The organism is Halorubrum miltondacostae (genome assembly GCF_041379815.1).
GTDB lineage: Archaea > Halobacteriota > Halobacteria > Halobacteriales > Haloferacaceae > Halorubrum > Halorubrum miltondacostae.
On sequence record NZ_JBEDNY010000003.1, the window covers coordinates 386,224 to 440,492 of the forward strand.

Sequence of the window (54,269 nt, forward strand, 5' to 3'; positions counted from 1 at the left end):
ACCGCGCCCCTCGCCCTCGCCGCCGCGGTCGCCGTGGCCGTCGGCTTCGCGGCGGCGGTGGTGGGGTTCCTCGTCGGGCGGATACGGGAGTGAGTTCCCGCCGCTCGGTGAGGACTCCGTCGCCGCTCAGCCGTCTAGCTTCCCGTTCAGCACCTTCGCCGCGACCAGGATCGGGTCCCACACCGGGCTGAACGGCGGGGCGTACGCGAGGTCCAGTCGCTCCACCTCGGGCGCGGTCATGTCCGCCTCGATCGCGGTCGCGAGCGTGTCGATCCGGATCGCCGCGCGGTCGGTGCCGACGACGCTCCCGCCGAGGAGGCGGCCCGTGTCGCGGTCGGCGACGAGCGTAACGTCGGTCTCGGCCGCGCCGGGGTAGTAGCCGGAGCGCGACCCCGCGGTCACCGTCTCGCGGACCGGGTCGAACCCGGCCGCTTCGGCGGCATCCGGGTCGAGGATCCCGACGCGGGCGGCCTCCGTGTCGAACGCCTTCACTGCGGCGGTCCCCGCGATGTCGCCGACCGGTGTCGGGTCGCCCGCGACCGTCGCGCCGATGGCGCGCCCGGCGCGGTTCGCGGTGAGGCCGAGCGGCGTCCAGTCAGGCGCTCCGGTCACCGCGTGGCGTGCGGTCGCGCAGTCCCCGGCGGCGTACACATCCGAGAGGCTGGTGCGGCCGTGGTCGTCCACGCGGATCGCGTCGCCCGGCCCGCGGTCGAACCCGGTGCCGTCGAGCAGGTCGGTGTTCGGTCGGATCCCGACCCCGACGACCGCCATGTCGACCGGGACGCGGTCGCCGTCGGCCTCGATCGCCTCGATCCGGTCGTCGCCGACGAGCGCCTCGACCGGGGCGTCAGTGTGAACGCTGACGCCCTCGGCCTCGAGCGCCTCTTCGACGCGGTTCCCGACCGCCTCGCCGAACGGCGAGAGGAGGTGCCCGGACCGGTGGAAGACGTGGACGTCGAGCCCGCGCTCCGAGAGCGCCTCGGCGACCTCGACGCCGACGTACCCGCCGCCGACGACGGCGGCCGTCTCGGGGGCCGGCATCGCCGCGTTACGCTCGACGCGGTCGCGGTCGACCGCGCTCACGTCGGCGCGGTCGGGGTCGTAGGCGTCCGGCTCCGCGACGTACGCGTCGATGGCGGCCGCGGCATCCATGTCGTGAAGCGTGAACGCGCCGTCGAGACCGCGCACGTCGAAGGGACCGGTCGTCGCGTGCGCCCCTGTGGCGACGAGCAGGTCGCCGTACGCCCGTTCGAATCGATCGCCTGCTGCCGTCTCGACGGTGACGCGCTTCGCGTCGGGGTCGACGGCGACCACCTCGTGACCGCGCCGGAGGTCGATCCCCCGCTCGTCGACTTCGTCCGGCGACAGCGACAGGAGGTCCGACATCCGGTCGACGTACCCGGCGATGAAGTACGGCATCCCGCAGTAGGCGTACGAGATCCAGCGGCCCTTCTCGAAGACGACGACCTCGCGGTCCGGCGCTTCGCGGCGGAACTTGCTGGCCGCGCTCAACCCCGCCGCGTCGGCCCCGACGACCACGAACGGATCGCTCATGACGGGACATCGACGGGGCGGGTGAAAAAGTCACGCCGCGGGTGCGGCCGGGCCACGCGACCGGCCGAGTGCGGTCGAGGCCCCGCGCCGGGGCCGTATCGCCGCTCAGTCGTCGTCGGCCAGCCGCGAGAGCGTCTCGCGGGCGTTCGCGACGGCCTTCTCCTTCTTCGCCGGGTACGCTTCGACCTTCGTGCGGACGGTGATCCCGGGGCCGAGGCGGACGTCGCCGCGGAAGGCCGCCTGCTTGTCGAGCCGGAGGAACAGCGCGCAGTTGTCGTCGACGCGCTCGTCGAGCTCGTCGAGGACGCGGTCGAGGTCCTCCAGCTCGGACAATCGGTCCAACACGTGTCGCATCTCGTCGGCGGTCTCGACCCGCGCCGAGAGCACGACGATCCGGTCGCCGTGGTGCCCCACGTTCTCCACGCGGTCGAGCTCGACGTCCTCGGGGAGGAGAGATCGCAGCGACTGCTCGACCCGCTTGACGTCCTCCGTGGCGTACGAGAACGCGCGGAGGTCGACGTAGTGGAAGGGGACTTTCGGCATACGAAACGAGTGGGTGCGGCGTTACTCCTCGCTCTCGACGGCGTCGAGCGCGTCCTCGGGGACGCCCGTCTCCTGGCCGTCCTCGAAGCTGACCGTGTACGTCGCGTCGCCGAACATGGTCTCCATCACCTGCGTGATCGTGCCCGACTCGCCGTCGTACTCGCTGTGTTTGTCGTGGAGCACGACCTCGTCTTCCTTCTCGAAGCTCATGGCGTCTCGTTCCGCCGGGACGGTTAAAAGCGCGCGGATCCCGACCGAGACGACGGCGTCCGGACGGGCGGGCGTCGCCTCACGTCACCGCGAGCAGCACCGCGCCGAACGCGATCATGAGTGCGATCCCCACCGCGAGCCACACGACGGCGCTGTCGACGGCGAGCGCGACCGTAACCGCGGCGGCGACGGCGAGGAACCCGAAGACCGCGCCCGCGGTCCCGCCGCGCCGGACGAGGCGATCGAGCGCGTTCACCACCTGGCGACCGGGCGGCACGTCGGGCGGGCGTTCCGGGGGCGCGGAGAAGGTCTCGTCGACCGCGACCGGCTCCTCGGGAGTGTCGGGGGAGGGGTCGATCCGCACGTCGACGTAGCTCGTGTTCGACCCGTAGCCGGTGACGATCTTCAGCTTGCCGCGGACGCGCTCGTCGACGTCGGCCGTCGAGACGTGGACGTGGCGGGTCCCCTCGTCGGCGACGAAGTGGTTGACCTCGTCGACGGCGGTCACCGGGTCCAGGTCGTCGTCGAAGTGGAGGTGGACGTGCGTCGAGCGCCCCGTGTTCTCGAGCACGACCGGAAACGGCCCGTCGGTGACGAACGAGTCCGGCGCGTCGATGTCGTGGACCGCCTCCCCGTTCAGTTCGACGTCGAGTGTCGGCACGATGGAGACCACGACCCCGTACTAAAAAAAGATTCACACGGGCGAGGGGTTTCCCCGGGCGGCGCCGCCGCCAGGTAGTCGGTCGATCCCCGCCGGCCGAACAGCGTGTCGGCGCTTACGCCGCCGCCTCTTCGCGCATGTCCGGCGGCAGGAGGTTCGGGATCCCGTCCTCGATGGGGTACGTCTCGCCGCACTCCGTACAGGTGAGCGTCCCGGCGAGGACCTCTCCGTCGTCCGCCTCGTCGTCGACGTCGAGTTCGAGGGTCGACTTGTCGAGCGGACAGCAGATCACGTCCATCAGGGATTCCTTCATACCGCTCGGTTGGGTGGGACCGATAAAAAAGCGTGCGGGTCGCGGTCGCGTCGGATAACAACCCCTTTTGCCGACGCGCTCGCCGTCACGGCCATGGGCATCCCGGCGGAGCGGATCGAGCGGCTGTTCGTCCTCGCTCGCGAGGCGGTCGTCGACGACGAATACGACCGCGCCCGTGGGTACGTCGCCCGCGCCCGCCGGATCGCCGAGCGCAACCGCTGCGGGATCCCCGCGGAACTCTCCAGGCGCGCCTGCGACGACTGCGGCGTCTACCTCCGGCCCGGCAAGACGAGTCGCGTCCGGACGCGGCCCGGGCGCGTGGTCGTCCGCTGTACCGAGTGCGGGGCGACGGCGCGGTACCCCTACGGCGGGGAGTGACCGTCGACCCCGCGTCGTACCCGCCTACTCGGCGCGCTCTCGTAGTTCGGTCAGGACCGAGGCCGTTCCGTCGATGAACCCTTCTGCCACCACCTCGTTGGCCGCCTCGCGGGCCGTCGCGTCCGCGTTGGCGACCGCGTACGACTCGCCGGCGACGCGGAACGTCGACGCGTCGTTCTCGCTGTCGCCGATCGCGACGAACGCCTCGGGGTCGAGGCCAAGGGCGGGGGCGACGTGTTCGAGCGCCCGCCCCTTGCTCACCCCCGTCGACTTGACGTGGAAGGCGTAGCCGGTGTCGACGACCTCCACGTCCTCGACGGCCGCGGCGACCTCGCGGAGGAGCGCCTCGTCGGCGTCGGGCGCGACCGCGACCTCCGTCTCGCGCCAGCGGTTCACCGTGTCGCCGTCGCCCCAGCCGATCGCGCCGCCGCGCTCGCGGAACGCCTCGACGACGGCCCCGGCGGCGTCCGGGTCGCCGACAATCGTCGTCTCGCCGTCAACGTACGCGACGCCGCCGTTCTCCGCGATCACCGTCTCTTCGCGGCCGAGGAAGTGCGCGAGCGCGACCGGGTACGGGAACGCCTTCCCGGTGGCGAACACCACCGGCGCGTCCCACGCGGGCAGCAGCTCGAAGGCTCGCGGGTCGATCCGGCCGGTCGGCGTCGTCAGGGTGCCGTCGATGTCGAGCGCGAGAGGCGGGACCATACGCCGAGTTGGGGACTCCGCGTCAACTGTCTTCCGTTCGAGAGGGGGCGGAGACCGCCCGCGCGGCGGCCGTCAGGGCCAGACGCGAAGCGGCAGTCCGCGTCCAGACGAGCGGAGCTACCCGGTCCGGACGCGGCGGTCGAACAGCTCGCGGAAGACGAGCGTCGGGAAGAGCGGCACGAGCCGGCTCGGCGGCCGGCCCTTGCCGTCGCTCTGGTGGACCGTGACGCGTTCGAGCAGGCCGCCGTCGGCCAGCTCGTAGAGCGCGCGGCGCACTGTCGACGCCGAGAGGTCGACTCCCGGCCGCGCCGCGATGGTCTCCGTCGCCACCCCGACGGTCGACCGCTCGTCCTCCGAGAGCCCGGCGAGCTCGTAGAGGAGCCGCTGTCGGCTCTCCGGGAGCGCGAGCACGCGACCCAGCGCGACGCAGGGCCGGGGCACGCCGTCGATGCCGGTGTCGACATCGCCCGCGCGGACCGTCGACGCGCCTGCCCGCTCCGCGTTGACCGCCGCGCCCATCACGGCGGCGAGCGCGTCGTGGGCGTCGCCCGCGGCCCACTCGACGATCTCTCGGATCTGGTCGTGGGTGAGCGCGTCGCGGCCGAGCCCGGTCGAACACCGGCTCGTCAGCAGTTCGACGAGCACGTGCCGGCGGTACTTCGCGAACTCGACGGTGGCCTCCGGCTCCCAGTCGATCGAGTCCGGCGGGTCGCGGCCGAGGAACGCCGGCGTGAGCCGCTCGGCCACGTCCGTCAGCCAGTCGACGAGCGTCGCCGCCGCGGGCGTCTCGGTCTCGTTGGTGTGGTCGACGGCGACGACGAGCTCCGGGCCGGTGCGCATCGCGTCGCGCAGCGACTCGGCCAGCTCCTCGGTCCCGATCCCGTGGTCGGGGACCGGGTCGTCGCTCATCGCGGCCAGCATCGCGTGGTACAGGCGGAAGCGGGTCGACGCGCGACGCGCGTCGACGTAGACGAAGCCGGGGATGGTCGGCTCCACCGCGCGCGTGGTGGTTTGGATGGCGCGCCGCGGGCCGCTGTGGCTCGCGAGCCGGTCGATCAGCGCGGAGACGACCGCCGACTTCCCGCTCCCCTTTGGCCCGTACACGTAGACGCTCGGCGGTAGCGACCCAGAGAAGGCGGGCTCGAACACATCGAGGAGCCGCTCGATGGCCGGGCCGCGGCCGATCGGCGAGTCGACGTGGGTGACCGGCGACACGGCATCGAAGTCGGCGAGGACACCCATCCCCGCGTCATAGCCGAGCCGTCGCTCGATCCGGTCGTCGATGTTCACGGTCGGCCCTCCGTGACTGTCGGACAAAACCTCCCCGACTCGGGACGGGCCGACGACCCCGTCGTCGGGCGGATTCGCCCGCGCGACGCGTCGCCTACCAGTGGGCCGGCTTGTACCGGTTGATGACTACCGTCGACACCACGAAGACGGCCCCGCTGATGAGGCCGGCGATCAGTCCGACCGCGAGTCGGACGCCGATCGTCCCCGCCGACACCACCGCCGTCACGGCCGCCACGACCCCCATCACGACGAGGAGGTTGCGCCGATCCGTCCCGTCTAGTCCGATCCGGTCCAACATACCGCGTCATCCCGGGCGGGGAAGTTAAACGCCCCGCGTTCGCCTCGCGGCCGCGACCGGCGGCCCAGGCGGGCGGCGACGCCCCCATCCCGGACAGCCGAGGGGATTCGCCCCGATGGAAACCTATACGGCCGTCGGCCGAACTACGACGGGTATGTCGAACGATCCGGCCGTGAAGACGCTGCACACCGTCGACAACCGGAGCAAAGTCGTCGCCGTCCTGTCGACGGCGGCCGCCTTCGGGGCCGGGATGCTCGCCGTCGGCGACATCGAGTTCGTCTCGATCGCCGCGGCCGCGGTCGGCGTCGGCGTCCGGTTCGGGTCGGTGTGGTGGGGCGCGCGCGTCTTCGTCGACCGCGACGCGGCGTCCGTGACGGAACAACCGACCGCCGGCAGCTTCCACCACGGGGCCCTCGGGGTCGCGCTCGCGGCGGCCGGCGGCCTCGCGCTGGTCGCCCGCGCTTTCGGCGGCGCGTCGTCGACGGTCGCGGCCGCCGCCGTCGCGGTCGCCGTCGCGGCGTTCCTCGCCCTCTCGGCGCTGCTCCCTGAGTGACGGTCGCGCTCGTGCGCGGTCACCGACACACCCGTCGCTGTCCGGGCGATTCCGATCGACCGCGGATACGCGATGTGCCATAATAAAAGATCCCTGCCGAGGGCCGGGGCGCGTTAGATCCCCGTGCCGGGGATCCACACGGCCCAGTTGAGCAGTCCAGCGATGACGAGCAGCCCGAGCGTCAGCGACCAGACCACGATGGCGGCCGCCGGCGGGTCGAGGTGCGTGTCGGAGTGCGCGTAGAACACGCGCTGCGACGCCTCACCGACGACCGCGGCGAACACGCCGAACAGCGCGCCGAACAGCAGCGCGGGTGCGGCGCCGAACGCCAGCGGCGCGGTCAGGTCGCCCGCCGAGAGATCTGTGAGCGTCGTGATCCCCCCCTGCCACACGGAGAGGAAAGCGGTCGAGCCCGCCAGCGTCATGTGGTGGGTGACCGGGATCCGGTCGACGCCGAGGTTCAGGAACAGTAGCGACCCGGCACTGATCCCGAAGCCGGCGAACACGGCGATGAGGCCGTGTCCGCCGCTGATCATGTTGTACGTGATGACGGCGGAGGCGAGACCGGAAAAGAAGCCGATCGCCGCGACGTGCGACCACTTGTACATGTTTGGCAGCCACGGCTCGACCGCGAGGCGATCCTCGCTGGCCTTGCCACCGTCGCCTTTCACTTCGCCGGGCTCGCGCATCTCCTCGCGCTCGAACGGCCCCATGTCGAAGTAGCCGTTCGCCTTGTCGCTCACTGCTCCGACGATGCTGTAGCCGAAGACCGCCCGAACGACGAGGGCGCTGATCACGATGCTCACCGGAATCGGATCGACCGGGATTGCGAGCTGCCGAGAGAGCTGCTCGATGAGCACGCCGAAGACGCCGAAGACGGCACCGACGGCGAGGATGTCCGGCTTACTTCCCAGCGCGAAGCCGATGTCCTTCGCGTTGTGGTAGTCGAATCCGGACTCCATGTATCCACGGTCGGCCGCGTACGCGGCGGCCGCAGCACCTCCCGCGAAGGAGATGTGCGGTCCGAACACCGGGCCGAACCCGACGTCGACGCCGAACCCGCCACCACCGAGCGACCCGCCGATCACGAGGAAGCCGGTGAAAATGAACGCCGGCAGCGCGCCGAGCGCCGCCCCGAACGCGCCGCCCGCGAGCGCGCCGAGGAGGATCGTCGGGTTGGTCAGGCTCTGGACGACGTCCGTCGGTGCGCCGGGCTCGTACCCGACCTGTAGCACGGTGTCGGCCGCGACGGCCAGCTCCGGGAGCAGTTCGACGCCCATTTACTCGTCCTCCTCGTCGAGCGCCCAGTTCATCGAGCGATCGATCGCGTCGTCCCAGCGGCTGTAGAGCTTGTCTACCTCCGCTTGGTCCTTCTCGGGGCTGAAGTCGCGATCGATCTGCCAGTTGTCGCGCAGCTCGTCGACGGAGTCCCAGTAGCCGACGGCGAGGCCGGCGGCGTACGCCGAGCCCAGCGCGGTGGTCTCGTCGACCTCCGGACGGACGATGTCCGTCTGGATGATGTCAGACTGGAGCTGACAGAGGAAGTTGTTCTTGACCGCGCCGCCGTCGACGCGGAGACTCGTCATCTCGACGCCGGAGTCGGCCTCCATGGCCTCGGCGAGGTCGCGGGTCTGGTACGCGATGCTCTCGAGTGTCGCGCGGACGATGTGCTCCTTGGTCGTCCCGCGGGTCATCCCGACGATGGTCCCGCGGGCGCGACCGTCCCAGTGCGGCGCACCGAGCCCGGTGAACGCCGGCACCATGTAGACCCCATCGGTCGAGTCGACCGACCGGGCGAGTTCGGCGGTCTGGGCCGCGTTGTTGATGAGGTCGATGTCCTCGAGGAACTCGATCGCCGCGCCGGCGATGAAGATCGATCCCTCGAGCGCGTACTGGACCGGCTCTCCCGACATCTGGAATCCGACCGTGGTGAGCAGGCCGTTGTCGGACGCGACGGCCTCCTCGCCGGTGTTCATCAGGTAGAACGCGCCGGTTCCGTAGGTGTTCTTCGCGTCGCCCTTGTCGAAGCAGGTCTGGCCGAACAGCGCGGCCTGCTGGTCGCCGAGGGCGCCAGCGACCGGGACCTCCTCGCCGAGGAAACCGTCGGCGTCCGTGTGGCCGTAGTAGTCCTCGTCGGACGAGGGGCGTACCTCGGGCACCATCTCCTTCGGCACGTCGAACTCCTCTAAGAGCTCGTCGTCCCACTCCATCTCCCGGATGTTGTACAGCATCGTCCGGGACGCGTTGGTGACGTCCGTGATGTGGTTCCCCGTCAGGTTGTGGATGAGCCACGTGTCGATGGTCCCCATGATGAGCTCGCCCTCGCGAGCGCGTTCACGGAGGTCGCCGCCGCGGGAGCTCTGCATCTTGAGCGGCTCCGCGTTATCGAGGATCCACTCGGTCTTCGTCGCGGAGAAGTACGCGTCGCACTCCAGGCCGGTCTTCTCGCGGATCTCCTCGACCTTGCCGGCCTCTTGGATCTCCTCGACGCGGTCCGTCGTCCGCCGGTCCTGCCACACGAGCGCGTTGTGGACCGGTCGTCCGGAGTCTTTGTCCCAGACGATCGTCGTCTCGCGCTGGTTGGTAATGCCGAGCGCCTCGAGCTGACTCGCCTCGAGGTCGGCATCGGCGAGGCCGTCGAGGACGACCTGCTTGGTGTTCTCCCAGATCTCTATCGGATCGTGCTCGACCCAGCCCGGGTTCGGGTAGATCTGTTCGTGCTGTTCGTACGCGTTCGCGACGACCTGGCCCTCATGATCGAACACCATGAATCGGGTTCCGGTCGTCCCCTGGTCTATCGCACCGACATACTGTGTCATGTTCTGAATCCCTCCTGTGGCGCTGGTCCGCGAGCGGCGGTGGCCGGGTCGTCCTCGCCGTCGAGGGCGGTCCCGGTGCCGCGTTCGCTGTCGCGTCGCGCGACCGCTCGTTCAGGCCCGTCCGGAGCCGGTCCGAGACGGCCGCGAAGCGCATCGAGGCCGCCGCGACATATTTTCACGGAAGCTACCACGCCGGTCGTGAACATAATGTACTACCATAATAATCTTCCTGTTAAAATCCGGACATCGGCGGGAGTGAAAAACTCTTGTATATAAAACCGTCGGCAACGACAGCGATTACACTACTTGAATGACCCTGATAGTTATGAGCGGGGCACCTCGGGAGGTAAAGTAAAGTGGTCGTGGTCCAAGGGCCTCGCATGGACAGACAAGTAGACGTCGTGGTCGTCGGTGGGGGGTCGACCGGATGCGGCGTCGTCAGGGACCTAGCGCGGCGGGGGCTCGACACCGTGCTCGTCGAGAAGGGGAACCTGACGCACGGCACGACCGGCCGGATGCACGGGCTCCTCCACAGCGGGGGCCGCTACGCGGTCTCAGACCAGAAGAGCGCGAAGGAGTGTATCGAGGAGAACATGGTGCTCCGCGACATCGCCGGGCACTGCGTCGAGGAGACCGGGGGCCTGTTCGTCAAGCGGCCGGAGGACTCGGAGGAGTACTTCCAAGAGAAGCTGGAGGGGTGTAAGGCGTGCGACATTCCCGTCGAAGTGATCGACGGCGAGGAGGCGCGCCGGCGGGAGCCGTACCTCGCGCGGGACGTCGAGAAGGCGATCGCTCTGCCCGACGGCGCGGTCGACCCCTTCCGGCTCTGCGTCTCGAACGCGGCCGACGCCCGCGAGCACGGCGCGCGGGTCGAGACCCACGCCCCGGTGACCGACGTGCTCGTCGAGGACGGCGAGATCGTCGGCGTCGAGATCGAACACGAGACGGGCCCGGGCAAGCGCGTCCACCGCGAGCCGGGGACGACCGAGGAGATCCGCGCGCGCCACGTGGTCAACGCGACCGGCGCGTGGGCGGGAAACGTCGGCGAGATGGCCGGCGTCGACGTGGAGGTCCGCCCCTCGAAGGGCGTGATGACGGTGATGAACACCCGCCAGGTCGACACCGTGATTAACCGGTGCCGGCCGAAGGGCGACGCCGACATCATCGTCCCCCACGAGACCGCCTGTATCCTCGGCACGACCGACGAGGAGGTCGACGACCCCGAGGACTATCCCGAGGAGGACTGGGAGGTCGACCTGATGATCGAGACGCTCTCAGAGCTCGTCCCGGCGCTCGAGGACGCACGGACACTGCGCTCGTTCTGGGGCGTCCGCCCGCTCTACGAGCCGCCGGGAACGGGCACGGAGGACCCGACCGACATCACGCGCGACTACTTCCTCCTCGACCACGGCGACCGCGACGACCTGCCGGGGATGACAACCATCGTCGGCGGGAAGCTCACCACCTACCGCATGATGGCCGAGTCCATCAGCGACCACGTCTGCGAGACGCTCGGCCACGAGGCGACCTGCGACACCGCGGACGCGCCGCTACCGGGCTCCGAGAACCCGGCGCGGATGGAGGAGCTGATGGACGAGTTCGGACTGCGCTCGCCCGTCGCCCGGCGCTCGGGCCAGCGGCTTGGGTCGCGCGCCGACGACGTGCTCGACGAGTACGACCCGAACCCGATCGTCTGTAACTGCGAGAGCGTGACCCGCGCCGAGGTCCAGGACGCCGTCGACGACGCCGGCTCCGACCTCAACGCGGTCCGCCTGCGGACCCGCGCCTCGATGGGGAACTGCCAGGGGGGCTTCTGTACGCACCGCATCGCGTCGGAGCTCGCCGAGGAGTACCCCGAGTCGGTCGTCCGCGACGCCGAAGACGAGCTGTACCAAGAGCGCTGGAAGGGCCAGCGGCACGCGCTGTGGGGCGAGCAGCTCTCGCAGGCGATGCTGAACCACATGCTCCACGCGACGACGATGAACCGCGACGGCGACCCCTCCAACCTCGAGGAGTCGGTGGACTTCGGCGCGTTCGACGCGGGCGCGGGAGCGCCGAGTCCCGGCGATTCCGAGGGCGAGACAGGGACCGCCGCTGCGGACGGTGGTCGCGCGGGCGACGACGCGGCGACCGACGGGGGCCGCGCAAACGACGACGCGGCGACCGACGGGGGCCACGCAGACGACGACGCGGCGACCGATGGAGGGCGCTGATGGCGATAAACAGCGACGTCCTCGTGATCGGCGGGGGCCTCGCCGCGGTCACCGCGGCGGTGTCGGCCGCCCGCGAGGGCGCGGACGTGCGGCTCGTCTCCCACAAGGCGAGCACGCTGCGACAGGCCTCCGGGCTGATCGACGCGCTCGGCTACGTGCCGGCGACCGAGCCCGCGAAGCCACTGCGGGACGGGCCGCCGACCGCGGGCCGCAACCTCGACCCCGACGAGTGGCCCGACCCGGAAGGCCCGCTCGCCGACCCCTTCGAGGGAATCGATCGGTTGCCTGAGTCCCACCCGTACCGAGTCGTGGGCGGCGACGCGCTCCGCGAGGGGTTGACCCTATTCGACGACCTCGCTGGCGACGCGTACCGCGGCGGCCACACCGAGCGAAACGCCCTCGTCCCCACCTTCGGCGGCGCGGTGAAGCCGACGGCGCGCTACCCCGCGGCCGCCGAGGCGGGGCTCGCGAGCGACGACCGCCCGATGCTAGTCGTCGGATTCCGGTCGCTCACCGAGTACGACGCGCGCGCCTTCGCGGGGCGGCTAGAGGCCGCCGGCGTGCCCTTCGACGTCGCCGGGGCCGAGGTCGAGTTCGCAGAGGCGTTCCGCGCCGACGCGAAGATCACTCGGCTCGCGAAGGCGCTCGACCACGACGAGGAGATCGACGGCGTCCCCGCCCGCGAGGCGCTCGCGAAGGCGGTCTCGCCGCACCTCCACGACGTGGTCGACGAGGAGGGCGGCGTCGACCGCGTCGAGCGCGTCGGCTTCCCTGCGTTCCTCGGCGACGACCACGGCGAAGCGGTCCGGGACGAGCTCGCGGACCGCCTCGGGGCCGACGTCTTCGAGATCCCGATGGGCCCGCCAAGCCTCCCCGGGCTGCGGCTGGAGGACCGACTGTTCGACGCGCTCGACGCCGAGGGCGTCCGGTTCGAGACCGGGAACCCCGTCGTCGGCGTCGAGTCCGCGACCGACGGTCGGGTCGAGACCGTCGCGGTCGATCGGAAGGGGCGCACGGCCCCGTACGGCGCGGACGCGTTCGTGCTGGCGACCGGCGGGCTCGTCGGGAAGGGGCTCGACTCCGACCGCGAGGGCGTGCGGGAGCCCGTCTTCGACCTCCACGTCGACCAGCCGGAGGACCGGTACGAGTGGTTCGTCGACGACGCGTTCGGCGACCAGCCGTACGCGCGGTTCGGGGTCCGCCCCGACGAGCGGTGTCGGCCCACTGACGGCGACGGAGCGGCACAGTACGAGAACGTGTTCGCGGCCGGCGGCGTCGTCGGCGGCGCGGACGCGGCGAGAGAGAAGTCCGCGAGCGGAGTGTCGCTCGCGACCGGCATCATTGCCGGGCGGCAGGCGGCGACGGAGGCGAGCCAATGACACGACACACGGAGGACGACGGCGACGCGGGGGACTCGAGCGAGACGACCGAATCGACCGACGGGTGCGGCCGCGGGGAGCCGGCCCCGGGGGTCCCGGAGGCCGGCCGCGACGAGCGGCCGTCGGTATTCCTCCCCGACGGGGGGGAAGCTCCGGAAGCGGAGGCCGGCGGCCGCAACGATGGACCGGCGGCCGACGACCGCGCCGCTACTGATGGGGGCGTCGAGAGCGCCTCCGGCGGGACCGAGAGCGTGACGGGCGGCACCGACTCGGCGGAGCTCGACCCCGACGCGTACGACCCGGTCGACGTGTTCCCCGGCGGCGACCTCGACCTCCGCGAGGGCGCCGACTCCTGTTACAAGTGTACGAGCTGCGACACCTCCTGTCCGGTGGCCGAGGTCGACGACGAGTTCCCCGGGCCGAAGTTCCAGGGGCCGGAGCAGTGGCGGCTCAAGCGCAAGGACGACCACGACATCGACGAGTCGATCACCTCCTGTTCGAACTGTATGCGCTGTGACGACGCCTGCCCCTCCTCGGTGCCGCTCTCGCAGATGCACAACGAGGCGCGCGGACAGTACGTCGAGCGGCAGATGGAGAAGCTCTCGGTCGAGTACATCCGGAACCGGATCTTAGCCAACTACCGCACGTCGGCGAGCCTCGCGAGCATGTTCCCGCGGACGGCATCGTTCGCGATGAACTTCGGGCCGGCGCGGTGGGCGATGGAGAAGGTGATGGGGATCCCGAAGGAGCGCGACTTCCCGGAGTTCGCCACGGAGACCTTCCGCGAGTGGTGGAAGGCGCGCGGCGGCGCGCAGGTGGAGAACCCCGACAAGCGCGTGGCGTACTTCCACGGCTGCTACTCCAACTACAACACGCCCGAGGTCGGCAAGGCGATGGTCCGCGTCTACGAGCACTTCGGCTACGAGGTGATGGTCCCGCCCCAGAAGTGCTCCGGCACGCCGATGTTCGCGAACGGGATGCTGAAGGACGCCCGCCGCCACGCGGAGACGAACGTCGAGAACCTCGTCGAGGCCATCGGCGAGGGCGCAGACGTGATCGCCTCCTGTACCTCCTGTTCGATGTCGCTCCGCCAGGAGTACCCCGAGCTGTTCGACCTCCACGGGATCGAGGATCTCGCGGAGCACACGTTCGAGGCGCTGGAGTACCTCCGGATCCACGAGGACTTGGAGGGCGAGCTCGAGGCGGCCGGTGGGCTCGATGACGAGCGCGCGTTCGCGTACCACGCGCCGTGTCACGCCCGCAATCAGGGCCTCTCCCGGCAGGCAGTCGAGACGTTCCGGGAAGTCGACGGCGTGACGATGGAGGACGTCGGCGACTCCTGTTCGGGCATCTCCGGAACGTACGGCTGGAAGGAAGAGAAGTACGAGAAGTCGATGGAGATCGGCGCGGAGATGTTCGAGCACATGGAGGACGCCGAGGGCGAGGTCGGGATGACGGAGTGCCCGACCTGCGCGATGCAGATGGAGCACGGGACGGGGTACGAGATCGAGCACCCGCTCCAGCTGTTGGAGGACACGCTGGGCGCGTAGCGCGCACCGCTCGCGTATCCGCCTCGGTCTCGCGACAGAGCCCTCCGAAGCCCGCTGCGTCCCGCTCTCGCGCGCCGTTTCTCAGATCAGATAACCCCGCGCGAATATTTATCCGGAGGACTCGCTCACACCGGAGCACGTGACTCTCGAACAGTTCCTCGATCGCTTCGACGGCCCCGAGCGCTCCGTGGTCATCGTCAACCGGACCGACCCGGACCCCGTCTTGAATATGCTCGTGGACACGTTCGGCGACGACGCAGTACGGGTGATCGACGGTCGGGTGACGCCCGATTCGGGCGATCGGCGCATCACCGACGGAGCGGGGCCGGCCGGAGTCACCGGCGGCGACCCGTCGCCCGGTCTCACCGCCCGAGAACTGGCGACGACTGGCGTCGTCGACGGTGACGGCGAGGCCGCCCCCTCGATCGACGTCGACGTGCTCCGACACCACGACGACGTCCCGTTCGACGGCGGCGACCTCGACGAGGTCGAGAACCTCGTGCTGCTCATGGAGGACGACGAGGTGGTCGCCGGGTCGACGCTCGCCGAGCTCGGCGACGCCGTGCTCTTCGTCAACTCGGACCTGTACGTCACCGGGAGCCGCTCGCTCAGCGATGTCGACCTCCCGTCGGTAATAAGCGGGCTCAACGATGCCACGTTCACGCTCCGCGGATACCCTGAGTCAAACCGCCAGAAGCTACTGCTCATCACCATCTCGCGGTTCATCGAGCGGGTAGCGTGGATGGCCGGCGACGGGACCCTCCGCTCGTCGTTCCAGCGGCTCTCGCGCATCGACGACGAAGTCGGCACGCGGAAGGTGTATGACCGCGTCACCGACACGGGCGTCGACACGCACCTCTACGGCGTCCCGGACAGCCTCCCAGCGGACCTCGATGCGGTGATCCACGCCGGGAGCGACCCCGATTTCACCGACAGCTGGTTCGTGGTGTTCCGTCCGCCCGAGGGTCCGCACCCGGCCCGGAGCGAGCCGGAAAGCGACCTCGAGCGCGGGATCGAGGGGGGCGTCGGGCTCCTCGCGATCGAGACGGAACCCCGGGTCTGGCGCGGGCTGTGGACGTTCGACGCGGACCGGATCTCGCGGCTGAACCGCTACATCGAGCGGAACCTATAGCCTCGATTAACATTTCTCCCGGCGACCGGCGCTCGTATCCAACCCGTGCGTTCATATTCTCGGAGCGGTGACGGGCGGCCATGCTCACGGAGCGGTCCGGTCTCCTCGACGACGGACGCCCGATGCGCGGATACGGGATCGCGGTGACTCCCGGCCGCAACGGACCGCTCGTCTTCGTCGCCGGCTACGGCGAGCCGAACCGGCTGTACGCCCGGGAGGACGGCCGCTACGTCGACACCGCCTGCGGCATCGTCGCCGATGGGACGCGCCACGGGATGGGGGTGTGCGCGGCCGACCTCGACGCCGACGGCTGCGAGGAGGTGTACGTCCACAACTGCGCGCGCGGCGTCGACGGCGGCGACCCCGACCTGCTCTTGAGCCGACTGGAGGCCGACCGGTTCCGCTGGACCGACGTGTTCGCGCGCGGGGTGAACGCGGACCGCCTTGACGTCCGCGCGGGCCGATCGGTCGCCGCGCTCGACCGACTGGGGACCGGCCGGTACGGCGTCGCTGTCTCCGGGTACGCCGCCCCGCTCGCGTTCTACGAGCTGGGCGACGACGGCGAGGTCACCGACATGGCCGAGGCGATCGGACTGGAGGTCGACGGCGGCTGTCGGTCGCTGCTCGCGGTCCCGTACCGCTCGCGCGAGGGCGACCTGTTCGCCGGCGTCGAAGGGGGACCGAACCGACTGTTCAGCAACCGCGACGGCCACTACGACCGCACCGACGGCGGCCCGGCCCTCTCCGACCCCGGCGGCGACACCCGCGGCGCGGCGGTCGTCGACGAGGGCGGGACGTTCGCGCTCGCGGTCGGTAACGAGACCGCGCCGAGCCGCCTCCTGCGCTGTTCGCCGGCGGGCGGCTACGACGACGTGGCCCCCGCCCCGCTCCGCGAGGTTGGCGCGGTCCGGACGGTCGTCGCCGCGGACTTCGACAACGACGGCCGCGAGGAGCTCTTCTTCAACGTCTGCGGCGCGGAGAACCGCCTGTTCGAGCGCGTCGACCGCCCGGGCGAGCCGCCGGAGTGGGAGCCCGTCCCGATCGGGCCGGCCGCGGAGCCAGACGGGTTCGGCACCGGCGCGGTCGCGGCCGACATCGACGATGACGGGGCCCTCGAGCTCCTCGTGGTCCACGGCGAGGTCGCCGCGCAGCCGGTGACGGTGTACGGCGACCCGGACGCGCCCGACGACGGCTGGCTCCGCGTGCGCCCGACGACGCGGCAGGGCGCGCCGGCGCGCGGCGCGGTCGTCACGCTGGAGACCGCCGACGGCGTCCAGCGGCGGGCGATCGACGCGGGGGGCGGCTGCCTCTGTCAGACCGAGCCGGTCGCGCACTTCGGGCTGGGCGGTAGGAAGCCGCTGCGCGTGGACGTGCGGTGGCCGGACGGCCGGGAGCGGACCGTCGTCGGCCCGAGCCCGGACCGGGAGATCGCCGTCAAACACCCGTCGCGCAGGGCGACCGACCGCGACGCGCGGACGAGGCGGTAGCCGCCGGACCCCGCCCGCAGAGGGCCGGGTGCCGTCGTGGCCAGAACTGCCGCCCTTCGCGGGTTCAAGTGTCCCCGGACGTACGGAGACGTATGGTGGATCCGACCTCGGACCTCGGGGAGGACGTCGACGAGGAGTCAGCGCCCGGGTGCGCGACGTGCGGCGAGCCGGCGCTGGGAAGCGGTCGTCGAACGATCACGTGGGTCGACGGTGACGACATCGTCCACCGACACTTCTGTTCGGAGTCGTGCTGCGGGGAGTGGGACGACGAGCGACCGTCGGCCGGAAAATAGCCGGCGCGGCGACGGATAGTGGCGGGCGGCGCGGCGAGGACGGCGGCGGGAGGCTTTTTGCCCGCGGGGGTGGTAGCGTCCGGTATGATATCGCTCGACGAGGCCGTGACGGCCCGACTGGAGTCACACGGGGAGCGCTTCGAGATCCTGATCGACCCAGACGCCGCGCTCGCGATCAAGCGCGATGAGTTCGACGGCGAACTGGAGGAGGTCATCGCGGCCGAGGACGTCTTCGAGAACGCCTCGCGGGGCGACCGACCGGCGGAAGAAGACCTAGAGACCGTCTTCGACACCACGGACCCGCTCTCGATCATCCCGGAGGTCGTCGAGCGCGGAGAGATCCAGATCACCGCCGAGCAGCGCGCGGAGATGCAAGAGCGGAAGCACAACCAGCTGGTGACCACCATCACGCGCAACGCGGTGAACCCCCAGATGGACGACTCGCCGCACCCGCCCGAGCGGATCGAGCGCGCGCTGGAGGAGGCCGGGTTCCAGATCGACCCGATGGAACCGGTCGAGAACCAGGTCGACGACGCGCTCGACGTGTTGCGGCCGGTGATCCCGATCCGGTTCGAGGAGGTGACGATGGCGGTCCAGCTCCCCGCCGACTACGCGGGCTCCGGCCAGGCGCAGATCCGGGAGTTCGGCGACCTCGAACGCGAGGAGTGGCAGAACGACGGCTCGTGGGTTGGCGTGCTCACCTTCCCGGCCGGGCTCCAGAACGACCTCTACGACCTCGTCAACGAGGTCACCTCGGGCGAGGGCGACGCCCGCGTGATCAAGGACAAAGACGAGCTCCGGACCCGGTAACGGGGCAGAGAGCCGAGCGACCGCGTTCGTTGTTGTAACGCGAGAGCCACTACGTCGGCGCCCGCAGTTTCACCGCGTCCGGGAAGTTGATGTCCGCGGGATGCGGTCTCGTTTCGCATGCATCCACGCGCGGCGGAGTTCGCGGAACGGGCGCGGGAACGGCACGGCGTCGACGTCGACGTGTTGGAGTTCGATGCCGGAACGGAGACGGCGGCCGCCGCGGCCGCGGCCCTCGGCTGCGAGACGGGCGCGATCGCGTCGACGATCGTTGTCTCGCTCTCCGGCGGCGCCCGCGACGGAGCGCTCGTCGCCGCGATCACGAGCGGCGCGAACCGCCTCGACCTCGAGGCCGTCGCCGACCACTTCGACGCCGCGGAGATGGGCGACCCCGACCGCATCCGCGACGTCGTCGGCTGGAGCATCGGCGGCGTCCCGCCGATCGCTCACGACGCCGCGCTCCCGACGGCGTTCGACCCGACGCTCACCGAGTACGACACTGTCTACGGTGCGGCCGGGACGCCGAGCGCGGTGTTCGCGATCGCCCCGGAGGCGCTCGCCGACCTCGCGGACGCTGCGGTCGTCGACCTCACCGAGTGAGCCGGCGGCGCTCCGGATCCGACCGCGCGCCGACCCCGGCGTTGTTAATCGGCGGCCGGTCTCCGCGGCCGGGTTATTAACAATAGGTTGTGAAATAATAACTCTTTTCTGTTAACCCGCCGTAGCGATCGGTATGACTCACTCACGGCGGTCGGTACTGCGGCGCGGTGCCGGCCTCGCGGCCGCGGGAGCGGCGGCGTCGCTGGCGGGGTGCGCAGGCGGAACGGACGGCGGCTCCGAGGCGTTCGACGCCGGATACGCCGCGTTCTTCACGCTCAACGACTGGGCCAACGAGGTCGCGGGCGAGAACGCGAGCTTCGAGGACCCGGTCGACGTGGGCCAGCTCGGCCACGGGTGGACCCCCGACGGGACCCTGGCGGCGGACGTCGCGGCGACGGACGCGTTCGTCTACCTCGACAGCCTCGAGTTCTCGTGGGCACAGGACCTAGCCGCGACGCTGGAGAGCGACTACGACACGGTCGCGACGATCGACGTGCTCGCCGGGCTCGAGGGCGATCTGCTCGAGTGGAACCACACGCACGGCGAGAGTCACGACGACGAGAACCACGATGGTGAGAGCCACGATGGGGAGGACCACGACGGCGAGAACTACGACGACGGGACCCGGTACGACCCCCACGTCTGGACGGACCCGGTGCTCGCGGGCGAGATGGTCGACACCATCGCGAGCGGGCTGGGCGAGGCGGACCCCGATAACGCCGAGTCGTACGCGGCCAACGCCGATTCGTACGGCGAGGAACTGGGGGCGATCGACGACGCCTTCCGGTCGGTCGCCGAGGACGCCGCGCGCGACGTGGCGGTGTTGGCGGGCCACAACTCCTTCCAGTACCTCGAGGCGCGCTACGGGTTTCGGCTCCACTCGCCGGTCGGCGTCTCGCCGCAGAACGAGCCGACGCAGTCGGAGATCGCCGACACGATCGACCTCGTCGACCGTGAGGGGATCGACGTCGTGCTGTACGACCGATTCCAGTCGCCGCGGCTCGCCGAGTCGATCGTCGAGAACAGCGACGCGACGGAGGCGGTCGCGGTCTCGCCGGCCGGCGGGACGACCCGCGAGTGGAACGACGCCGGCTACGGCTACCTCGAACAGATGACCGAGATCAACGTCCCCGCCTTCGAGCGCGCGTTCGACGTCCGGTGACGGAAGTGGCGACTTCGTCGCCCGTCGTGCCGCGGGAGCGTCGGCGCGACGGCGGAGTAAAAGAGCTAAACGTGCGGACGGTCCAGATGAGGCACACGCAGTGACCGCAATCGTCGACCTCGACGGCGTGACGTTCTCCTACGGCGACACGGTCGCCGTGAGCGACGTCTCCCTCACGGTCGAGGAGGGGGACTTCCTCGGGCTCGTCGGGCCGAACGGCTCCGGGAAGACCACGCTGCTCCACCTCATGCTCGGCCTCCGCGACCCCGACGAGGGGTCCGTCGAGCTGTTCGGCCGCCCGGTCGACGAGTTCGACGACGGCGGCCGGATCGGCTACGTCTCGCAGAAGGCGACGAGCCGCGGCGGCGCGATGCCCGTCACCGTCCGCGAGTGCGTCACGATGGGGCGGTTCGCGCACGCGGGCCGGGGACGGCTCTCCGCGGCCGACCGGACCGCCGTCGCGGACGCCATCGAGACCGTCGGGATCGGCGACCTCGCCGACCGCCTCGTCTCGGAGCTCTCTGGGGGACAGAAGCAGCGCGCGTACATCGCGCGGGCCCTCGCCAGCGACGCGGACCTGCTCGCGCTCGACGAGCCGACGGTCGGCGTCGACGCCGAGTCCCGCGACGCGTTCTACGCGCTCCTCGACGAGCTCAACGGCGACGGGATCACGGTCATCCTCATCGAGCACGACATCGGCGTCGTCACCGACCGCGCGAACCGCATCGCCTGTATCAACACCGAGCTGTACCACCACGGGGACACGGAGTCGTTCGTCGAGAGCGACGCCCTCGGGGAGGCGTACGGCGCGACCGGACAGGTCGTCCACCACCACCACTAATGTGCGGGGAGACACCGACCGACGGCGAGCGGGACCGCCCGCGCTCGGACCGCGTCGGCCCGGGGCGGGGACTGCGCCGGACGGCGGAGCTCGCCGGGATCGGGCTCACCGGCGTTGTCGCGGCGGTCATGCTCTCGTTCCTCCTCTTGTACTGGGCGCAGGACCTCCCGGTGGCGAGCGAGCTGTACGCGGCGTTCCGCTCGCTCGGACGCGCGATGGACGCCGCGTTCGGGACGAACGTCTTCCGGCACCCGATCATGTGGCAGTCGATGGCGGTGGGCGTGCTCGTTGGGGTCGTCGCGCCGCTCGTCGGCTCCTTCCTCGTCCACCGCGAGATGGCGCTGATCGGCGAGACGCTCGCCCACACCGCGTTCGCCGGGGTCGCGGTCGGCATCCTCGTCACCTCCTCGACGGGGTGGAGCGGCTCGCTGCTGCTCGTGGCGCTCGCGGTCGGCATCCTCGGCGCGCTCGGCGTCCAGTGGCTCACGGAGCGCACCGACGCCTACGGCGACGTGCCCATCGCGATTATGCTCAGCGGGAGCTTCGCGGTCGGGACCCTGATCATCAGCTACGGCGACGGGCTCACCGGCGTCAACATCCAGGGGTACCTGTTCGGTAACCTCGCGGTCGTCACGCCGGACGGCGCGCGGCTCATGGGGGCGCTCTCGATCGTCGTCGTCGCGGCCGTGGCGCTGACGTACAAGCAGCTCCTCTTCATCACCTTCGACGAGCAGGCCGCGCGGGTCGCACAGCTGAACGTCACCGGCTACAACACCCTGCTCGTGGTGTTGACCGCGGTTGTCGTCGTCGGCGCGATGCAGGTGCTCGGCGTCATCCTCGTCGCCGCGATGCTGGTCGTCCCCGTCGCGGCGGCCTCGCAGGTCGCGCGGAGCTTCCGCGAGACGATGTATCTCGGAGTGATTTTCGGCCAGCTGTCGGTGATCGGCGGCTTCGCCGTCTCGATCGGACTCGGCCTCCCCTCCGGAGGGTCGATCGTCGTCACGGCGATCGCGGTGTACCTCGCGACGGTCCTCGGCTCCGGTTCCTCCGTGAAGGCGATCTCGGCGCACGGGTGAAAAGCGGCCGACCGGCGGTCTCGGACCCCGCAGGCGGCGGTCGTGCGCGGCTCGCGTCCGGTTTCCACAGACCCTTATGTCGCGGCCGCGACTGACCGCTATGGGAGATACCGAGACCTACACGGTTACCGGCCCCGACGGTGACGAAGAGTCGTTCGAACTGCCCGCCGGCCTCGTGGACGTGCTCAGCGAGCAGGGCGAGCCCGCGACTGCCGTCGTCTCCGACGTGGTCGTCCAGGCGATGGCCCAGCAGGCGCACGTGATCGTCCACCACAGCGAAGGCGACGTGCCCGAAGACATCGCCGAGATGAACGAGACGGCCGCGGAGCTGTTCGAGGAGCGGTTCGGGCAGTCGCTCGAGGACGCGCTCGGCCACTCGCACTGAGCCGGCCCGGCCACTCGCGTTCATCGATTCGACCCGTTCGACCGGCCGCTTAAGCCGGTCGAGTCCGTACCTATTATTATGTCTACCGACCCGGACGGCGCGGCGGCGCCGGTGTTGATCTTCGACGGCGACTGCCCGTACTGCTCGGTCGCGGCGGTCGCGCTCCGGCGGCTCAAGGGCGTCGTCGCGGTCCCGTGGGAGGCCGACCCGGTCGGCCCGTTCCTCGACGCGCAGTTCGGCTCGCGCCCGTTCGCGATGGTGCTCGTCGATCCTGGCGAGCGTCGGGTGTACGCGGGGCGGTCGGCCGCCGAAGAGCTTGCGAACCGCGCCGGGACGCCCGGGATCGTCGGCGGGCTCGTCCGCGACAACTACGACCACATCGCCGACGTGGTCGGCGCGCTGTCGGGGCGCGGCCGCGACCCGGCGGATGTCCACGATACCTACCGGCTCGACGACGACGCCCGCGACCTAGTGGGGTCGCTCCGGTCGGCCGCCGCCGAGGCGCCGACCGCGCTGTCGTGATCGGGACCGCAGTCTATCTCGTCGGTGAGAGGAAGCGATGAGCGACGCCGTCGGCGGCAGCTACACCCTCGTCGTCGACCTCGCGGCGGACGCGACGCTGTCGGCGGGCGCGCTCGGCGAGCACCGCCTGCCGGCCGGCGCGTACGCGTACACGGGGAGCGCGCTCGGCTCGGGGGGCTTCGCCCGGGTCGACAGACACCGCCGGACCGCGAGGGACGACCACGACGTCCGCCACTGGCACGTCGACTACCTGCTCGGCCACCCGGCGGCGCGGATCGACCGCGTCGTCCGGAGCGCGGGCGTCGACGTCGAGTGCGCGGTCGCGGAGCGGCTGCCCGAGGGGCCGGTCGACGGGTTCGGCGCGTCCGACTGCGGCTGTCCAAGCCATCTGGCCGCCGCTGACGGCCTCGACGCCCTCGCGGAGCGCGCGCTGGCGGCGCACGAGGCCGCGATCCCGGCGACCGACCATCCGGAGGCGACCGTCGAAGTCGTCGCCGGGTCGGAAGCGTAAGGCCCGGGCCCGTCGGTCAGAGGTCGTAGCGGTCGACGACCTGTCGTAGCTGTTCCTCCCGCCCCTCCATGGCGTCGTCGCGGAGCGCCGCCTCGTCTTCGGTCGGACACTCCAGGTCGGGGACCGGCGTCGGGCGGCCCGCGTCGTCGAGCGCGACGAAGGTGAAGTAGGAGGTCGTCGTCCGGCGCGTCTCGTCCGTGCGGGGGTTCTCCGCGCGCACGTCGACCTTCACGTCGACGCTCGTCCGCCCGGTGTTGAAGACGTACCCCTCGACGATGGCGACCTCGCCCATCTCGATCGGCGCGATGAAGTCGACGTGGTCCATCGAGGCGGTGACCACCTGCCGGTTCGCGAAGCGCATGCCGGCGATCGCGCCGCAGATGTCCATCCAGTGTAACACAGTCCCCCCGAGCGCGCGGCCGAGGTTGTTCGTGTCATTCGGCAGCAGCATCTCCGTCATCTCGGTGTGCGAGGAGGCGAGCGTGGCCGTCTCGTCCATGCCCGTCGTGGGAGGGCCGACGACTTGAACGGCCGGCTTCGCCGGCGCCGGGGGACGCGCGCGGCGAACTCAGCGCTCGCCCGACCGGTCGTCGTCGCCGCTGAACCGGACGGAGTCCGGCGGTCGCCCCGCCTCGTCGACCACCTCGTCGGTCACGACGATGGGGCAGTCGACTCGCACCGCGAGCGCGAGCGCGTCCGAGGGCCGGGCGTCGAAGACGAACCGCTCCGGCTCGCCGTCGTCGTAGCGCTCGGCGTCGACCTTGGCGTAGAAGGTGCCGTCGTGGAGGTCGTCGACGCGGACGCGGTCGATGGCCCCGCCGAACTCGGTAAGGATGCTCACGAGCAGGTCGTGGGTGAGCGGTCGGTCGAACGGTTCGCCCTCCAGCGCCATCCCGATCGAACGGGCCTGGTCGCCGCTGACGAAGATCGGCACGTACTCGCCGCGCGCGGACAGGATCACCGCCGGGACGTCGCCGCTCGGCGCAGAGCCCGCCCCGACCCCGACGACCTCGGCCTCGTGTTCCATACGTGAACGTGGTGACGGCCGCTTGAATAGCTGTCCCACGCGTGGACCGTTCGCCCGGATCGTGCCCGTCGCTTCCGGGGCCGCTAGCTCGACGCGCGGTACCAGTACGCCCACGTCAGGGTGAACACGAGCGCGGCGGCGACGAAGAAGACGACGCCCGGTTCGACGAGCGAGACCGCGTACTGCGCGAGCGGGTCGCCGACGAGCTCGACCGCGCCGTCCGCGCCGTCGGCGGCGGTGTTCTGGTCGGGGACGCTCTCTACTGTCGGCCCGTCGGTGGTGGCTGTCCCCGCGTCGTCGCCGCTGGAGCGCGGGGCGGCGAGGGAGCCGACCGCGAGGAGGCGCTGCGCCGCGACGGCGGCGAGGCCGATCAGTCCGTAGCCGCCGAGCAGCCGCATGAGCGCCGTCTTGATCCCGGTCGACTCCTCGGAGTCGCCGGAGAACAGCACGAGGGGCTCGTCCGCGGCGGCGTACACGTCCATCTCGCGGCCCTTCTCGGAGTAGGCGGTGTCGACGACGTCGACGAGGTCCGCCTCGTCGAGCCGCGAGAGGTGGTACTGAACGTTCTGGAGGGTGGTGTCGACTTCCTCGGCGAGCTCCGACTTCGTAGCCGGTCGGTCGTGGAGCGTCGAGAGGATCGCCCGCGCCGTCTCCGAGCCGAGGGCGGCGATGAGGTCGTCGGCCTCGTCGTCGTCGACGCCGACGACCCGTGGTTCGCGTTCCTCGGGGCTCGCGTCCGGCAGGGAGGGCAACAGCCGGGACATACGGTATCCTGTGGAGCGTGAGGATACAAACCTGTTGGATCGTTGTGGTCGAGTCAGTCCCGCGCGAGGCGGGCCCGGGACCGACGCACAAACCCTAAACGGGGTGACCGAGTACGACGGGTGATGACAGAGACGTCACGGGGGCGCGACGACGAGGCGTCCCTGTCGACCGACGGGCCCTCGCGGACCGACGGCGGCGACCTCGAACGGGAGGCGCGCGCCGACGACGAGGGGAGCGTCACGGTCGTCGGGACCGCGCACGTGTCGGAGCACTCCGTCGACGAGGTCGAGGAGACGATCGAGCGGGAGCGCCCCGACGTCGTCGCCGTCGAACTCGACGAGGGGCGCTACCGCCAGATGAACGGCGAGACCCCCGACGACCTCGACGCCGGCGACCTGCTCAGGGGGAACACCGTGTTCCAGTTCCTGGCGTACTGGATGCTCTCGTACGTCCAGACGCAGCTCGGCGAGCGGTTCGATATCGAGCCGGGCGCGGACATGAAGGCCGCCGTCGATGTCGCCGAGTCGCTCGGCATCGATGTCGCCTTGGTCGACCGCGACATCCAGACCACGATCCAGCGCTTCTGGGCCCGCATGACGGTCACGGAGAAGCTCAGGCTCGTCGGCGGGCTCGCGTTCGGCGTTAGCGACCCAAGGGTCGCCGGCGTGGTCGGTGGGCTCATCGTCGGGATCCTCGCCGGCCCGGCGATCGGCCTCTTCGGCGGCGCGGTCGGGATCACGGACGCCGTGCTGACGAGCGTCGCCGCGGGCGTCCTCGTCGCGCTCGTCGTCAGCATCGCCGTCGACCAAGTCAGCGCGCTCGCGCTCTCGCCTGACCAGCGGCTCTACGCCGGCGTCGGCACCGGACTCTCGGCCGGCGTCGCCGCCGGGATCTCCGGGGTCGCGAACGGGGTGGTGTCGACGTACCTCGGCGGGTTCCCCGTGGCGGCGATCGGCGGCTTCGGGATCGGCATCGGCCTCGGACTGATCGTCGGCGCGGTCCTCGCGATCGCGGTCGGCGCGTTCGCCGGCGGCGAGGTGGACGCGGAGGCGGAGGCCGGCGGGATCGCGGAGCTCGACGAGGCCGACCTCACCGACACGGACGTGGTGACGATGATGATGGAGGAGTTCCGACAATTCTCTCCGGGTGGCGCGGAGGCGCTCATCGACGAGCGCGACGCGTTCATCGGCCACCGGCTCGTCGCGCTCCGCGACGCCGGCTACGACGTGGTCGCCGTCGTCGGGGCCGGCCACCGGGCCGGGATCGAGGGATACCTCGCCGACCCGGCGACGCTCCCGCCGATGGACAGCCTCGTCGGCGAGGAATCCGGTCGGGGGCTCCCGTGGAAGAAGGCGCTCGGCTACGCGATCACGGTCGGCTTCGTCGGCTTCTTCCTCCTCCTGGCGCTGGGCGGCGCCGGCAACGCGTTCCTGCTGCGGCTGTTCGGCGCGTGGTTCGTGATCAACGGCGTCTTCGCGTTCGCCTTCGCGAAGGTCGCCGGCGCGCGCTGGCTCTCGGCCGGCGTCGGCGGCGCGGTCGCGTGGCTGACCTCGATCAACCCGCTGCTCGCGCCCGGCTGGTTCACCGGCTACGTCGAACTCCGGAGCCTCACGGTCAACGTGGCGGACATCGGCGCGCTCAACGACCTGCTCGGCGACGAGACCCGGTCGGTCACCGAGCTGGTCTCCGAGATGCTCGACGTGCCGCTGTTCCGGCTCATCGTCGTCGTCGCGATGACGAACGTCGGCAGCATCGTCGCGAGCTTCCTCTTCGCGGCGTACGTGATCCCGGCGATGTTCGGGGCCGAAGTCGGCGGCGTCGACGAGGTCGGCCGGCTGCTCGTGGAGGGCGCGCTCAACGGCGCCGACCTCGTCCGTGGGGCCGTGGGGGGACTGGCATGAGCGGCGGCGCGACGTTCTCCGGCCGCCGGATCGGCGGCCTCTACTTCAGCGGGGCCGAGCTCCGCGACCTGCTCGTCGCGTGGCTCGCGCTCGGCGTGGCGTTCACGCTGTTCTTCGTCGGCGGCTCGGGGGGGATCGGCCGGATCCTCGCCGCCGGCGTGCTCCCGCCGCTGTTCGTCGCGCTCGCGACCGCCGGGGTCGGCTTCCTCCTCCACGAGGTGGCGCACAAGGTCGTCGCGGTCCACTACGACCAAGTCGCCGAGTTCCGCGCTGACAACAGCATGCTGTTCCTGGCCGTGATGAGCTCGCTCCTCGGATTCATTTTCGCCGCGCCGGGGGCCGTCCACCACCGCGGGCGGCTGACGCCCCGCGAACACGGCCACATCGCACTCGCTGGGCCGGTCGTGAACCTCGGGCTGATGGCGGTGTTCTTCCCGCTGTTCGCGCTCGGTGGCGTCCTCGGCAGCGAGATCGTCACTATCCTCGGCGCGCGCGGCATCGCGATCAACGCGTTCCTCGCGGCGTTCAACCTGATCCCGTACGGCCCCCTCGACGGGAAGACGGTGATGGGGTGGAGCAAGCTGGCTTGGGCGGCCGCCTTCGTCCCCTCGGTACTGCTCGCCGTCGGGCTCGTCTTTGTCGTGGGACTCGGCTTCGGTGGCCCGTTCTGAGCCGCGGTCGGGCGACCGCTGCGCGTCCGGCGGCGTCGCCCGGAACGGTGCGTTTTTGCTCCGCCGGCGTGCTCCCATACACATGACCGAGGGCGACGGGAGCGACGACGAGGGACCGGACGACGACGAGGAACTTACCTACGCGGACGCGGGCGTCGACATCGACGCCAGCGAGGCCGCCACCGCCGCGCTGATCGGCGCGGTCGGCTCGGGCGCGGACGACGACGCGAGCGACTACGCTGGCCTCCTCGACATCGGCGACCGCTACCTCGCGCTCGCGACCGACGGCGTCGGGACCAAGCTGCTCGTCGCGGAGGCGCTGGGCGACTACTCGACGGTCGGGATCGACTGTATGGCGATGAACGTCAACGACCTCGTGGCGGCCGGCGTCCGCCCCGTCGCCTTCGTCGACTACCTCGCCGTCGACGAGCCGGATGAGGCGTTCGCCGAGCAGGTCGGCGAGGGGCTCGCCCGCGGCGCCGATCTGGCGGACGTCGAACTCGTCGGCGGCGAGACGGCGGTGATGCCGGACGTGGTCCGCGGGCTCGACCTCGCCGGGACCTGTGCCGGCCTCGCCGCGAAAGACGGGGTGTTCGACGGCCGCGCGGAGCCGGGCGACGCGCTCGTCGGCTGGCGCTCGTCGGGGATCCACTCGAACGGGCTCACGCTGGCGCGCGAGGCCGTCACGCGCGACCACGCTTACGCCGACCTCTGTCCGTTCGGCGACTACGAGACGCTCGGCGACGCGCTGCTCGAACCGACCGCGATATACACCGACCTGCTCGACCCGATGCGCGAGCACGGCGTCCGCGGCGCGGCCCACGTGACGGGCGGCGGCTGGACGAACCTCGACCGGCTCGGCGGCCACCGCTACGTGGTGGAGGACGCGTTCGACCCGCAGCCGGTCTTCGAGTTCGTCCAGTCCGAGGGGAGCGTCTCCGACGAGGAGATGTATCGCACGTTCAACATGGGGACCGGGTTCGTCGCCGCGGTCGACCCGGACGCGGCCGAGCCGCTGGCCGACGCGACCGACGGGCGCGTGATCGGTCGCGTCGAGGCGAGCGCGGCAGACGCCGGGTCCGACGACGAGGCGAGCGTCGCGATCCGCGGGCTGGAGCTGTAAGGGGACGCGGTCGTTCGGTTACGACGAGCCGTCGCCGCCCTGCGCGGCCTCGACCCGGTCCGCGGTCGACTCCAGCGCCTCGGCGAGGGTCCGCGCCTGCGCTGGAGAGAGGTCGATCTCGTCGGCGTGGGCGGTCAGGTCGTCGATAGCGGTGTTATCGAGCTCGACCTCCAGCGCGACGTGGTCGGGGTCTTCCCGCGGCGCGGTGACGTTCACGACGCCGGGCGCTTCGGTGGTGAACTCGTGGCCGCGGGCGCGCCCTTCGACCAAGTCCAGCGTCGTGTAGGCGTTCACGCGGAGCAGGCGATCACTCATCGGGCCGCCCCCGGATCCCTCCCTCGCATGGTCAGTCGTCCGCCGGGGTCGACGGCGCGTCGTCCATCGAGTCGTTCTCAGCGTATGGGTACCACGTGCGCTTCGTGTTGTGCATCATCGGGTCTTCGTAGTCGGTCTCCTCGGGCTCGACGAAGGCGTCGAGTTCCGCCTCGTCGTGACGGGCGACGAACGCCCGGAAGGATTCCCCCTCGTCGCGCTCGGCGGCGAAGCTCTCGACCAGGTTCGCGATCGCCCCCGGCACCTCGTCGACGGGCACGCGCTGCGTGACCCAGCGGGCGAACTGCGGGTCTTCTCCGAGCCCGCCGCCAAGGCCGACGTCGAGCGCCTCGACCGGCTCGCCGTCCTTGCGGGTCTTCATCCCGCGGAGGCTCACGTCTGCGATCTGCGGCTGCGCGCACGAGGCCGTACACCCGGAGAGGTGGACGTGGAACTCGTCGACGCCGTCCGGGAGGTCGACGTTCGCCTTCAGCCAGCGGGCGAACCTGACCTGCCGGTTCTTCGTCTCGACGATCGACAGCGAGCAGAACTCCGTCCCGGTACACGCGACCGAACCGCGCATGAACGGCGACGGGTCGGGCGCGTAATGGTCGAGCAGCGGCTCGTCGAGGAACTCGTCGAGGGCGTCGTCCGGCACGTCGGTGACGATGACGTTCTGCCGCTGTGAGAGCCGGACCTCGCCGGAGCCGTACTCCTCGGCCAGGTCGGCCAAGTCGAGCACGTCGTCCGCGCCCATCCGACCGACGAGCACGTTCAGCCCGACGAAGTTCCGGCCGTCCTTCTGGTCGTGGACGCCGATCAGGTCGTTGCGCTCGCCCTCGCCGGCGTTGTAGGTGTACTCCTCGCGAACGTCGCGCCCGGCGGTCTCCAGCTCGAAGTCGACGTACTCCGACTGGAGCGTCTCGCGGACCTCGTCCGCGCCCCACTCGTCGACGAGGAACTTCACCCGGGCGTTGTAACGGTCCTCGCGGTCGCCGTAGTCGCGGAACAGCGCGGAGAGCCCGCCCGCGACGTCGGGGACCCGCTCGGGCGGCACCCACACGTCGATGTCGCGCGCGAGCCGCGGCTCGTTGCGGGCGAGGCCGCCCCCGACCCGGACGTTGAACCCGACGGCGTCCTCGCTCCCGTCGTCGTCGACCGACTTGTACGCGGGCTCGAAGGCGAGGTCGTTGATGTCGCCCTGCCCGGAGCCGTCGGCGGAGCCGGTGACGGACACCTTCCACTTTCGCGGGAGGTTCGCGTGGTCGTCGTCGCCCTTGAACGTCTCGTTGAGGTTCCGAATCACCGGCCACGCGTCGATGACCTCTTGCCAGTCCTTACCCGCGACCGGGTTCCCGACGATGTTCCGCCAGGAGTCCCCGCAGGCCTGCTGCGTCGAAAGGTCGTTCTCCTCGAGCTTCTCGAAGATCGCCGGCACGTCAGAGAGCTCGATCCAGTGGAGCTGGATCGACTGCCGGGTGGTGAAGTCGGCGTACGCGTCGCCGAACACCGGGTTCGTCCCGGGGCCGCGAGCGTACTCGTCGGCGATCTCGCCGACGGTCCGGAGCTGTCCCGGTTCGAGAACGCCGTTCGGAGTCCCGATCCGCATCATGAAGTACCCCTCCTGTCCGTTCCGCTGGTGGTACAGGCCCCACCATTTGAACCGCTCGAACCACGCGTCTCGTTCGTCGTCCGGAATCGAGTCGTACCCCTCCTCGGCGAACTCGAACAGGCGGTCGCGGACCTCGTTCCCGTACACCTCCGATTTCCAGTTTTCCACGTCGGTCGGCATCGATCCCGACTACAGCCGACACCCACATAGCTGACAGCGTGGTGTCAACCTTCCCCGGTGCCCCACCGATGTGGCACGTGTTGCCGCTACTCTCCCTGTCGCACTCGACGAACGGCTGAGCGGTCGAATTCGACGAACTCACCCCCTCGAACCCGTCCGATCGGGATCCAGCCGGTCGTCCCCGTCGCACCGCACGCGATACACTGTCCGTACACCCGCGCCGCCACGGTCGAGCCGTCCACACCCACCGACTGAAAGTTCTCGACGACCAGATCCGTCAGCGCGCACCCACACAGATCCGACGCGTCGAGCCGCCATAGTTCACTGACGCGTACTTCCCGGCTGTCGTTGACAGAGATCCACGCCCCGTCGTCGAGGACGCGCAAACGAGTGGTCACAGCCGTAGTTCGGCCGCGAGGGGCCAATGGGTGACGGTGGACACAACCCACGACAGTTTCGATGACGGCCTGATAGCAAAAAACCGGCAGACGGGGCAGGAAGATCCCCGGAAAGCACGCTCCGAACTACCGGAGAAGTAATCCGGTACCCGAGAGTGGTGGTTCGATTTACAGGTGTACCGTCACTTATGACGATAGTACACGTGCGTAAATTTGATGACCGATTCGGTTCCCGACTCAGACGCCGATCGGCCCGCGGAACGGGTCGATGTCGAGTACCGGCAGCACGCGTCCGCGGACGTGGCCCCCGAACTCTTCGACGACCGGTCGGAGGAAGAATGACGGAGCGGGACGACGACCGCTCGACCGACGACCGGGGGGTGAGCGAGGAGCGCGAAGCCGACTCGGAGGCAGAAGCGGCGGAAGACGAGGCCGACGGCGACGCGGACCACCTCGACGACGTTGAGGACGGCGTGGGCTGTACGGAGATCTGGGAGCGGCTCTCGGAGCGGCGGGAAGAGTGAGCGCCGGTCCGCGCCCCGGTCAGGACAGCTGTGCCGCGATATCGGCCTCGGTGATGATCCCGACCGTCTCGCCGCCGTCGGTGACCATCACGGCCTTGTAGTGGTCGAGGAGGTTGCGGACCTCGTCGACGGTCGCCGACGGCGCGACCGTCGGGAACGACTCGCTCATCACCTCGCTGACGGGGTGGTCGCCGACGTTCTCGCCGGCGTGGACGACGTCGCCCTGACTGATCGAGCCGACGGGCACGCCGTTCTGGAGGACGGGGAGCTGCGAGTACGCCTCCGCCTCCATCAGCTCCACGGCCCCGCTGACGGCGTCGTCCGGCGCGACGCTGATCACGGTCTCGTTCATCAGGTCGGTCGCGCGCACGACCTCGCCCTCCGCCTGCTGGAGCGCGTTGACGATGCGGCGCAGCGTCGAGAGCCGCGGGTCGACGTCGCCGCCCTCGATCCGCGCGATCAACGGCTGGGAGACGTCGGCGGCGTCGGCGAGCTCGCTCTGGGTCAGGTCCAGCGCGGTCCGTCGCTCGCGGAGGTCCTGTGGCGTCGGCAGTTCCATACCGCCTAATTACCTGAGGTTATTAGAAAAGCTTTCGGCACCGTTCGGGCCCGCGGGCCGCGGACCGTGCGCGAGTCGTCTCCGGGTCTCGACGCGTCGCGGCCGCGGTTATCGCTCCGGCTCCTCGTCCTCGTCAGCGTCGGTCTCGAAGACGTCGATCACTTCGAGGGGGACGTCGCGGAGCGCGCCGCCGACCTCGCTTTTCGCGATCCGCTCGGCGTGCTCCTCGCTGTCGGCGTTGAACACGTCGATCTCTAAGAGGAGTCCCACGAGGGCCGTGTTCGCCGCGAGGAACGCGGCGTCGAACGGCTCGCCGCAGGCCGGACAGCCGGTGACGCCGGGCTCGACCTCGACGTACTGCTTGTCCGTCTCGTTGAGTCGCTTGCCGGCTTCGCTGACCGCGACGCCGATGGCGTCGTCGGTCTCCTCGACGTCACGGACCAACCAGGCGGCTTCCATCGCGACTTCGTAGTTGCTCATACGCGGTCGGAGGAGCCGCAGGGTTTCTTGTCTTGTGGTTTGGCCGTGGGAGAAAACTGACCGTTCCGGGGTCGCATACGGCGTCGAGACGCGCCCTACAGTCGGTCGGCGATCGCCGCGGTGACCTCGTCGGTCGTCGCCGAGCCGCCGAGGTCGCCGGTGCGCGGCCCGTCCGAGAGGACGCCCTCGACCGCGTCGCGGACCCGCTGCCCCTCCTCGACGTGGCCGAGGTACTCGAGCAGCATGGCCGCCGAGAGGACCGCCGCGGTCGGGTTCGCGACCCCCTCGCCGGCGATGTCCGGCGCGGTGCCGTGGACCGGCTCGAACAGCCCGTTGTCGTGGCCGACGTTCGCCGACGGGAGCAGGCCGAGGCCGCCGACGAGCCCGGCCGCCAGGTCGGAGAGCACGTCGCCTGCGAGGTTCGGACAGACGATCACGCCGTACTGGCCCGGGTCGAGCGGGAGCTTCGTCGCGAACGCGTCCATCAGCTCCTCGTCCGCCTCGACGTCGCGCTCGTCGGCGACCGCCGCGACCTCGTCGCGGAACCGGCCGTCCGTCTCGCGCATCACGTTCGCCTTGTGGGCGATCGTGAACCCCTCGTCCGGGTTCCCGGCGGGGCCACGCCCCTCCTTGACGAAGTCGCAGGCGTACTCAGCCAGCTCGCGCGAGGCCGACGAGGTGACGACGCGCGTCAGCGTCGAGAGGTCCTCGCTGAGCCGGTCCTCGTGGCCCGAGTAGACGCCCTCGGTGTTCTCGCGGAGGAACACCACGTCCGTCTCCGGCCGGAGCGCGTCGACGCCCGGGAACGCCTTCGCGGGCCGGACGTTGACGAAGGAGTCCACCGCCTCGCGCAGCGGGAGGATCACGTCGGCGGCCGTCTCGCCCGCCGCGCCGAACAGCGTCGCGTCCGCGTCGGCGACCAGGTCGTACGTCTCGTCGGGGAGCGCCTCGCCGGTCGCGTCCCGGGTCGCGTCGCCGGCCTCCGCGGCGACGAACTCGAAGTCGAGGTCGAGCGACTCAAGCACGTCGACGGCGGCCGGCACGACCTCGCGGCCGATACCGTCGCCCTCGATGACGACTATCTCGTCGGTCATCCGGCTCAGTCGTCCCCCTCGACGTACGGCAGGTCGGCAACCGTCTCGTCGACCTTGCTCCGGTTCGAGTACATCAACGCGGTCGTGTCCCAGATCCCCTCGACCAAGGCCTCGCGCATCGCGTCGTCGACCTCGACGTCGATGACGGTGTCGCCGTAGGTGACCGTCTCGTTCTCCACGTCGATGTCGATGTGACCGTCGGGGTTCGCCTCGATCCACTCCTGGAGTTCCACCACGGTCTCGTGGTCCGCGGTGACCGCGGGGATGCCAAGCGACTTACAGTTGTCGCGGAAGATCTCGGCGTAGGACTCGCCGACGACGCCGTCGACGCCCCAGCGCATCATCGCCTGCGGCGCGTGTTCCCGGGAGGAGCCGCAGCCGAAGTTGGAGTTGACGACCGCGATCGACGCGCCCTCGAAGCGGTTGAGCGGGTGGTCGTTGAACTCCCCGTCCTCGTCGCGCCGGGCGTCGTAGAAGAGGTAGTCCGCCATGTTGTCGAACGTGACCTCTTTCATGAACTGCGCCGGCAGGATCTGGTCGGTGTCGACGTCGTCGCCCGGGATGGGGACGCCCGTGCCCGACACCTCGGTGATGTGTTGATCGTCGCCCGCGTTGGCGTCGGGGGCCATCAGTCGGCCACCTCCTCGACGCCGCCCGCGCCGCCGGTCGGCCCGTCGTCCAGGTAGTCGCGCGCGTCGACGACCTCGCCCTCGACAGCCGCGGCCGCGACCATCGCGGGGCTCATCAGCACCGTCCGTCCCTCCTTCGAGCCCTGTCGCCCGACGAAGTTGCGGTTCGACGACGACGCACAGACCTCGCCGGCGCCGAGCTGATCGTCGTTCATCGCGAGGCACATCGAGCAGCCGGCGCGCCGCCACTGGAAGCCGGCCTCGATGAACGTCTGGTCGATGCCGCGCGCCTCGCACTGCGCGCGGACCGTCTCCGAGCCGGGCACCGCGAGCGCGCGCACGTCCTCGTCGACGCTGTGGTTCTCCAGGATCCGCGCCGCCTCTTTGAAGTCGGAGAGCCGGCCATTCGTACAGGTGCCGAGGAAGGCCACGTCGACGTCGTACCCGAGCATCGACTGGCCGGGCTCGACCGCCATATGATCGATCGCCTTCTCGGCGGCCTCCCGGTCGGTCCGCTCGTCGAAGTCGTCCGGGTGCGGCACCGGCTCGTCGATCTCGACGACCTGGCCGGGGTTGATCCCCCACGTGACCAGCGGATCGAGGCCGTCGGCGTCGACCGTGACCACGTCGTCGTACTCGGCGTCGTCGTCGGAGGCGATCGACTCCCAGTACGCCTTCCGCTCCTCGAATTCTTCGCCCTCCGGGACGTACTCGCGGCCCCGCAGGTAGTCGTAGGTCGTCTCGTCGGGGTTGACGTACCCGGCGCGGGCGCCGCCCTCGATCGACATGTTACAGACGGCGAGCCGGCCCTCCATGTCGAGCGCCTCGATGGCGGGACCGCCGTACTCGTACACGTGGCCGACGCCCCCGTCGACGCCGAGGTCCTTGATCACTTTCATGATCACGTCCTTCGCGTAGACGCCCTCGCCGAGCTCGCCCTCGACCTCGATCCGGCGCACTTTCTGCTTGTCGGCCGCGATACAGCCGGTCGCGAGCACGTCGCGGATCTGGCTCGTGCCGATACCGACGCCGATGGAGCCGAACGCGCCGTGGGTCGCCGTGTGGCTGTCGCCGCACGCGACCGTCATCCCGGGCTGTGAGAGCCCCAGTTCGGGCGCGACGACGTGGGTGATCCCCTGTTTCCCGGAGTCGAAGCCGAAGAAGGTGATCCCGCTCTCGCTCGTGTTGCGTTCGAGCGCCGACAGCATCTCCTCGGCCTGGTCGTCGGCCAGCGGGCGCTCGCGCTTGTCGGCCTCCGTCGGCGCGATGTGGTCGGTTGTCGCGAACGTCTGATCCGGGTACGCGACGTCGAGGTCGCGCTCGCGGAGCATCCCGAACGCCTGCGGGCTCGTCACCTCGTGGACGAGGTGGAGCCCGATGAACAGCTGGTCCTGTCCGTTCGGGAGCTCCGTCACCTTGTGTCGCTCCCACACCTTGTCGTACAGCGTGCCCTCGCTCATCGGTCGTCACCCCGGACCGCCGCGCCGTCGGAGGACCGACCGCTCACCGGTACGCCCATCAGGCGGTCACCTCGGCGCTCTCCTCCTCCTCGTCGCCCTCGGCCGACTCCTCCCACGCGAAGAGACCGCGCAGCTCGTCGCCGACGGCCTCGATCTCGTGGTTCTTCTCCGCCTCGCGGAGCTGGGTGTAGGAGGGTCGTCCTGCCTGATTCTCCGCGATCCACTCGCGGGCGAACTGACCGTTCTGGACCTTCTCCAGAACCTCCTCCATGTTCTCGCGGGCGTGCTCGTCGACGACCACGTCGCCCTGCGTGAGCCCGCCGTACTCCGCGGTGTCGGAGACCGAGTCCCACATCTCGTCGAGCCCGCCCTCGTACATCAGGTCGACGATGAGCTTCAGCTCGTTGAGGCACTCGAAGTACGCCATTTCGGGGGAGTAGCCCGCGTCGACGAGCGTCTCGTACCCCTGCTTCACCAGCGAGGTGACGCCGCCGCAGAGGACGGCTTGCTCGCCGAACAGGTCGGTCTCGGTCTCCTCGCGGAACGACGTCTCGACGACGCCGGCGCGCGTACACCCGATCGCGGCCGCGTACGCGAGCCCCTCGTCGTGCGCGTCGCCCGTCGCGTCCTGGTACACCGCCAGCAGGCCGGGGGTCCCCTGGTCGTTCTCGTAGTTGCGGCGCACGAGGTGGCCCGGCGACTTCGGCGCGACCATCGTCACGTCGACGTCTTCCGGCGGCTGGATCTGGTTGTAGTGGATGTTGAACCCGTGCGCGAACTGGAGCGTGTCGCCCGCGTCCAGGTTCGGTTCGATCGCGTTCTCGTACACGTCCGGCTGGACGGTGTCGGGCACGAGCACGCTCACGATGTCGGCCTCGGCCGCCGCGTCGGCGGGGGTCTCGACGCGGAGCCCGTCGCTCTCGGCGGCGGCCCGGGAAGAGCTGCTCTCGCGGAGGCCGACGATCACGTCGACCCCGCTGTCGGCGAGGTTCTGCGCGTGGGCGTGGCCCTGCGAGCCGTAGCCGAGGACGGCCACCGTCTTGTGGGCGATGGCCTCCTCGTCGGCGTCGGCGTCGTAGTATACGGTCGAGTCGAACGTCTGGGTGTCGTCTTCGGTCATGTGTTTGGTGGAAATCCGCGTGTCAGTCGTCGTGCGTGGTCGGTTCGCCGGCCGTTCCGGGTTTCTCTCCTGGGGCCGTCGGCGTGTTGCCGCGGGCGAGGGCCGTCGGCCCGGTCCGGGCGATCTCGACGATGCCGAACCGGTCGAACGCCCCGATCGCGTCGTCGATGCTGCGCTTGTCACCGGTGAGCTCGACGGTGATCGTCTCCGGGCCGGCGTCGACCGTCCGGCCGTCGTACATCTCGGAGACGGCGTGGACCGCGGCGGGGTCGTCGGCCTCGACCTTCAAGAGGACGAGCTCCGAGGTGACCGCGTCGCCGGCGACCTCGCCGACCGAGATGACCGGCTTCAGCTTCGCCATCTGCTTCTCGATTTGGTCGATACCAGAGTCCGTCTCCTCGACGACCATCGTGATCCGCGAGTGGCCGTCGACGGTCGTCGGCCCGACCGTCAGGCTCTCGATGTTGAACTGCCGCCGGGAGACGAGCCCGGAGACGCGCGCGAGCACGCCGGGCTCGTCCTCCACGAGCGCCGAGATGACCGCGCGGCGAGACTCCTGTTCGGCCTCGACGACCGGGTCGATCCGGATCCCTTCGAGGTTCCGTCGCCCCGCGGGGTGCTCGCGCTCGTCGGGACCGGGCTGCTCGCCGGGGAGCGGTCGGGAGTCCGCCTCGGGGGTCACTCGCGACTCGCCATCGACGCCGGAGGCGTCGCCGCTCATAGCTGGTCCTCCGCGGCCGCGAACTTCCCGTTCGCGCCGCCGCTCGGCACCATCGGCAGGACGTTCTCCTCGGGGTCGACGTGGAAGTCGATCACGGCGGGCCCCTCGTACTCCAGCGCCTCCTCGACCGCTGACGCGACCTCGTCGTAGTCGTCGACCCGCAGCCCCAGCGCGCCGAACGCCTCTGCGAGCTTGTCGAACTCGGGCATCCACGTGTAGTCGGAGGCCATGTGTCGGCCCTCGTAGAAGGCGTCCTGCCACTGCCGGACCATCCCGATGTACTCGTTGTTGAGCACGGCGATGGTGATGTCAAGCTCCTCGCGGACCGCGACCGACAGCTCCTGCATCGTCATCAGGAAGGAGCCGTCGCCGTCGAAACACACCACGTCGCGGTCCTCCTCGCCCATCGTGTCGGCCGCGACGCGCGCGCCGACCGCGGCCGGCACGCCGTACCCCATCGTGCCGAGGCCGTGCGACGAGACCCACGTCCGGGGCTCCGAGTACGTCCAGAACTGCGAGGCCCACATCTGGTGTTGCCCCACGCCGGTGGTGACGACGGTGTCGTCGTCGGTCGCCTCGTCGAACGCCTCGACGACGAACTGCGGCTTCAGCGGTTCGTCGTCGGGAGTCGCGTACGTGAGCGGGTACGTCTCCTTCCACGCCTCGCAGCGGTCGCGCCACGCCTCGGCGTCGGGTGCGTCGCGGACCGCGGCGGTCAGCTGGTCCAAGACGCGGCCGGCGTCGCCGACGAGCGGGTAGTCGGCGTGGACGTTCTTGCTGATCTCCGCGGGGTCGATGTCGACGTGGATCACCTCGGCCTCAGGGGCGAACGTGTCGATGCCGCCGGTGAGGCGGTCGTCGAACCGCGTGCCGACCGCGATCAGGCAGTCGGTGTGGGTGATCGCCAGGTTCGCGTAGCCGGTGCCGTGCATCCCCGCCCACGAGAGGCAGAGGTCGTCGTCCTCGGGGAACGAGCCGATACCCGGCATCGTTGTCGTCACCGGGATGCCGTAGCTCCGCGCGAAGGTCCGCGCCTCGGCGCTCGCGTCGGCCTTGATCACACCGCCGCCGAACAGGCAGACGGGGCGTTCGGCGGCCTCGATGGCGCGTGCCGCCTCCTCGACGGCGTCCGCGTCGGCGTTCGGGTCCGGGTCGGTGCCGGCCGGCGGCGTCGCCGGGCCGGGCGTCCGGTCGGTCTCGTCCTGGGTGACGTCCTTCGGGAGGTCGACGAGCGTCGGCCCGGGCCGCCCGGCCCGGGACAGCTCGAACGCCTCGCCGACGGTGTCGCCGACGGTGTCGGCGCCGCCGGCGAAGTAGTTGTGCTTCGTGATCGGCCGCGTGACGCCGACCGTGTCGGTCTCCTGGAACGCGTCGTTCCCGACGAACTCCGTGGGCACCTGTCCGGTGAGCGCCAGCATCGCGTCCGAGTCCATGTCGGCGTCGGCGATGCCCGTGACGAGGTTGGTCGCCCCCGGACCGGAAGTGGCCATACAGAGGCCCGGCTCGCCGGCGACGACGCCGTACGCGTCGGCGGCGTGGGCGGCCCCCTGCTCGTGGGCCATCGTCACGTGCCGGATCGACGAGTCGTACAGCGCGTCGTAGACGGGCATGATCGCGCCGCCCTGGACGCCGAAGGCGGTCTTCGCGCCCGCGGCCTCGAGGGCGGCGACGACCGACTCGGCCCCGGTCGAGACGGGGCCGGCGGTCTGGCGTTCCTCGGGGTCGGTCGGCTCCTCGGTCGCGGCCGACGAGTCGGCCGACTCGTCTGCGTCGGATCGCGGCTGTGCTGCTGTGTCGCTCATTGTCGTGGGGATGTGCGATGTGGCATCTGGCGGGTTATCGTATCGGTCGTTGCGAACGGGCAGCGGGCGAGCTGGCGCCGCGGCCGCGTCGTTCGCGGCTGCGCGGGGCGAGAACGGCTCGGCCGCCGGCGTTCGGCGGTGCGTCGCGTCGGTGAGGAAGGGGTAGTGTAGGGGGTTATACCCCTACAATGATCGGCGCGACGGCTCCGGAAACGGCGGCGTGCTCCGGGGTTGTGGTGTGCCGTCGCATCTCGCCCGAAGCAACGCGGCCGGGGTATAAATTCCTGTCGGGGGCCCGGAGCGGCCCCGCGATCGGCTACCGCCTGCGACCGCGAGCGCGGTCGCTCGGGGGGCGTTCCGCTCGGGGAAGGGGCCATCAGACCCGGACCTCCTCCTCGCGCGTGACGCCCGCCTCCTCGGCGAACCGCTCGACGTCGCCGGCGGTCACCTGCCGCTTGCCGGCGCCGTACTCCTTGACTCGCTTGGTGATCGATCGGACCTCGCTGTCCGTCGGGTCGAAGCCGGCCTCCACCAGGTGCTTGCGCACGCTGTGTGTACCGGTGTGTTTGCCTAAGACGAACTCGCGTTCGGCACCGACCATCTCCGGGGTCATCACGCCGGTCTCGAACGTGTCGCTGTTCTCGATGACGCCGGCGGCGTGGATGCCGGACTCGTGGGCGAACGCGTTCCGCCCCGTGATCGGCTTGTTCGCGGGCACCGGGATGTCCGAGGCCTCCTCGACGATCCGGGCCAGCTTGGTGATCTGGGTGGTGTCGATGCCGGTGTCGACGCCGTACACGGACTCGACGGCCATGACGACCTCCTCGTAGGCGGCGTTGCCGGCGCGCTCGCCGATGCCGTTGACCGACACCTGCGCCTGCTCGGCCCCGTTCTCGAAGCCGGTGACGGCGTTGGCCGCGGCCATCCCGAAGTCGTCGTGGGTGTGGACGTCGACGCGGGCGTCGGTCGCCTCGACGACGGCGTTCACCGTCTCGCCGAAGCTGGTCGGCATCCCGACGCCGCAGGTGTCGGGGATGTTGATCCAGTCGGTGCCGGCGTCGCTGACCGCCTCGACGATGTCGATCAGGTAGTCCGGGTCCGTTCGAGTGGCGTCCATCGGCGAGAACATACACTCGACGCCGGCGTCTTTCACCTTCTCGACCGCGTCGACCGCGCGCCCCTTCGCCTCCTCGCGGGTCGCGTGCATCGAGTCCTCCAGCTGAACGTCGCTGGTGGAAACGAACACGTGGACCATCTCGACGCCGGAGTCGATGGCGGCGTCGATGTCCCCGTCGACGACCCGCGCCAGCCCGCAGACGGTGGTGTCCGTCGCGGCGGCGATGTCGCTGACGGCCTCGAACTCCGCGTCCGAGTTGACCGGGAACCCAGCCTCGATGACGTGGGTGTTCATATCGTCCAGCGTCGCCGCTATGCGGCGTTTCTCGTCGTAGCTGAACGATGTCCGTGGTGACTGTTCTCCGTCTCGCAGAGTCGTGTCGAAGATCCTGACAGGACCGATATCGACGTTAGAAGCTATCGTGCCCTGGAAGAACTCGATCCGCCGGGGTGTCCGACGAAGCCTCCGTGATGTCTGTCATCGATTCACGACAAGACGGTCGAGTACTTAACGGTTTGGACGATCGCAAAATCGGAGCGGACCGGCAGTTCGGAGCGATCCGACGGTGTTCGAGAAAACCGCATGACAGCATTGGTGTAATTACACCTTAAGGAAGTAATACGCACACCGGAGATCCGGCGTGTATTCCGATTCGGAAGTCGATTAATAAGCCGGATCGACGTTCGTTTCTTTCGGCGGCGCGCCGGCGCGCGGTCCGTGGTGGCCATCCGCACTGGTGGGTCAGACCGCCGCGATGTATCGCACCGACGAGTCCGGGTCGCGGCTACCGGTCGAGCGCCGAGAACGGCTCGTCGAGTAGCAGGACGAACGGGTCGTACGCCAGCCCGCGCGCGAGCGACACGCGCTGGGCCATCCCGCCGGAGAGCTCGTCCGGGCGGCTCTCGGCGAACCCGTCGAGCCCGACCGTCTCGATCAGGTCGTCGACGCGGTCGCGGGCGGCCGAACGCCCGGGGTCGACGGCGGCGACCGAGAGAGTCGGCTCGCCGGTTACATACCCATGTCGGCGGCGGCGTCCGGCACCGGGAGGTCGGGGACGGCGACGCCGAGCAGCTCTGCGGCGTGATCGAGCGCCATGTCGAACCCGTAGTAGCGCTCCAGTTCGTCGCCGTCCGGGCCGGTACGCACCTTCAGCATGGCGTACCCGTCGGCGTTCTGTGCGACCGTCGCCTCGCGGCCGTCCCGCGAGAAGGTGAGCAGGCGCTCGCCGTCGATCTCCTCGTACATCGCCTCGATGCCGTTCGCCGACGCGGCCTCCGTGTCGGTCATACGAACGGTACGGGCCGATCCCTGTCGAACCTGTCGGTCGCCGATGCTGGGTCCGGGCGATCCGTGTCCCGCTACCGCGGGTCCCAGCCGTGGAACTCGGCCCCCGACTCCAGTTCGAGGTCGAACGCGTCGATCAGCCCGCCGAGCGCATCGTAGCCGCGGGCGATCGCGGCGACGCCGACGATGGTCGCGTCGTCGTACAGCGCCGCGGTCTCGTCGTGCGCGACGGCGTCCACCTCGCCGCGGACGACGGCCAGCGCGTACTCGACGAGGGTCGTCTCCGCGTCGTCAAGGGGCGCGAGATTTCCCGTCCCGAGCGCCGCGATCTCGTCGTCGCCGACCCCGGCGTCGCGGGCGATGTTGACGTGCTGGTGCCACTCGTACCGGTTTCCAATCTCGCTCGTGACCGCGAGGACGACGAGCTCGCGTTCCCGGTCGGTGAGCCCGCTGTGGGCCCACAGCGACCCGAGGAACGAGCGGAGCCCCGCCAGCACCTCCGGGTTGTTGCCGATCGATGGTACGCGTGGAGCGGCTTCTCCTGAAGCGACGACTCCAGGAGCTCCTCGTACTCGTCCGGCACGTCCGACGCCTCGGCGTAGGGAACGCGAGCCATGGCCGTCGCTCGCGGCGGCGGGCCATAGGTGTACGTGTCCCGGTTCGGTTCGCCAATTCGAGACCGAACCGCTCCGTGACGGTCCGCGATGGCAAGCTTAAGGGACGCCACGCGCCTAGCGACGGCAATGAGTACAGAGGTGACCCGGCGGCGGGCGTGGGTGATCGCCGCCCGCCCGCAGACGCTCCCGGCCGCGGCCGCGCCGGTGATCGTCGGCGTCGGACTGGCGCTCGCGGACGGCGTGTTCGCCCCGCTGCCCGCGCTGGCAGCGCTCGTCGGCGCGGCGCTGATCCAGGTCGGCACGAACTTCGCAAACGACTACTACGACGCAATTCAGGGCGCCGACACCGACGACCGCGAGGGGTTCACCCGCGTCGTCGCGAGCGGCCTCATCGAACCGGCTGAAGTGAAGCGAGCGATGTGGCTGACGTTCGCGGCCGCGATCGGCGTCGGGACGTACCTCGTCGCGGTCGGCGGCGTCCCCATCCTCGTGATCGGGCTCGCCTCCGTGGCGGCCGGGATCGCCTACACCGGCGGCCCGTACCCGCTCGGCTACCACGGGCTCGGCGACCTCTTCGTGTTCGTCTTCTTCGGCGTGATCGCGGTGACCGGGACGTACTACGTCCAGGCCGCCGCGCTGCTCTCCGGGTGGTTCCCGGTCGGGATCCCCGGCGGCACCGTCACGCTCGCGGCGGTCGTCGCGAGCCTCCCGATCGCTGCGCTGTCGACGAACATCCTCGTCGTCAACAACCTCCGCGACCGCGAGGAGGACGCCTCGACCGGCAAGCGCACGCTCGCGGTCCGGTTCGGCTACCGGTTCGCCAGGGCCGAGTACCTCGCGATGCTCGCCGTCGCGTACCTCGTCCCCGTCTGGTTCGTCGCGCGCGGCGACAGCCTCGCGACGCTGCTCCCCCTCGTCACCCTCCCGCTCGCGGCGGCCGTCGCGCGGACGGTGCTGACAGAGACTGCCGGCGAGGCGCTCAATCCCGCGCTCGAGTCGACCGGGAAACTGCTCGCGGCGTACGCCGTCGCGTTCGCGATCGGACTGGCGCTGTGACCGACGACGACCCCCCGAGCGATGGCGATAGCGGCGAGCTCCGGACGGTCCGACGCCGCCCGTTCGCGCTCGACCTGACCCGACCGCTCGGTACCGCCCGCGGCGACATCGACCGTCGAGAGGGGTTCGTGGTCACGGTCGACCCCGCCGGGAACGGCTCCGAAGCAGTCGGCGTCGGCGAGGCGACGCCGCTTCCGGGGTGGACGGAGTCGTACGAGGACTGCGGCGCGGAGCTCGATGCGGTCGGCCACGGCGACGGGAGCGATGCGCTGCGCGCGGAGTCGACGCCCGCGGCCCGGCACGGCGTCTCCCTTGCGCTCGCAGACGCCGCGGCCCGCGAAGCGGGGCGGTCACTCGCGGAGCGGCTCGCGAACGAGGCCGACGTCGGCGCGTCGCCCGCGGACGCGGTCCCGGTGAACGCGACCGTCGGAGACGGGTCAGCGGCGGAGACCGCCGCCGCGGCGGCGCAGGCCGTCGACGAGGGCTTCGACTGCCTCAAGCTGAAGGTCGGAGCTCGCGACGTCGAGGGTGACGTCGAGCGCGTCCGCGCGGTCAGGGAGGCGGTGGGCGACGCCGTCTCGCTCCGCGCCGACGCGAACGGCGCGTGGGACCGGGAGGCGGCGCGCTGCGCGCTCGACGCGCTGGCCGCGTTCGACCTCGCGTACGTCGAGCAGCCGCTTCCGGTGGACGACCTCGACGGGCTGGCGGCGCTCCGCGGCGAGGCGCGCGGCGGGGCGGTCCCCGTCGCGGCCGACGAGTCGGTCGCGGCCCGCGGGATCGACGCGGTCCTAGAGGCGGACGCCGCTGACGCGGTCGTCCTCAAGCCGATGGCGCTCGGCGGCCCCGATCGCGCGCTGGCGGCCGCTCTGCGGGCGCGATCGGCCGGCGTCGACCCGGTCGTCACCACCACCGTCGACGCCGTCGTCGCGCGGACCGCCGCCGTCCACGTCGCGGCCGCGATCCCCGAGGTGTCGCCGTGCGGACTCGCGACCGGGACGCTGCTCGACGAGGACCTCGCGCCGGACCCCTGCCCGATCGACGACGGTCGGATGGCGGTCCCGACCGGGCCGGGACTCGCGGGCGGCGCGTTCGACGACCTCCGGCGCGAGTGAGGCGGCCGCGACTTCGGCTCACCCCCCGTCGGGGACGACCTCGACGCTGCCGCGCATCCCACGCGTCTGGTGCGGTGTACAGAGGTACTCGTGAGTGCCGGGTTCCTCGAACGCGCGCTCGAAAGAACTGTCCGCCCCGGCGAGGATGTCGGACGCGAACGAGCCGTCGACGGCGTACACGTCGTGACCGCCGCCGCGCCCGGTCCACTCCCAGACGATCGTCGTCCCGGCGTCGACCCGGACGTGTGCCGGCGCGTACGAGAACCCACCGTCTGCGCCGACGGCGACCGTGACGCTCGTTTCGCCGGTCAGGTCGACTCGTTCGTCGTCCGCCGCCCCTCCGCCGTCCGTCCCCGCGTCCGGAAGGACCGAGCCGAGGCAGCCGGCGAGCGCGGCGGCGGTCCCGGTGCCGGCGGCGGCGAGCAGGGCGCGGCGACTCTTGTCTCTCATAGCCGAACGGAGGTGCTTCGTCGTATAAACCTCACCGCGTCGCGGCTGGATCACAACCGCGCGGCTGGCCGGACGGGAGCAGCGGCTCCGGTGACTCCGCGGGCGGCGGGGGACGGACTTTTTACCGCGACCGTCGAACGAAGCCGTATGAGCGAGTGGACCGACGCCATCGTCGGCGAGCGGATGACCGTCGACAACCAGTTCAACGAGCGCGTCGCCGCGTCGCGTTTCTCCAGTCAGGAGTGGGGACTGATCATGACGGCGACCGAGTTCGAGATCGAGAACGCCGACGACGCCGAGGCCGCCCGCGTCGTCGCGGACACGTCGAGCCTCCCGGCGATCATGCCCGAACTGGAGAACCTGCGCTCGCAGATGGCGGGGATGGGCGGTGCGCCTGGCGGGGGCGACGCCGGCGGGTCGAGCGGCGGCGTCGTCGACTCGATCAAGGGCGCGCTCGGACTCGGCGGCGGCGGGGGCGGCGGCCCTTCGGACGAGGAGTTGGAGGCGGCGGAGCGACTGGTCCAAGAGTACGCCGACGAGCTACAGGCCCACCTCGAAGAAGTCGGGAAGTGGGATCAGGTCCGCGTCGCGTATCAGGAGTAGGGCCGAGCCCTTTCGATCGGGAGCTTCGCTCAACCGCCTATTTGACGTCGCTGCCGCGGAACAGCGTCAGCTCCTCCGCCTCGTAGATGTTGATCAGTTCGGTCACGATCTCGTCGTACTCCTCGTCGTCGACTCGGAGCGCGTCGAGCCGCTCGACGGTCTCCTCGTCGAGGTGGATCTGTGGCATGAGTCGCCGTTCGTCGCCGGCTGATAAAAATTCGGTGGGGCGTGAGACGGTGTGGAGGACAGGCGGTTAGTCTTTACAGCGCGGCCCGTCCCGAGACGCGATCGAATCGGCGTCGGACTGTCCCGCTTCGGCTATTTCGGATAGGTCCGCTGCCGAAAGGTCGTCGCTCCAAAGAACGATGTCGTTCGGGAACCGAAGGACGGGCGACTTCTCTTCGTGTAGCTCGAGCATGTGTGGAGTGTCCGCCACGCCGGCCTCGATTCTCGTCCCCACCAGCGTGGACTTCGTGTCACTGAAGAGTTTAATCATCCTGAACTCACCGCCGCTCAACACATCAGTCGAGACCAGTGACTGGACGGACACGCGGAACGAGTCGTCAGAGAGCGGTCGACACGCGTACAGCTGCGTCGCGTGCCCCCGATCGGTGGCAACGGCGGTCGCCGGATCGCCCGCGTATCGGACGTCCACGCCCTCGTCGGAAGTCGCCAGCTGACTGGCGGTACCGACCGGATATCCGGCGCTGAGAAGACCGATCAGGGTTCGAATCCGATCCGCTGAGACGCGACCGTCCGCGAGGACGGCGCTCACCCCACCGCGGTCGATGGCGTCGACGCCGACGGCGGTGTCCACCGAGTCCTCGAACACCGTGAGCGCGGGGGCTCCGTCTCTGGTGGGTTCTCCGGAACGCGACGCACAGTCGACACCGCCGACCGAGTCAAGCACGTCGCTTCGAACCTCGGCGCCGCAGTAGGCGATGTCGAGTTCGGAATCGGACAGGGTTTCGGCGACTAACTCCGGAGACGGAGCGGCGAGCACCGAGAGGGACCCGACCCCGTCGAGGTTCGCCGGTTCGGAAAGCGACGCTCGAACGGTTTGAGCTCGCTCAGGGTCGCCTATCAGGAGCGCGACTGCGACGCTTCCCCGCTCCGGGACCCCTCTTCGGAGCCGATTCTCGTACGCCGTCGGCGTGAGCGCCGACGCGCCTGCCCGTAGCGGCTCCGTGTCGGGACTTGGAACGCCGCTCATCTGCTCCCGTTCCGGAGTCATCACCGAGCGCGGTTCCCCGTCGGCGGTTGTTGCGCCCGACCGCTCGATGTCCTGCGGATCCGTCGGTGGCTGTGGCGACGTCGCAACGGCCATCGATTCGTCCGGTTGTAGGTGGTCCGTACGACCGCGAACGCGGACTGGCGCAAGGAAGTGCGCGAGGTGCGAGAGCAGTTCCGCGGCCGCGGGCGCGGGGCGGAGGACTGCCTCTGTCGGCCACGCGGGTAGATACGAGTTGACCGTCTCGTGGTCGACCTCCAAGTACTCCATCAGCCGCTCGCTCATCGTCCGGTCGGTGAGGTTCGGCGGATAGAAGGGGAGGGTCGGCCCGACCTCTTCGTAGGCGTAGCGGTCCGACGGGACGTACCCCTCAGTCCGGGCGAGCGTATCGAGGAAGAACCACGTCTCGAACAGTTCGATGACGCGCTCTTCGAGGGCTCGTCCCTCGGTCGGAAGCCGCTCCTCATACCCGGTGTCCAGTCGGATCGCCGGGGCGTCGCCGGTCGTCATCCGAGCGCCGAGGTAGTACGACAGCGTCGAGAGTCGGTACACGTCCGCGTACGTCGGCCGGACCACGACCTCGACGCCGGTGTCGGGGACGGTAAGCGGGCTGGGGATGTCGAGGGAGTCGCCGCGCTCAATGCGCGGCGGGTAGCCGCGGAGGGTCGGCCACGAGCGCTCGGGCGTGAACTCCTTCATCGACGACCCGAGGACGGACACCGCCTCCGTCAGCGCGGCCGGGTCGTCGGGGACCGTGATCGTCGCCTCGGGGCGGGTGTGGAGCGACCGCCCGCCGACCGAGACGGTTCGGGAGCGATCGAACGACAGTGTGACGGGGTCGGGTCCGGCAGCGCCGGCGGCCGACACTTCGACATCAGTCACCCGGATCAGCGCCTTCGTCGCGCCGTTCACCTCGATACAGTACGAACCGCGCGGGAGGTCCATCGGCTCGTCGAGGCGTGCGACGTGGTCGCCGTCGACGTCCCGGACGACGATCGACGCGTACTCGGGGATCTCCAGCGACTCGGCCTCGAAGCTGACGGCTCGGTCGATCGGGGACGGGAACAGTTCCGGGAGCGCCGGCGAGAGGTCCGGGTCGACGTCGGTGCGGAGTCGGAGCTCCTCGCCCTCGATGGCGTCGCGCACCGTCAGCGTCGCGCCGTCGACTTCGAACTCGACGCGTCCGTCAGACAACCCGTCTATCACTGAACTTTCCTGATTGGCCTACACGTATGAGGCTGTTGGTAAGTACCGGGATTCGAGACGCTGACACGTGTGTTGTCTACCGTCACGGAACTCCGGACGGCGTCTCTGACAACAATCTTAACATCGGCCGGGCCCGGAACGAAATCATGAACGGCGTCGAGTCCGGGCCGATCGATCGCGCTCTCGCCGCGGCGTTTCCGGACCGCTCCGTCGAGCGGCTGATCGGCGTCGGCCCCTCGTGGAACGGGGCCAACGAGACCATCGGCGTCGCCTTCGCCGACGGCGGCCGGGCGTATCTCAAGATCGCGCTCGCGGACGAGAGCCACCGGCTCGCGCGGGAGTGCGCAGTCCTCCGGTACCTCCGCGCGTACGGCCCTCTTCCGGTGCCCGAGGTGCTGGCGGCGGACCCGGACGGGGAGCCGGCGTACCTCGCGACCGCGCCGGCCCCCGGTCGCGAACTGCTGGAGGTATACGAGGCCGCGGACGACGCGGAACGCGAGCGCCTGCTCCGGCGGGCCGGCGGCGCCCTCGCGGCGCTCCACGCCGACCGTTTCGCGGGCCACGGCGAGATCGTCGGCACGGGCCGAGAGACCGGAAGCGCGGCGACGGAAGCGGGGGGCGGCGAAGTCGCGCGTGAGGAGGGCGACTCCGCGGCCGGTCTCTCGATCGAGTTCGCGTCTTGGACGGACGTGCTCCTCACGACGGTCGAGCGGACGCGGGAGATCGGAACCTCCGATCGGCTCGCGGACCACTACGACGCGGTCGTCGACTGCGTCCGCGCGAACCGAGACCTGCTCGACGGCGCGCCGGCCGCGCTGCTCCACGGCGACATCGCAAAGCCCAACCTCTTCGTCGACGGCGACGCCGTGGCGGCGATCGATTGGGAGCTGTCCCACGTCGGCGACCCCGCCCGGGACTTGGTGCGCGCGGAGGACCAACTGCTCAACGGCTTCGACTCGACCGGGCCGGAGCGATTCGCCGCGGCCCTCCGGGCGGGCTACCGCGAGCGCGCCGGCGGACTCCCGGCGGGGTTCGAACGTCGACGGCCGGTGTACGAAGTCGTCAGAATGCTCGGGCGATCGGGCTTCGTCGACCAGTGGACGACGTACCTCGACGAGCCCCTCGACGCGCTGGTCGAGCGGGCGGACACCGAACTGCGGGCGCGACTCGACGCCGCCTGAACGGGGGGACGGAGCGACGGCCGCGCGCCGTCAGCGGCTCCACGCCGCGTCATCGGGGTCGATCTGGCGCTCGCCGGGATCGAGCGCGTCGATCGCGTCGAGGTCGTCGGCCGGGAGGTCCACGTCGACCGCGCTGAGGTTCTCCTGGACGTGGGCGCCCCGCGCCTTCGGGATCGGCACGATCCCGCGGTCGACCGCCCACGCGAGCGCGACGACCGCCGGCGAGTAGTTGTTCCGTCCGGCGATCTCGGCGATCGCCGCGTCGTCGAGGATCGCGCCGCGCCCGAGCGGGGAGTAGCCGACGAAGTCGTGGTCGAACTCCGCGGCGAGGTCGCGGAGCGCGGGCTGTCGGAACCGCGGGTGGCACTCGACTTGGTGGGCCGCGATCGGCGCGTCGAGGATCTCGCGCGCCTCGCGGAGCAGGTCGGGGGTGAAGTTCGAGACGCCGACGTGGTCGGTCACGCCGGCGTCGCGGAGGTCGTCGAACGCGGGCAGCGTCGCCGCGGCGTCGTACGCCCGGATCGGCCAGTGGACGTACAGGAGGTCGACGCGGTCGAGGCCGAGCCGGTCGAGGCTCTCGTGCGCCGTCTCCCGCACGTCCTCGGGCGAGAGGTTCTCGGGGTGGACCTTCGTGGCGACGACCACGTCGTCGCGGTCGACGTCGCTCGCGGCGATCCCCTCGCCGACGGCCGCCTCGTTGTCGTACATCTGCGCGGTGTCGACGTGACGGTAGCCGGCCTCGAGCGCCGCGGCGACGGTGTCGGTACAGGTCTCGGGGTCGTCGAGCCCGGAGGTTCCGAGCCCGATCGACAGGTCCAGCGGTGGCACGGGGGTCTGTTGCGAGCGCGGGGTGAAAAAGGCGCGCGAGCCGGCACGCCGCGATCCGCCGTCCCGCCCCGCAATCTTAATTTGTCGCTCCCGTAGGAATCGTCGATGGTCACCGATCCCGCGCTCTCCACGGCTCCCGAACCGGTCCCGCTCGGCGGGCTCTCCGAGCCGATTCTCGTCGACCCGGGAGCGCGACTGCTGGGAGACGTGGTCCGGGCGTACCGCGAGGTCGCCCCGGCGCTCGTCGAACCGTGCCTCGCCAGCGGGAACGGCCGCGACGGCGGCGACGACAGCGGCGACGGCGGAGGCAGCGACGGTCCGACGGCGGCGGACGAGCTCCCGACGCTGCGGGTGTTCGCGGGGGAGTCCGCGATTGAGACCGCGACCGCGGGGTTCCGGGCGGCGAGCCGGCTCGCGGCGCTGCTCGACGCCGACGTCGTCGACCTCCGCGTCCTTGACGCGCCGCAGCCCAACGCGGCGCTGGCGGGGACCGATACCGGATACGCGTTGCTACGAGGCAGGAACGGCGACGGGCGGTGGCTCCGCGTCGGCGACGACGCCACGCTTCGCGGGCGGTACGCTTCCGAGTTCGCGGACGCTGACCGGTACCGGCTCCGGACGCCGAGCCGACGGCGGGTGTACGAGGGGTTCGCGACGCGGTGCGACGAGTCGGTTGCCGCCGCGGTGCTCCGCGCGCTCGACCTGCCCGCCGCACCGGAGGATGCCGGTGATTCGGCGGGTGCCGCTGATTCGACGGAATACGGCGACGCGAAGAGTCCGCCAGCCGGTCCAGACCCAGAGCAGACTCGCATCCGCGCCTACGCGGTCGGCGCGCGCGAGGGCGTCCTCGACCGCACCCTCCGGCGGGCCTGCGAGGACGCTGGACTCGGGAGTCCCTCGACGTTCACGCGGATAAAACGGCTCCTGCGGGAGGCCGATCTGATCGAGACGACCCCCGAACCGCAGACGGTGGGGCGGCCGCGGGAGCGGCTCGTGGCGCGCGGCGCGCTCGCGGCGGCCGAGACGCCGGCAGAGACGGTTGCGGCAGTGGAGGGCGTCGCGGACTGACGCGGACCGAGCGACCAGAACGGTCGCCGGGCGTCAGTCGTCTTTCGTCTTGATGTCCGCGGAGAGGCCCTGCGCCATCTCGATCTCCTTGGAGTTGTTCAGCGTCCACGCGGTGCGGTCGGTGACGGCCTCGATCGCCTCGCGGGCGGAGGGGTAGCCGTTACCGGACTTCTTGACGCCGCCGAAGGGGAGCTGGACCTCCGCGCCGATACACGGGAGGTTGCCGTACGCCAGTCCCAGCTCGGCGCGGTCGCGGTAGTAGTTGATCTGCCGGTAGTCCTCGGAGATGACCGCGCCGGCGAGCCCGTACTCGACGTCGTTCTGGATCTCGACCGCGCGCTCGATGCCGCCCTCGTACTCGAGGAGGGCGACGTGAGGGCCGAACACCTCCTCGTGGGTACACCGGAGGTCGGCGTCGGGGTCCGCCTCGTAGACGAACGGCCCGACCCAGTGGCCGTCATCGTGGCCGTCGGGGATCTCGTGGTCGTCGAGCTCGGTCCGGTCGACGAGGACGTTCACGTCCTCCTCGCGGGCGAGCTCGTTGTACTCGGTCACCTTCTCGACGTGCTCCGGCTCGATGAGCGGCCCCATGAACGTCTCCTCGTCGAGCGGGTCGCCGACCGCGACCGACTCCGCGACCTCGACGAACCGCTCTTTGAACTCGTCGTACACGTCCGTGTGGACGATCAGGCGCTCGGAGGAGACGCAGCGCTGCCCCGTCGTCTTGAACGAGGACATCACCGCCGAGTGGACGGCGGTGTCGAGGTCCGCCTTGTCGGTGATCACGATCGCGTTCTTCCCGCCCATCTCGCAGGCGGCGCGCTTGCCGGCGACGCCGCCGAGCTTGTCCTGGATGTGGTGGCCGACCTCCGCGGAGCCGGTGAAAAGCACCGTCGAGACGTCGTCGTTCTCGACGATCGCGTTGCCCGCGTCGCCGAACCCTTGGACCATGTTGAACACGCCGTCCGGGATGCCGGCGTCGTCGAACATCTCCGCGACGATCTGCGCGCACCACGGCGTCTGCTCCGCGGGCTTGAACACGACGGTGTTCCCCTCGACCAGCGCGATGGCCATGTGCCAGTACGGGATCGCGACCGGGAAGTTCCACGGCGTGATACAGCCGGTGACGCCGCGGGGCGACCGCCGCATGTACGCGTCCTTCGAGGGGATCTCCGACGGGACGATGTCGCCTTTGGGGTGTCGGGCGTCCCCCGCGGCCCACTCGACCATGTGCGCGGCCTCGACCACGTCGGCTTTCCCCTCGCTGATCTCCTTGCCGCACTCCTTCGAGACGATCGCACCGAGCTCGTCGGTCCGGTCCCGGAGCTCGTGGTAGACGTCCCAGAGGTACTCGGCGCGCTGGATCCGGGAGAGCTCTCGCCACTCCTCGAACGCCTCGTCCGCGGCGTCGACCGCGCGGTCAACGTCGTCCGGCGTCCCGCGGTGGAACTCGCCGAGCGTCTCTCCGGTCGCGGGGCTCTCGCTCTCGAACGTCTCGGAGCCGTCGCCGTCGACCCACTCGCCGTCGATGTAGTGTCGGTAGGGCTGCGCCATGTACGGCGGTTGTCGTCGCCCGTCCAAATAACCCACCCTACCATGGTCGGCAGGGTCTTTGTGATGGAGTACCAAGCATACACCACAATGGCGACGACCGACGCCGAAGGGGCGAACGAGTGGGCTGGGACCCGGCTCACGCTGGACCTCTGGCATCCGAACTGCTGGGCGATCGAGGCGACGGAACGGACCGACGGCGGCGTGCTCGCGCATGCCATCTACAACTCGCCGCGGACCGAGACCGACGCGCCCAACTCCGTGAACGGCCTCTTCACGGCGTTCGGAGAGACGAACGAGGACGTCGAGGCGCTGCTCGACGCGATCCGCGAGTCCGACCGCGCGGGGAACCTCTTAGAGCTACAGGAACGGTTCGGGCGCGCCCGCGACGCGCCGGGCAACGTCGTCCGAGAGTTCTTCTTGGAGTACGACCCGGCCGACATGGTCTGTCCGACGCTGCTGGAGCACGGCTTCGTCCACAGCGCGCCGGTCAGGATCGAGAACGGGCGAGAGGAGTGGCAGGTGTGCTTCGTCGGCGAGCGGACGGACATCCGAGAGTCGCTCGACGCGGTCCAAGAGACGTCCGGCGCGGAGGTGTCCGTCGAGTCGATGTCGTCGTCGGGCCACGCCGGCCGCACCCCCCGCGAGCACCGGCTCGACACGCTGACCACGACCCAGCGAAAGGTGTTCGAACACGCCCGCGAAGCCGGCTACTACGAATGGCCCCGGGAGGCCTCGACCCGCGAGCTGGCCGACGACATGGACGTCTCGAAGACGACGCTGCTCGAACACCTCCGGAAGGCAGAGTCGAAGCTGTTGGACCCGTGAGCGCCGCGGCGAGTAGATCCGCGAGCGCGGCCCGGGGTCAGTTCCCGACGATGGCCCGCAGCGCGAACAGCGCGTTCGACTTCCGCTCCCTGACCCGCCGGTAGAAGTAGGAGAACCACTTGGAACCGTAGGGGATGTACTGATACACCGCCACGTCGTCGTTCGCCGCGAGGTCGAACTGCGCCGACTCGCGGACCCCCGTCAGCATCTGGACCTCGTAGGGCGTCCCGTGTTCGGCGTACAGTTCCTCTGCGTACTCGATCATGGCGGGGTCGTGGCTCCCGACGGCGACGCCGTCGTCGAACGCCTCGAACATGTACGCGAGGCAGTCCCGGTACGACTCGTCGACGCGCGCCTTCTCCTTGTACGAGAGCTCCGCGGGCTCGTCGTACGCGCCCTTGACCAGGCGGACCTTCCCGGGGAGCTCAGCCAGCCGTTCGAGGTCGTCGTGGGTCCGCTTCAGGTTCGCCTGGACGC

At 70.4% G+C, this 54,269-nt stretch carries 61 protein-coding genes and 1 pseudogene (2 of these 62 only partly in view); 28 read left to right on the top strand and 34 right to left on the bottom strand.

Annotation, left to right across the window (positions count from 1 at the left end):
• Positions 1-93: the end of a hypothetical protein gene (locus ABNG04_RS11000; protein WP_371162465.1), read on the top strand. Its footprint begins 360 nt before the window's first position; 93 of the gene's 453 nt are visible here — the last part of the coding sequence; the start codon falls outside the window, past its left edge; it ends in the stop codon at positions 91-93.
• Positions 94-126: 33 nt separating this feature from the next.
• On the opposite strand, the gene ABNG04_RS11005 is transcribed toward ABNG04_RS11000, so the two are convergent.
• The 5 genes from ABNG04_RS11005 to ABNG04_RS11025 form a co-directional block, all read right to left on the bottom strand.
• A complete protein-coding gene (locus tag ABNG04_RS11005) occupies positions 127-1,554 on the bottom strand; it encodes an FAD-dependent oxidoreductase (protein WP_371162466.1) in 1,428 nt (475 codons plus the stop codon).
• A 105-nt stretch (positions 1,555-1,659) separates the two neighbouring features.
• The gene (locus ABNG04_RS11010; RefSeq protein ID WP_371162467.1) at positions 1,660-2,097 is read right to left on the bottom strand and encodes an RNA-binding protein; all 438 of its coding nucleotides are present in this window, start codon (positions 2,095-2,097) and stop codon (positions 1,660-1,662) included.
• Between the two features lie 21 nt (positions 2,098-2,118).
• On the bottom strand, positions 2,119-2,307 hold the full coding sequence (locus tag ABNG04_RS11015) for a hypothetical protein (RefSeq protein WP_006113388.1): 189 nt from the start codon (positions 2,305-2,307) through the stop codon (positions 2,119-2,121).
• Between the two features lie 79 nt (positions 2,308-2,386).
• Positions 2,387-2,968, bottom strand: a complete 582-nt coding sequence (locus tag ABNG04_RS11020; RefSeq protein ID WP_371162468.1) for a DUF7524 family protein — start codon at positions 2,966-2,968, stop codon at positions 2,387-2,389.
• A gap of 115 nt (positions 2,969-3,083) precedes the next feature.
• The gene (locus ABNG04_RS11025) at positions 3,084-3,281 is read right to left on the bottom strand and encodes a methytransferase partner Trm112 (protein WP_297887499.1); all 198 of its coding nucleotides are present in this window, start codon (positions 3,279-3,281) and stop codon (positions 3,084-3,086) included.
• 93 nt (positions 3,282-3,374) lie between these two features.
• Between ABNG04_RS11025 and ABNG04_RS11030 the strand changes: the two genes are divergently transcribed.
• Positions 3,375-3,659: a ribonuclease P protein component 4 gene (locus ABNG04_RS11030; protein WP_371162469.1), complete on the top strand. Its 285-nt coding sequence runs from the start codon at positions 3,375-3,377 to the stop codon at positions 3,657-3,659.
• A gap of 24 nt (positions 3,660-3,683) precedes the next feature.
• On the opposite strand, the gene ABNG04_RS11035 is transcribed toward ABNG04_RS11030, so the two are convergent.
• The 3 genes from ABNG04_RS11035 to ABNG04_RS11045 all read right to left on the bottom strand — a co-directional run bounded on the left by ABNG04_RS11035 (position 3,684) and on the right by ABNG04_RS11045 (position 5,952).
• Positions 3,684-4,364: an HAD-IIB family hydrolase gene (locus ABNG04_RS11035; RefSeq protein WP_371162470.1), complete on the bottom strand. Its 681-nt coding sequence runs from the start codon at positions 4,362-4,364 to the stop codon at positions 3,684-3,686.
• A gap of 117 nt (positions 4,365-4,481) precedes the next feature.
• The gene (locus ABNG04_RS11040) at positions 4,482-5,654 is read right to left on the bottom strand and encodes a Cdc6/Cdc18 family protein (protein WP_371162471.1); all 1,173 of its coding nucleotides are present in this window, start codon (positions 5,652-5,654) and stop codon (positions 4,482-4,484) included.
• Positions 5,655-5,748: 94 nt separating this feature from the next.
• Positions 5,749-5,952, bottom strand: coding sequence for a hypothetical protein (locus tag ABNG04_RS11045; RefSeq protein ID WP_371162472.1), 204 nt, complete (start codon positions 5,950-5,952; stop codon positions 5,749-5,751).
• 154 nt (positions 5,953-6,106) lie between these two features.
• Between ABNG04_RS11045 and ABNG04_RS11050 the strand changes: the two genes are divergently transcribed.
• The gene (locus ABNG04_RS11050) at positions 6,107-6,505 is read left to right on the top strand and encodes a hypothetical protein (RefSeq protein WP_371162473.1); all 399 of its coding nucleotides are present in this window, start codon (positions 6,107-6,109) and stop codon (positions 6,503-6,505) included.
• Between the two features lie 113 nt (positions 6,506-6,618).
• On the opposite strand, the gene ABNG04_RS11055 is transcribed toward ABNG04_RS11050, so the two are convergent.
• Positions 6,619-7,785: a DUF7973 family transport facilitator gene (locus tag ABNG04_RS11055; RefSeq protein ID WP_371162474.1), complete on the bottom strand. Its 1,167-nt coding sequence runs from the start codon at positions 7,783-7,785 to the stop codon at positions 6,619-6,621.
• Complete coding sequence (glpK, locus tag ABNG04_RS11060; RefSeq protein ID WP_371162475.1) at positions 7,786-9,324, bottom strand: glycerol kinase GlpK; 1,539 nt, start codon at positions 9,322-9,324, stop codon at positions 7,786-7,788. It lies immediately after the preceding gene.
• Positions 9,325-9,704: 380 nt separating this feature from the next.
• On the opposite strand from glpK, the gene glpA reads away from it, so the two are divergent.
• From glpA to ABNG04_RS11130, 14 genes are all read left to right on the top strand, one after another.
• On the top strand, positions 9,705-11,537 hold the full coding sequence (gene glpA / locus ABNG04_RS11065; RefSeq protein WP_371162476.1) for an anaerobic glycerol-3-phosphate dehydrogenase subunit GlpA: 1,833 nt from the start codon (positions 9,705-9,707) through the stop codon (positions 11,535-11,537).
• Positions 11,537-12,916, top strand: a complete 1,380-nt coding sequence (gene glpB, locus ABNG04_RS11070; protein ID WP_371162477.1) for a glycerol-3-phosphate dehydrogenase subunit GlpB — start codon at positions 11,537-11,539, stop codon at positions 12,914-12,916. Before glpA ends, glpB begins: the two co-directional genes overlap by 1 nt.
• The gene (locus ABNG04_RS11075) at positions 12,913-14,466 is read left to right on the top strand and encodes an anaerobic glycerol-3-phosphate dehydrogenase subunit C (protein ID WP_371162478.1); all 1,554 of its coding nucleotides are present in this window, start codon (positions 12,913-12,915) and stop codon (positions 14,464-14,466) included. Before glpB ends, ABNG04_RS11075 begins: the two co-directional genes overlap by 4 nt.
• 139 nt (positions 14,467-14,605) lie before the next feature.
• The gene (locus ABNG04_RS11080) at positions 14,606-15,598 is read left to right on the top strand and encodes a hypothetical protein (RefSeq protein WP_371162479.1); all 993 of its coding nucleotides are present in this window, start codon (positions 14,606-14,608) and stop codon (positions 15,596-15,598) included.
• Between the two features lie 80 nt (positions 15,599-15,678).
• Positions 15,679-17,085 (top strand): CRTAC1 family protein, encoded by a 1,407-nt coding sequence (locus tag ABNG04_RS11085; RefSeq protein ID WP_371162480.1) that lies wholly within the window; start codon positions 15,679-15,681, stop codon positions 17,083-17,085.
• Positions 17,086-17,177: 92 nt separating this feature from the next.
• Positions 17,178-17,378 (top strand): DUF7576 family protein, encoded by a 201-nt coding sequence (locus ABNG04_RS11090; protein WP_371162481.1) that lies wholly within the window; start codon positions 17,178-17,180, stop codon positions 17,376-17,378.
• 84 nt (positions 17,379-17,462) lie between these two features.
• Positions 17,463-18,188, top strand: coding sequence for a ribosome assembly factor SBDS (locus ABNG04_RS11095; protein WP_371162482.1), 726 nt, complete (start codon positions 17,463-17,465; stop codon positions 18,186-18,188).
• A gap of 117 nt (positions 18,189-18,305) precedes the next feature.
• Positions 18,306-18,785 carry a YbaK/EbsC family protein gene (locus tag ABNG04_RS11100; protein ID WP_371162483.1) on the top strand — a complete coding sequence of 160 codons (480 nt, stop codon included), beginning with the start codon at positions 18,306-18,308 and terminating at the stop codon, positions 18,783-18,785.
• A 133-nt stretch (positions 18,786-18,918) separates the two neighbouring features.
• Positions 18,919-19,947 carry a metal ABC transporter solute-binding protein, Zn/Mn family gene (locus ABNG04_RS11105; RefSeq protein ID WP_371162484.1) on the top strand — a complete coding sequence of 343 codons (1,029 nt, stop codon included), beginning with the start codon at positions 18,919-18,921 and terminating at the stop codon, positions 19,945-19,947.
• 100 nt (positions 19,948-20,047) lie between these two features.
• Complete coding sequence (locus tag ABNG04_RS11110; protein ID WP_371162485.1) at positions 20,048-20,788, top strand: metal ABC transporter ATP-binding protein; 741 nt, start codon at positions 20,048-20,050, stop codon at positions 20,786-20,788.
• Complete coding sequence (locus ABNG04_RS11115) at positions 20,788-21,864, top strand: metal ABC transporter permease (protein WP_371162486.1); 1,077 nt, start codon at positions 20,788-20,790, stop codon at positions 21,862-21,864. The genes ABNG04_RS11110 and ABNG04_RS11115 overlap by 1 nt, the downstream gene beginning before the upstream one ends.
• A gap of 100 nt (positions 21,865-21,964) precedes the next feature.
• On the top strand, positions 21,965-22,249 hold the full coding sequence (locus ABNG04_RS11120; RefSeq protein ID WP_006113366.1) for a DUF7545 family protein: 285 nt from the start codon (positions 21,965-21,967) through the stop codon (positions 22,247-22,249).
• Positions 22,250-22,327: 78 nt separating this feature from the next.
• Positions 22,328-22,771, top strand: coding sequence for a thioredoxin domain-containing protein (locus tag ABNG04_RS11125; RefSeq protein ID WP_371162487.1), 444 nt, complete (start codon positions 22,328-22,330; stop codon positions 22,769-22,771).
• Between the two features lie 37 nt (positions 22,772-22,808).
• Positions 22,809-23,282 carry a GIY-YIG nuclease family protein gene (locus ABNG04_RS11130; RefSeq protein WP_371162488.1) on the top strand — a complete coding sequence of 158 codons (474 nt, stop codon included), beginning with the start codon at positions 22,809-22,811 and terminating at the stop codon, positions 23,280-23,282.
• Positions 23,283-23,298: 16 nt separating this feature from the next.
• On the opposite strand, the gene ABNG04_RS11135 is transcribed toward ABNG04_RS11130, so the two are convergent.
• The 3 genes from ABNG04_RS11135 to ABNG04_RS11145 all read right to left on the bottom strand — a co-directional run bounded on the left by ABNG04_RS11135 (position 23,299) and on the right by ABNG04_RS11145 (position 25,073).
• Positions 23,299-23,781 (bottom strand): acyl-CoA thioesterase, encoded by a 483-nt coding sequence (locus tag ABNG04_RS11135; RefSeq protein ID WP_371162489.1) that lies wholly within the window; start codon positions 23,779-23,781, stop codon positions 23,299-23,301.
• Positions 23,782-23,850: 69 nt separating this feature from the next.
• Positions 23,851-24,309: a bifunctional nuclease family protein gene (locus ABNG04_RS11140; protein WP_371162490.1), complete on the bottom strand. Its 459-nt coding sequence runs from the start codon at positions 24,307-24,309 to the stop codon at positions 23,851-23,853.
• Positions 24,310-24,392: 83 nt separating this feature from the next.
• Positions 24,393-25,073 (bottom strand): ArsR/SmtB family transcription factor, encoded by a 681-nt coding sequence (locus ABNG04_RS11145; RefSeq protein ID WP_371162491.1) that lies wholly within the window; start codon positions 25,071-25,073, stop codon positions 24,393-24,395.
• 123 nt (positions 25,074-25,196) lie between these two features.
• Between ABNG04_RS11145 and ABNG04_RS11150 the strand changes: the two genes are divergently transcribed.
• The 3 genes from ABNG04_RS11150 (at position 25,197) to purM (ending at position 28,769) form a co-directional block, all read left to right on the top strand.
• Positions 25,197-26,975, top strand: a complete 1,779-nt coding sequence (locus tag ABNG04_RS11150) for a TraB/GumN family protein (RefSeq protein WP_371162492.1) — start codon at positions 25,197-25,199, stop codon at positions 26,973-26,975.
• Positions 26,972-27,646, top strand: a complete 675-nt coding sequence (locus ABNG04_RS11155) for a metalloprotease (protein ID WP_371162493.1) — start codon at positions 26,972-26,974, stop codon at positions 27,644-27,646. Before ABNG04_RS11150 ends, ABNG04_RS11155 begins: the two co-directional genes overlap by 4 nt.
• A gap of 82 nt (positions 27,647-27,728) precedes the next feature.
• Positions 27,729-28,769: a phosphoribosylformylglycinamidine cyclo-ligase gene (gene purM / locus ABNG04_RS11160; RefSeq protein ID WP_371162494.1), complete on the top strand. Its 1,041-nt coding sequence runs from the start codon at positions 27,729-27,731 to the stop codon at positions 28,767-28,769.
• An 18-nt stretch (positions 28,770-28,787) separates the two neighbouring features.
• On the opposite strand, the gene ABNG04_RS11165 is transcribed toward purM, so the two are convergent.
• The 3 genes from ABNG04_RS11165 to ABNG04_RS11175 form a co-directional block, all read right to left on the bottom strand.
• Positions 28,788-29,084 (bottom strand): DUF6360 family protein, encoded by a 297-nt coding sequence (locus ABNG04_RS11165; RefSeq protein WP_371162495.1) that lies wholly within the window; start codon positions 29,082-29,084, stop codon positions 28,788-28,790.
• A 31-nt stretch (positions 29,085-29,115) separates the two neighbouring features.
• Positions 29,116-30,873: a nitrite/sulfite reductase gene (locus ABNG04_RS11170; RefSeq protein WP_371162496.1), complete on the bottom strand. Its 1,758-nt coding sequence runs from the start codon at positions 30,871-30,873 to the stop codon at positions 29,116-29,118.
• 86 nt (positions 30,874-30,959) lie between these two features.
• Entirely contained in the window at positions 30,960-31,271 is a 312-nt protein-coding gene (locus ABNG04_RS11175) for a DUF8134 family protein (protein ID WP_371162497.1), read from the bottom strand.
• Between the two features lie 216 nt (positions 31,272-31,487).
• Between ABNG04_RS11175 and ABNG04_RS11180 the strand changes: the two genes are divergently transcribed.
• Positions 31,488-31,613 (top strand): hypothetical protein, encoded by a 126-nt coding sequence (locus tag ABNG04_RS11180; protein ID WP_371162498.1) that lies wholly within the window; start codon positions 31,488-31,490, stop codon positions 31,611-31,613.
• Positions 31,610-31,795 carry a DUF8595 family protein gene (locus ABNG04_RS11185; protein WP_371162499.1) on the top strand — a complete coding sequence of 62 codons (186 nt, stop codon included), beginning with the start codon at positions 31,610-31,612 and terminating at the stop codon, positions 31,793-31,795. The genes ABNG04_RS11180 and ABNG04_RS11185 overlap by 4 nt, the downstream gene beginning before the upstream one ends.
• Positions 31,796-31,814: 19 nt before the next feature.
• On the opposite strand, the gene ABNG04_RS11190 is transcribed toward ABNG04_RS11185, so the two are convergent.
• The 12 genes and pseudogenes from ABNG04_RS11190 to ABNG04_RS11245 all read right to left on the bottom strand — a co-directional run bounded on the left by ABNG04_RS11190 (position 31,815) and on the right by ABNG04_RS11245 (position 42,558).
• On the bottom strand, positions 31,815-32,354 hold the full coding sequence (locus tag ABNG04_RS11190) for a CBS domain-containing protein (protein ID WP_297887479.1): 540 nt from the start codon (positions 32,352-32,354) through the stop codon (positions 31,815-31,817).
• A gap of 108 nt (positions 32,355-32,462) precedes the next feature.
• Positions 32,463-32,834 carry a DUF555 domain-containing protein gene (locus ABNG04_RS11195; protein ID WP_006113355.1) on the bottom strand — a complete coding sequence of 124 codons (372 nt, stop codon included), beginning with the start codon at positions 32,832-32,834 and terminating at the stop codon, positions 32,463-32,465.
• A gap of 95 nt (positions 32,835-32,929) precedes the next feature.
• The gene (locus ABNG04_RS11200; protein WP_371162500.1) at positions 32,930-33,928 is read right to left on the bottom strand and encodes an isocitrate/isopropylmalate family dehydrogenase; all 999 of its coding nucleotides are present in this window, start codon (positions 33,926-33,928) and stop codon (positions 32,930-32,932) included.
• Between the two features lie 5 nt (positions 33,929-33,933).
• Positions 33,934-34,557, bottom strand: coding sequence for a 3-isopropylmalate dehydratase small subunit (leuD, locus tag ABNG04_RS11205; protein ID WP_371162501.1), 624 nt, complete (start codon positions 34,555-34,557; stop codon positions 33,934-33,936).
• The gene (leuC, locus tag ABNG04_RS11210) at positions 34,557-36,017 is read right to left on the bottom strand and encodes a 3-isopropylmalate dehydratase large subunit (RefSeq protein WP_371162502.1); all 1,461 of its coding nucleotides are present in this window, start codon (positions 36,015-36,017) and stop codon (positions 34,557-34,559) included. The genes leuD and leuC overlap by 1 nt, the downstream gene beginning before the upstream one ends.
• Positions 36,018-36,075: 58 nt before the next feature.
• A complete protein-coding gene (gene ilvC, locus ABNG04_RS11215; RefSeq protein ID WP_371162503.1) occupies positions 36,076-37,137 on the bottom strand; it encodes a ketol-acid reductoisomerase in 1,062 nt (353 codons plus the stop codon).
• 22 nt (positions 37,138-37,159) lie between these two features.
• A complete protein-coding gene (gene ilvN / locus ABNG04_RS11220) occupies positions 37,160-37,858 on the bottom strand; it encodes an acetolactate synthase small subunit (RefSeq protein WP_371162504.1) in 699 nt (232 codons plus the stop codon).
• Positions 37,855-39,660: a biosynthetic-type acetolactate synthase large subunit gene (gene ilvB / locus ABNG04_RS11225; protein ID WP_371162505.1), complete on the bottom strand. Its 1,806-nt coding sequence runs from the start codon at positions 39,658-39,660 to the stop codon at positions 37,855-37,857. The genes ilvN and ilvB overlap by 4 nt, the downstream gene beginning before the upstream one ends.
• A 376-nt stretch (positions 39,661-40,036) precedes the next feature.
• Complete coding sequence (locus ABNG04_RS11230; protein WP_445972118.1) at positions 40,037-41,218, bottom strand: LeuA family protein; 1,182 nt, start codon at positions 41,216-41,218, stop codon at positions 40,037-40,039.
• Between the two features lie 346 nt (positions 41,219-41,564).
• Positions 41,565-41,756, bottom strand: a pseudogene (locus tag ABNG04_RS11235) (ATP-binding cassette domain-containing protein); the annotation flags it as partial.
• Between the two features lie 29 nt (positions 41,757-41,785).
• The gene (locus ABNG04_RS11240; RefSeq protein ID WP_371162506.1) at positions 41,786-42,064 is read right to left on the bottom strand and encodes a DUF7111 family protein; all 279 of its coding nucleotides are present in this window, start codon (positions 42,062-42,064) and stop codon (positions 41,786-41,788) included.
• A 71-nt stretch (positions 42,065-42,135) separates the two neighbouring features.
• The gene (locus ABNG04_RS11245; protein ID WP_371162507.1) at positions 42,136-42,558 is read right to left on the bottom strand and encodes a carboxymuconolactone decarboxylase family protein; all 423 of its coding nucleotides are present in this window, start codon (positions 42,556-42,558) and stop codon (positions 42,136-42,138) included.
• Positions 42,559-42,804: 246 nt separating this feature from the next.
• Here ABNG04_RS11245 and ABNG04_RS11250 point away from each other — a divergent pair, with 246 nt between their 5' ends.
• Together ABNG04_RS11250 and ABNG04_RS11255 are read left to right on the top strand one after the other, a co-directional pair.
• Positions 42,805-43,734 carry a 1,4-dihydroxy-2-naphthoate polyprenyltransferase gene (locus ABNG04_RS11250; protein WP_371162508.1) on the top strand — a complete coding sequence of 310 codons (930 nt, stop codon included), beginning with the start codon at positions 42,805-42,807 and terminating at the stop codon, positions 43,732-43,734.
• A complete protein-coding gene (locus ABNG04_RS11255; protein WP_371162509.1) occupies positions 43,731-44,846 on the top strand; it encodes a mandelate racemase/muconate lactonizing enzyme family protein in 1,116 nt (371 codons plus the stop codon). The genes ABNG04_RS11250 and ABNG04_RS11255 overlap by 4 nt, the downstream gene beginning before the upstream one ends.
• 18 nt (positions 44,847-44,864) lie before the next feature.
• Here ABNG04_RS11255 and ABNG04_RS11260 read toward each other — a convergent pair whose 3' ends face one another.
• Entirely contained in the window at positions 44,865-45,296 is a 432-nt protein-coding gene (locus tag ABNG04_RS11260) for a halocyanin domain-containing protein (protein ID WP_371162510.1), read from the bottom strand.
• A gap of 147 nt (positions 45,297-45,443) precedes the next feature.
• Between ABNG04_RS11260 and ABNG04_RS11265 the strand changes: the two genes are divergently transcribed.
• The gene (locus tag ABNG04_RS11265) at positions 45,444-45,899 is read left to right on the top strand and encodes a DUF5799 family protein (RefSeq protein WP_371162511.1); all 456 of its coding nucleotides are present in this window, start codon (positions 45,444-45,446) and stop codon (positions 45,897-45,899) included.
• Between the two features lie 37 nt (positions 45,900-45,936).
• Here the strand turns inward: ABNG04_RS11265 and ABNG04_RS11270 are convergent, their stop codons facing one another.
• Together ABNG04_RS11270 and ABNG04_RS11275 are read right to left on the bottom strand one after the other, a co-directional pair.
• Positions 45,937-46,086 carry a DUF7557 family protein gene (locus ABNG04_RS11270; protein WP_371162512.1) on the bottom strand — a complete coding sequence of 50 codons (150 nt, stop codon included), beginning with the start codon at positions 46,084-46,086 and terminating at the stop codon, positions 45,937-45,939.
• A 66-nt stretch (positions 46,087-46,152) separates the two neighbouring features.
• Complete coding sequence (locus tag ABNG04_RS11275; RefSeq protein WP_371162513.1) at positions 46,153-48,336, bottom strand: hypothetical protein; 2,184 nt, start codon at positions 48,334-48,336, stop codon at positions 46,153-46,155.
• Positions 48,337-48,482: 146 nt separating this feature from the next.
• Between ABNG04_RS11275 and ABNG04_RS11280 the strand changes: the two genes are divergently transcribed.
• Positions 48,483-49,517 carry a phosphotransferase family protein gene (locus tag ABNG04_RS11280; protein ID WP_371162514.1) on the top strand — a complete coding sequence of 345 codons (1,035 nt, stop codon included), beginning with the start codon at positions 48,483-48,485 and terminating at the stop codon, positions 49,515-49,517.
• A 30-nt stretch (positions 49,518-49,547) separates the two neighbouring features.
• Here the strand turns inward: ABNG04_RS11280 and ABNG04_RS11285 are convergent, their stop codons facing one another.
• Positions 49,548-50,345 carry an aldo/keto reductase gene (locus tag ABNG04_RS11285; protein WP_371162515.1) on the bottom strand — a complete coding sequence of 266 codons (798 nt, stop codon included), beginning with the start codon at positions 50,343-50,345 and terminating at the stop codon, positions 49,548-49,550.
• 105 nt (positions 50,346-50,450) lie between these two features.
• Between ABNG04_RS11285 and ABNG04_RS11290 the strand changes: the two genes are divergently transcribed.
• The gene (locus ABNG04_RS11290) at positions 50,451-51,413 is read left to right on the top strand and encodes a transcriptional regulator TbsP domain-containing protein (RefSeq protein ID WP_371162516.1); all 963 of its coding nucleotides are present in this window, start codon (positions 50,451-50,453) and stop codon (positions 51,411-51,413) included.
• A gap of 33 nt (positions 51,414-51,446) precedes the next feature.
• Here ABNG04_RS11290 and ABNG04_RS11295 read toward each other — a convergent pair whose 3' ends face one another.
• A complete protein-coding gene (locus ABNG04_RS11295; RefSeq protein ID WP_371162517.1) occupies positions 51,447-52,967 on the bottom strand; it encodes an aldehyde dehydrogenase family protein in 1,521 nt (506 codons plus the stop codon).
• An 87-nt stretch (positions 52,968-53,054) separates the two neighbouring features.
• On the opposite strand from ABNG04_RS11295, the gene ABNG04_RS11300 reads away from it, so the two are divergent.
• Positions 53,055-53,792, top strand: coding sequence for a helix-turn-helix domain-containing protein (locus ABNG04_RS11300; RefSeq protein WP_371162681.1), 738 nt, complete (start codon positions 53,055-53,057; stop codon positions 53,790-53,792).
• A gap of 37 nt (positions 53,793-53,829) precedes the next feature.
• Here the strand turns inward: ABNG04_RS11300 and ABNG04_RS11305 are convergent, their stop codons facing one another.
• Positions 53,830-54,269 carry the 3' portion of a proline dehydrogenase family protein gene (locus ABNG04_RS11305; RefSeq protein ID WP_371162518.1) on the bottom strand. 427 nt of this gene lie beyond the right edge of the window, so 440 of the gene's 867 nt are visible here — the last part of the coding sequence; its start codon lies off the right edge, out of view — the gene reads right to left on this strand; its stop codon occupies positions 53,830-53,832.

Coding starts and splice junctions, on each gene's coding strand:
- ABNG04_RS11005 (WP_371162466.1), bottom strand. CDS start 1,554: ATGAGCGATCCGTTCGTGGTCGTCGGGGCCGACGCGGCGGGGTTGAGC.
- ABNG04_RS11010 (WP_371162467.1), bottom strand. CDS start 2,097: ATGCCGAAAGTCCCCTTCCACTACGTCGACCTCCGCGCGTTCTCGTAC.
- ABNG04_RS11015 (WP_006113388.1), bottom strand. CDS start 2,307: ATGAGCTTCGAGAAGGAAGACGAGGTCGTGCTCCACGACAAACACAGC.
- ABNG04_RS11025 (WP_297887499.1), bottom strand. CDS start 3,281: ATGAAGGAATCCCTGATGGACGTGATCTGCTGTCCGCTCGACAAGTCG.
- ABNG04_RS11030 (WP_371162469.1), top strand. CDS start 3,375: ATGGGCATCCCGGCGGAGCGGATCGAGCGGCTGTTCGTCCTCGCTCGC.
- ABNG04_RS11035 (WP_371162470.1), bottom strand. CDS start 4,364: ATGGTCCCGCCTCTCGCGCTCGACATCGACGGCACCCTGACGACGCCG.
- ABNG04_RS11045 (WP_371162472.1), bottom strand. CDS start 5,952: ATGTTGGACCGGATCGGACTAGACGGGACGGATCGGCGCAACCTCCTC.
- ABNG04_RS11050 (WP_371162473.1), top strand. CDS start 6,107: ATGTCGAACGATCCGGCCGTGAAGACGCTGCACACCGTCGACAACCGG.
- ABNG04_RS11055 (WP_371162474.1), bottom strand. CDS start 7,785: ATGGGCGTCGAACTGCTCCCGGAGCTGGCCGTCGCGGCCGACACCGTG.
- glpK (WP_371162475.1), bottom strand. CDS start 9,324: ATGACACAGTATGTCGGTGCGATAGACCAGGGGACGACCGGAACCCGA.
- glpA (WP_371162476.1), top strand. CDS start 9,705: ATGGACAGACAAGTAGACGTCGTGGTCGTCGGTGGGGGGTCGACCGGA.
- glpB (WP_371162477.1), top strand. CDS start 11,537: ATGGCGATAAACAGCGACGTCCTCGTGATCGGCGGGGGCCTCGCCGCG.
- ABNG04_RS11075 (WP_371162478.1), top strand. CDS start 12,913: ATGACACGACACACGGAGGACGACGGCGACGCGGGGGACTCGAGCGAG.
- ABNG04_RS11085 (WP_371162480.1), top strand. CDS start 15,679: ATGCTCACGGAGCGGTCCGGTCTCCTCGACGACGGACGCCCGATGCGC.
- ABNG04_RS11090 (WP_371162481.1), top strand. CDS start 17,178: ATGGTGGATCCGACCTCGGACCTCGGGGAGGACGTCGACGAGGAGTCA.
- ABNG04_RS11095 (WP_371162482.1), top strand. CDS start 17,463: ATGATATCGCTCGACGAGGCCGTGACGGCCCGACTGGAGTCACACGGG.
- ABNG04_RS11100 (WP_371162483.1), top strand. CDS start 18,306: ATGCATCCACGCGCGGCGGAGTTCGCGGAACGGGCGCGGGAACGGCAC.
- ABNG04_RS11105 (WP_371162484.1), top strand. CDS start 18,919: ATGACTCACTCACGGCGGTCGGTACTGCGGCGCGGTGCCGGCCTCGCG.
- ABNG04_RS11115 (WP_371162486.1), top strand. CDS start 20,788: ATGTGCGGGGAGACACCGACCGACGGCGAGCGGGACCGCCCGCGCTCG.
- ABNG04_RS11120 (WP_006113366.1), top strand. CDS start 21,965: ATGGGAGATACCGAGACCTACACGGTTACCGGCCCCGACGGTGACGAA.
- ABNG04_RS11125 (WP_371162487.1), top strand. CDS start 22,328: ATGTCTACCGACCCGGACGGCGCGGCGGCGCCGGTGTTGATCTTCGAC.
- ABNG04_RS11130 (WP_371162488.1), top strand. CDS start 22,809: ATGAGCGACGCCGTCGGCGGCAGCTACACCCTCGTCGTCGACCTCGCG.
- ABNG04_RS11135 (WP_371162489.1), bottom strand. CDS start 23,781: ATGGACGAGACGGCCACGCTCGCCTCCTCGCACACCGAGATGACGGAG.
- ABNG04_RS11140 (WP_371162490.1), bottom strand. CDS start 24,309: ATGGAACACGAGGCCGAGGTCGTCGGGGTCGGGGCGGGCTCTGCGCCG.
- ABNG04_RS11145 (WP_371162491.1), bottom strand. CDS start 25,073: ATGTCCCGGCTGTTGCCCTCCCTGCCGGACGCGAGCCCCGAGGAACGC.
- ABNG04_RS11150 (WP_371162492.1), top strand. CDS start 25,197: ATGACAGAGACGTCACGGGGGCGCGACGACGAGGCGTCCCTGTCGACC.
- ABNG04_RS11155 (WP_371162493.1), top strand. CDS start 26,972: ATGAGCGGCGGCGCGACGTTCTCCGGCCGCCGGATCGGCGGCCTCTAC.
- purM (WP_371162494.1), top strand. CDS start 27,729: ATGACCGAGGGCGACGGGAGCGACGACGAGGGACCGGACGACGACGAG.
- ABNG04_RS11165 (WP_371162495.1), bottom strand. CDS start 29,084: ATGAGTGATCGCCTGCTCCGCGTGAACGCCTACACGACGCTGGACTTG.
- ABNG04_RS11170 (WP_371162496.1), bottom strand. CDS start 30,873: ATGCCGACCGACGTGGAAAACTGGAAATCGGAGGTGTACGGGAACGAG.
- ABNG04_RS11180 (WP_371162498.1), top strand. CDS start 31,488: ATGACCGATTCGGTTCCCGACTCAGACGCCGATCGGCCCGCGGAACGG.
- ABNG04_RS11185 (WP_371162499.1), top strand. CDS start 31,610: ATGACGGAGCGGGACGACGACCGCTCGACCGACGACCGGGGGGTGAGC.
- ABNG04_RS11190 (WP_297887479.1), bottom strand. CDS start 32,354: ATGGAACTGCCGACGCCACAGGACCTCCGCGAGCGACGGACCGCGCTG.
- ABNG04_RS11195 (WP_006113355.1), bottom strand. CDS start 32,834: ATGAGCAACTACGAAGTCGCGATGGAAGCCGCCTGGTTGGTCCGTGAC.
- ABNG04_RS11200 (WP_371162500.1), bottom strand. CDS start 33,928: ATGACCGACGAGATAGTCGTCATCGAGGGCGACGGTATCGGCCGCGAG.
- leuD (WP_371162501.1), bottom strand. CDS start 34,557: ATGGCCCCCGACGCCAACGCGGGCGACGATCAACACATCACCGAGGTG.
- leuC (WP_371162502.1), bottom strand. CDS start 36,017: ATGAGCGAGGGCACGCTGTACGACAAGGTGTGGGAGCGACACAAGGTG.
- ilvC (WP_371162503.1), bottom strand. CDS start 37,137: ATGACCGAAGACGACACCCAGACGTTCGACTCGACCGTATACTACGAC.
- ilvN (WP_371162504.1), bottom strand. CDS start 37,858: ATGAGCGGCGACGCCTCCGGCGTCGATGGCGAGTCGCGAGTGACCCCC.
- ilvB (WP_371162505.1), bottom strand. CDS start 39,660: ATGAGCGACACAGCAGCACAGCCGCGATCCGACGCAGACGAGTCGGCC.
- ABNG04_RS11240 (WP_371162506.1), bottom strand. CDS start 42,064: ATGACCGACACGGAGGCCGCGTCGGCGAACGGCATCGAGGCGATGTAC.
- ABNG04_RS11250 (WP_371162508.1), top strand. CDS start 42,805: ATGAGTACAGAGGTGACCCGGCGGCGGGCGTGGGTGATCGCCGCCCGC.
- ABNG04_RS11260 (WP_371162510.1), bottom strand. CDS start 45,296: ATGAGAGACAAGAGTCGCCGCGCCCTGCTCGCCGCCGCCGGCACCGGG.
- ABNG04_RS11265 (WP_371162511.1), top strand. CDS start 45,444: ATGAGCGAGTGGACCGACGCCATCGTCGGCGAGCGGATGACCGTCGAC.
- ABNG04_RS11270 (WP_371162512.1), bottom strand. CDS start 46,086: ATGCCACAGATCCACCTCGACGAGGAGACCGTCGAGCGGCTCGACGCG.
- ABNG04_RS11280 (WP_371162514.1), top strand. CDS start 48,483: ATGAACGGCGTCGAGTCCGGGCCGATCGATCGCGCTCTCGCCGCGGCG.
- ABNG04_RS11290 (WP_371162516.1), top strand. CDS start 50,451: ATGGTCACCGATCCCGCGCTCTCCACGGCTCCCGAACCGGTCCCGCTC.
- ABNG04_RS11295 (WP_371162517.1), bottom strand. CDS start 52,967: ATGGCGCAGCCCTACCGACACTACATCGACGGCGAGTGGGTCGACGGC.
- ABNG04_RS11300 (WP_371162681.1), top strand. CDS start 53,055: ATGGCGACGACCGACGCCGAAGGGGCGAACGAGTGGGCTGGGACCCGG.